The sequence below is a fragment of the Mesorhizobium sp. M0808 genome (assembly GCF_040320025.1).
GTDB lineage: Bacteria > Pseudomonadota > Alphaproteobacteria > Rhizobiales > Rhizobiaceae > Mesorhizobium.
The window spans coordinates 1-48,900 of the sequence record NZ_JAMYOX010000043.1 but is presented as its reverse complement, the minus strand read 5'-3'; the positions used below and the strand labels follow the sequence as shown (position 1 = coordinate 48,900).

The window sequence follows — 48,900 nt, the reverse complement described above, 5'->3', positions numbered from 1 at the left end:
CGGATAAGGTGTTCCACGGACGGCTCCCTTGTTTGAGATCTCAACGAACTCATTCTGGCACATCCGATGCCGTCGGGCGCCGTCCACCCCATCATGCCGTTGCAGTCGCCGAAGATTGCAACGGCGGTTGCGAGGCGAACCGGCACAGGCGTGCGAACCCTCCCGATTCTTTCGATCTTCGCAGTAGACTCAACCGCTCCAAGCGCGTTTCCTAGGCACACCCCCACGCTCGGAGAACGGCCATGCACAACACCCGCCGAACCCTAATCGCCGTAAGCCTTTCCCTCACCCTGACCTTCGTACCCTTCCTCGCCTATGCCGCCTCGCCGCAGCCGGCGAAGGGCGAGCACGGCATGGTGGTGACCGCCCAGCATCTTGCGTCTGAGGTCGGAGTCGAGGTGCTGAAGCAGGGCGGCAACGCGGTCGATGCCGCGGTCGCCGTCGGCTATGCGCTGGCCGTGGTCTATCCGACCGCCGGCAATATCGGCGGTGGCGGCTTCATGACCATCCGCTTCAACGACGGCCGCTCGACCTTCCTCGATTTTCGCGAGCGCGCGCCGCTGGCCGCGACCAAAACCATGTATCTCGACAAGGACGGCAAGCCGGTAAAAGGCGCCAGTCTCGACGGCTATCTGGCGGTCGGCGTGCCGGGCTCGGTCGCTGGTTTCGAAATGGCACGGGAGAAATACGGCACGCTGTCGCGGCAGGACTTGCTGGCGCCGGCCATCCGCTTTGCCAAAGAAGGCTTCGTGCTGGAGCAGGGCGATGCGGCCTCGCTCCAGGGCGGCGCGGAGCGGTTGGCCAGGGACCCAGCGGCGGCGGCCATTTTCCTCAAGCCGGACGGCAAGCCTTATGCTGTCGGCGAGCGCCTTGTTCAGCCCGATCTCGCGGCTTCGCTTGCCGCCATTTCCGAACGCGGGGCGGATGCCTTCTACAAAGGCGCGACCGCCGACGCCATCGTCAAGGCGAGTGGCGAGAAGGGCGGCATTCTGGCCAGGGCTGATTTCGAAAACTATGCGGTGCGCGAGCTCAAGCCGGCGACCTGCAATTACCGCGGCTACGAGATCATTTCCTCGCCGCCGCCGAGCTCCGGCGGCGTCATCATCTGCGAGATCCTCAACGTGCTTGAGTTCTATCCGTTGTCCTATCTCGGCGCCGGTTCGGCCGAGACGGTTCACGTCATGGTCGAGGCGATGCGCCACGCCTATGTCGACCGCAATTCGGCGCTCGGCGATCCCGGCTTCATCGACAATCCGGTCGCAAAACTGCTCGACAAGAATTACGCCAGGGAAATTCGCGAAAAGATCGATCCGTTCCGGGCCGGCGTGTCGCAGGAATTGATGCCGAAGGGCTTTGGCGAGAGCAACGAGACGACGCATTTTTCGATCATCGACAATGACGGCAATGCCGTCGCGGTAACCTACACGCTGAACGGCTCTTTCGGCGCCGGCGTTGTCGCCGCCGGCACCGGCATCCTGCTCAACAACGAGATGGACGATTTCACCCAGAAACCCGGCGTGCCCAATCTCTATGGCCTGGTCCAGGGCGAGGCGAATGCGATTGCGCCGAAAAAGACGCCGCTGTCGTCGATGAGCCCCACCATCCTCGCCAAAGACGGCAAGCCGTTCATGGTCATCGGCAGCCCCGGCGGTTCACGCATCATCACCATCACGCTGGAGGCGATCGTCAACGTCGTCGATCACGGCATGAACATCCAGGAGGCCATCGACGCACCGCGCATCCATCACCAATGGCTGCCTGACACGGTCTATATCGAACCCTTCGGCCTGTCGCCCGATACCGAAAAGCTGCTTACCGGCATGGGCTACCGCCTCGATCTTGCCGACACGACCTGGGGCCAGGCGGCCGGCATCCTGGTCGGCGGCAAGAGCCTGGCGGAAATCGAGAAGGGTGGCGGCGCCCGCTACAATGGCGCCATCGACAGCCGCGCCGCAGCCGGCAAGGCTATCGGGTATTAAACCCCAAAAAGTGGGAACCGGTTTTCGGATAAGATCATGGTCAACAAGAAGATTGCGCCTTGCTTCAGGTGACCAGCGCGATTGTCGACGCAATCAGCATCAGCGCCGCGATGCCGACGAACAGCGCGTAGATGCGCGGCCGGTCGAGCAGAAGCGCATTGCCGGATATCCATGCTGCAGTGGCGCCACCAAGCGCGAAAAAGAAGGTGCTGCGGCGCCCGAAGCTCAAGCCGGCAGCCATCAGGCCACCGATGATCAGGGCGCCGAACACGATGATCACGGCGACTGCGTATTTTTCGAAATCGTTGCTGCCGGCGCTCGGGCCGATTGCGTTCAACCTCGACAGATCGTCCGGATCGAACGGGCTGGTCGACCCATATTCGTCTTGACCGACAGGCTCATGCATTATTCGTTCTCCGCAAACCGACAGCAAATCATCAAGCCTCGCCGAGCGCAACCGCTCGCCGAATGTGATCGGCACGGTGTTCAACACTTTCTGGCGGCGGCTTGCCAGAGATTTTTGAATTCGCGCTTGGATCGCCGCCCCGCTGCGCGGCCTGGTCAAGCGCTTTGCCCGAGCTGAATCTTCATGCCGCCCTGGCCAAAGACCGCGTTGCCTGAACGGAAGCCCCAAGCACCGCCTGTGCGGAGTCGGCCTGCCTTTCATCGACATGCGCCAGCACCAGGATCACACCTTGTGCGGCATTCGTCTGGCCTGGCTGCTTGCCGGTACCGGACGATGTCCCGAAAAGCCTGCCGGCAACGCCGCCCAGGACTGCACCGACGAGGGCCGAGGCCAGCCATCCCGCGCCGAGGGGATCGATGCCGGGGATATCAAAGGCGCCGAGGCCGGCCAACAAACCCGCCGCCGCGCCAAGGGCGGCACCGGTGCCTGGACCGCGCAAGACGGCGCCGATTTCGTCATCGTAGGGTCCGATGACACTGATTTCGTGACGGGCGATCCCTGCCGCCTGAAGCGCTTCGACGGCACGCGCCGCCTGGTCATGGGAATCAAAAAGTCTGCTGATTGTTCGCATTGAAACTGCCTGTGAGGCCCCCCGGCCCTCGACGGTACGGCGGGTTCCTGCTGAGCGACGACGCCGAGGAACCGCCTAACGCATACGTCGCCCGCCGCTCATTTCCGAGCGGCGGGCGACGACTGCCCGAGCTTTCACGTCACTCGATGATCTTGACGATCTTGCGCGTGCCTGGGTCGACGACGACGGTGCGGTTGTCGACGATGACATAGCGGTATTTGACGCTGGGGACTTCATGAAGCTCGACGGTATCGGGAAGCGTCGAGCCGATATTGAGCTCCACCCCAGGGATTTTCACCGAGGCCAGCGGCTGCTTCTTCACATACTCCTTGATGACCGTTTCCTGCTGCGGTTCGATGACAACGTCTTGCGCTGCAGCGGCGCCGAGGCCTGCCAGCAGCAGAAATCCCGCCACCGCGGTGGAAAGATGCATTCTCATGGTCGTCTCCTTTGCGAACTCGGTCCGCTCTTCGCGCCAAGGCTCACTCGAACGGAAGGCAGCTGAAAACGTTCCGTCGACCGGGCTTCGGTCCCGCCCGGCAGGGACCAACCGACGTGTTGCCGCAGGACCTAAGTCTGATCCTTGTGCGCAAAGGGTGGGTTTGCCGCGTGACCCGGAACCGCCGCGGCACCTAGCCGTTGCTGGCTGCACGTTCCGGGAGGATTCCATGGAAAAGGTCGACGGTTGCTCGCACCGATCCTGGCTGTTTCCATTCCGATCGAACCCGGCATCTGCGCAGCCCTGTCCCTTCCTGCGCCGATAAGGGTTCGCGCGTCACTTTGTGGCGGGCGAACCCTCAAATTGCTGCGTGCACCAAAGTTGACCCCCTGAAGCGAAGAGAAGGGGCGAGGAGAGCGGAAATGCCCGACGACAAGAGCAAGCGAGACTTCAGCGACCGCAATCGCGTTTCGGCGGATGAATATTATGAGGTCGAACATTTCGCGCGGGAAAATGGTGTTTCGCCCAGCCAGGTGAGCAAGCTGATCAAAAGGACCGGCGGCGACCGGATGATCCTCTCGCAGGCGGTGAAGGCATTGCGCGAGCGCAAGTGAGCTGGCGGCCAAGCCAACGGTGGAGAGGCACTGATCGCGATCGGCCGAGATCCGGCCAGCTATCGACAACATGCCCGGATGCCGCCGCTTCGGCCAAGCGCAATGCCCCGCTACTTCTTCGATTCCGATGAAGACGGAATCGTCTATTCCGACGATCAGGGAACGTTATATGACGATCTCCCGCTGGTCAGGAAAGAAGCCCTTCGCACACTGGCCGAGATGGCCAGGGATGGCCTTCCTCATCGCAGGATTGCAGTCAAGGTCCGGGACGACCGTGGCGGTCTGGTCCTTGAAGTGGCTTTGACCTTTGCCGTTGAAACGCGGCACTTCGACGAGCGGATTTTCCAGATCGACTTGCGCACGAACTGACGGCTCGATCATCATCGCGCCGACCATCATCAGATTTCTGGTGCAGCGGCATCTTCCCCTGGCGCGGAACATTAGAAGTCTCTAATTGTTATCTTAAGCAGCGGGAACCTCCCAGGATTCTGCTGCAGATCGGGTGCAACCCGATCGGCCCGCGCCCTCCGCCAGAGGCGCGGGCTTCGTTTGTTTAGCCGATGCGCAACGCCGTTCGGCAGCAGCATATTGGAGACCTGCGGGAGCAGTAGTAGCATCTGTCGCTACCGCGGCGCCCTGGCGCCCAGGCAACGGAGCCCGTCGTCCGACAGGGCGGCGGGCTTTTTTGACGCGGGTCGGTCATCACGCAATCGATGGAATTCTGGCCGGCGCCGATTCGTGTGGCATGGGGTAAGGTGCCCTGACGCAGCGCCGGCCAAGCGGAAATCAGGTCCGCCGCAGCCAGATAGTAGCCGCGCTGGCGCAGCAGGTAATTGCGTGATCGCGGAAGCCGCACCATTGCAGAGCCCTCCCCAGCAGTTCGGCCTGCCCAGCGGCTGACCCGAGGCATTCATTCATTCTGACGATGCACCGGACGCCCCGACGGCGGAAATTGGACGCAGCGCTCGCTCTCGATTCAGCGGCCGGTGTTCCCTGCAGATTTCGGACGAAAGGCCATTCTATCCTTGTTGCGCCTGGATTCTTATCAGATCGTGGCAAGGATTGCCTTTCCGGCCGCGTTTGCCGGCGTTCTGCTGTTCGCCCTTCTGCCGGAGCAACTCCTGCAGGGTCTTGGCCTGGCTTTCACGTTTGATCACGACAAGCTCAATCACGCCGCCGCCTTCGTCGTCCTGGCGGCTCTCGGAAGTCTCGGCTGGCCGGAACGCAAGGCGAAGCTGATCGTACTCCTCGTTCTCACGGGTGCGGCGATCGAGGGGCTTCAGGCCGTGCAACTGATAGGGCGCGACCCGGATTTATTCGACTGGGTGGCCGACTGCGCGGGAATCGCGTGCGGACTGACGGTTGCAGGCTGGACAAAGCGGCTCGCCGGCGGATTGCCATAGCTCGAAAGCGCATAACGGAATCGGCGCGCCCGTGCCCCAATAAGGGGAAAATGGCCGGCGCCACTTGGGGGGCGCGTTGGGGTAAGTTGCCTGATGGGGCGCCGGCCAGGCGGAAAAATTACGTCCGCCGCAAAGTAACATAGCAGGAACGGCAATGCGCGGCAGTAGCGTGATCGCGGAAGGTCCGCGCTCGCGCCTCCGGTGCGGTGACCCGTTTTGGGCCAACAATTCTGGCACCTGAATTGCACTGTAGGCAATGCCGGGGAATCCCGGCAATCGTCCCCGAATATGGGGCCTCGCCGCTTCGCAAATGGAGCGGCGGGCCTTTTTGCCGGATGTTGAAAAGTAGGCCGATCAGCGGCTTAGCTGATCACAGTGTGCTTAGCCCGATTTCCCCTACCAAGTGCTTATTCTCACAAGAGAAATTCTAAAGCGCCCAAGCATCGGTGCTTGACACAGGTTTCGAGAACTGGATAAGTGGATACACAGATACGCTCTGATCGGACCCAAGACATGGCAGCTGACGCAATCGAGCCGTTGGGCATCACGACCGCCGAGGAGGAAGCTTATCGCCACATTCAGCGGGCCCTGAGGATGGGGCGTTATCGGGCCGGGGACCGGCTGATCCCGGAAGAGATCGCGACGGAAATCGGCATGAGCCGCATGCCGGTTCGCGAAGCATTCCGCCAACTGGCCGCGGAAGGTCTTGTGGTCATTCGCCCGAACCGTGGCTGCATCGTCGCCGGGCTTACCCTCGATGAGATCTACGAAACATTTGCAATACGCTCGGTGCTCGAAGGGCTGGCGGTGAGGCTTGCCATGCCGCACATCGATGTCGAAGTGCTTGAAGAACTGGAACGCCAGCTCGACCGGATGGAGCGCGCCAGCCAGACCGGCAGCAGCGACTGGGTCGTGCGCCATCAGGCCTTCCATTTGCAGATTTGCCAATTGAGCAACAGACCCAAGCTGGTCCGGCAGATTGTCAGCCTGCACGTCGTGATCGAGCCCTACCTGCGCATCTGGTTCGACTATGTCGACAAACCCGCCAGCGCGCGTGCCGAGCACGAGATCCTGATCGACGTGCTGCGGTCAGGTGATGCCGGCAAGGCTGAGATCGTCATGCGGGATCATATCGTCGAGACGGCGCCGCTTCTGGCCAACTTCGCAAGTCCCGGCCGCCGCTAGGGAATACCATCTAACTCGTTGAAGCCGGAAGATAATCCGGCACGACGAAAGGGAACTGCCATACCGGCAAAAAGAGGAGAATGATATGAAAATTAGCCGCATCGCAGCCATTGCGTCGGTCCTGTTCGGCCTGGTCCAGGCCGCCGTTGCACAAGAAACACCAAAGGCAATTACCATTGCCACCGAAGGAGCCTACGCGCCCTGGAATTTCACAACAGCCGACGGCAAGCTGGACGGCTTCGAAGTCGATCTCGCCAATGATCTGTGCGGGCGAATGAAGATCGAGTGCAAGATCGTCGCACAGGACTGGGACGGCATGATCCCCGCGCTGACCGTCGGCAAGTTCGACGTGATCATGGCGAGCATGTTCATCACTGAAAAACGTCTGAAGATCATTGACTTTACCCAGCCGTATGCCGTGGATCCCTCAGGTTTCGCGGTCGCCAAGGATAGCGAACTGGGCAAGCTCGGCATCTCCAACGAGCGGTTGAAGCTGGAGAATGAACCCTCTGCGCAGGCGGCAATCGACAAGCTCAAGCCATTGCTGAAGGGAAAGATCATTGGAGTTCAGGCTGCAACGGCGAACCTGGAATTTGTGAAAAAATACTTCTCGGACGTCGCCGAGATTCGCGAATACAAGACCACCGAGCAACACGATCTCGATCTTGCCGCGGGTCGCATCGACGCGCTCTTCGCGCAACAGACAGCGCTGGCCGCCACGCTGGGCAAGCCGGAGTTCAGCGACTATACGCTTGCAGGACCAGGATTTGTCGGGGGTCTCTTCGGTCTTGGCTCCGGGGCCGGTATCCGCAAAGAGGACACCAAGCTGAAAGACATGCTCAACGGCGCCATCGACGCCGCGACCGCCGACGGCACGATCAAAACCCTGTCGCTTAAATGGCTCAAGAGCGACGTCACTCCAGTCAAGTAAGCGCTTGCCGGCGAACGGCCATTCCTGACCACGTTCCGGAGCTGAGCCGTTCGTCCTGCCGGGGGTATCAATGCCGGGGGTATCAATGGTTGACGCATTCCGGCTGCTTGGTTTCCAGCACGGAGGTTGGGGGGCTGCTCTTCTCATGGCGGCCTCGGTCACAGTGCTCCTGTCCGTGCTGGGCTTTGCGCTTGGCGCTGTATTTGGCGGGCTGGCAGCGGCCGGGCGTCTCCGCAACTCCAAAATATTGAGGTTCTTGGCCCTTGGCTATTGCACGGTTTTCAGGGGCGTGCCCGACCTTCTGACCATTTATCTGCTTTACTATGGAGGAAGCGTCGCCCTGACCTCGCTTGGTCATAGCCTGGGTGGGTCCGGATTCGTCGGCGTTCCGGCCTTTGCCACTGGAACCTTGGCTATCGCGATCATCTCGGGCGCCTATCAAGCCGAGGTCTATCGAGGGGCTTACCTCGCCATCGACCAGGGACAGCACGATGCCGCTTGCGCGCTTGGTCTCAACCGGCTGCAGCGGCTGCGACAGGTTATTTTTCCCCAGCTCCTGAGATACGCGCTGCCAGGTCTCGGCAATGTGTGGCAGTTGGTTCTGAAGGACTCGTCGCTGATATCGGTAATCGGCCTCGTTGAACTGATGCGCCAGGCGCAGATCGCTGCAGGTTCGACCCGTGAACCGTTCATCTTCTACATTGCTGCAGCCTTGCTCTATCTGGCTATCGCTTCCGTCACGGGCCACGCCTTCTACCGTCTGGAACGGAAGGCGCCGTGGCGCGTCCGGTCGGCATGATAGATTTCAGTTTTTTCCTCGAAATCCTGCCGAAGCTACTCGTCGGCCTGCCGCTCACGATGGAACTGGCCCTGACTTCCATCGTTGCCGGCTTCGTTCTTGCCGTCACATTGGCGCTTGCCCAGCAATCGGAATCGCCCTTCGTCGTCTTGCCGATCCGTGGCTTCTCAGGGGCACGCCTCTGCTGGTGCAGATTTTTCTGACCTATTATGGCCTTGGTCAGTTCCGGCACCAACTGTCGGCAATTGGATTATGGGCCGTTTTCCGCGAACCCTACTGGTGCGCAATCATCGCGCTGACACTCAACACCACCGCCTATGGCAGCGAAATCCTCCGCGGCGCGATTCAATCGGTGCCACGCGGCCTTGTCGAGGCGGCCCGGTCTGTCGGCCTGTCCACCTATTTGACCTATCGGCACGTTATCCTGCCGCTGGCCTTTCGCCAGGCGCTGCCGAGTTACGGCAATGAAATCATCCTGATGATCAAGGGCACGTCTCTGGCTTCCATCGTGACCTTGATGGAGGTGACTGGAATTGCCCAGGGATTGATCTCCCAGACCTACCGCGCCTTTGAAGTCTTCATCTGCGCGGGCGCCATTTATCTCACTTTGAACTTCGCGATCATCCGTGCCTTGGCGGCACTCGAATACTGGATGTCGCGGCATCTGCGGCACCGCCCCTCGACGATGAGCGACGCCGCCTCTTGAGCACGATCAGAAGGGCATAGCATGCGAAATTTTGAGAAACCAACGCGCTCGGTTGTCGTTTCACGCGAGGCCATGGCCGCCACCTCTCATCCGTCGGCGACCCTGACGGCGGTGGAGATCATGGCGGCCGGCGGCAACGCCATGGATGCCGCCATCGCAGCCTGCGCGGTGCAATGTGTCGTCGAGCCAGCCTCGACCGGCATTGGAGGCGACTGCTTCGCTCTTCTGTCGCGAAACGGATACGGCGAGGTCATCGCCTACAACGGATCGGGCAGGACACCCGCCGCCCTCACAATTGACTGGTTCCTCGAACGTGGCATGGCGGAGGTGGCCCGCAATTCTCCTGGCTCCGTCACCATCCCGGGAGCAATCGATGCCTGGACCAGATTGCACGCTGATCATGGGCATATGCCCTTCGATCAAATCCTGGCCCCCGCTATACGTTTCGCCGAGGAAGGCTACGCCATTTCACCGCGGGTCCATCGTGACTGGGCGTTGGAAGAAGAACTTCTGGCCTCCGATGTAGCCGCGAAACGGATTTTCCTGCCAAACGGCCGTGCGCCAGGCGTTGGCGAAGTGCATCGCCAGCCTGAGTTGGCTGCAACGCTGCGGCTGATCGCCAAGAAGGGACGAGAGGCCTTCTACACTGGCCCTGTGGCCGGTGACATGGTCGCCTATCTTCGTGGGCTCGGCGGATTGCACACACTCGAAGATTTCGCCTCGGCAACAGGCGAATACGTGACCCCGATCAGCACGGCGTTCCGAGGCTGCGATGTGTTCGAATGTCCGCCGAATGGCCAGGGTGTGATCGCGCTGCTCATTCTAAACATCCTCTCGCGCTTCGAAGCGCACGGCGACCCGCAATCCGCGGACCGGCTTCACCTGGAAATCGAAGCAACACGCCTCGCTTACGCCGCGCGTGACCTGCTCGTCGCCGATCCTGATGCGTCCGAGGTCCCGGTGGCCGACATGTTGTCGAATGCCTGGGCCGATCGTCTGGCCGGCATGATTGACCTAAAGCGCGCCCGCGCGGACCTGCCGGCGTTCGATATGCCGCTGCACAGCGACACGGCCTATATTTCCGTTGTCGATAAGGATCGCAATGCGGTCAGTTTCATCAACTCGGTCTTCGACAGCTTTGGCTCGGGCCTGGTCTCGCCACGCTCCGGTGTCGTCTTGCACAATCGCGGGCAAAGCTTTTCGCTTGACCCCAAGCACCCCAATGCAGTGGCGCCGAACAAGCGACCTTTGCATACCATCATACCCGGGATGCTTGCGAGAGACGGCCGGGCAGAAATGCCTTTCGGCGTTATGGGTGGCTACTACCAGGCAATGGGCCACGCGCACCTGCTGACGAAGGTGCTCGACTTCGGGATGGATCTGCAGGAGGCGATTGATCTGCCGCGGGTCGCCCCCGTCAGCGGCACCATGAACGTCCAGGCCGAACACGGGCTCGCTGGCGAAACCGTAGCTGAACTTAGCCGACGCGGTTTCGAAATCATTCCCGCCACGGACCCGATCGGCGGTGCGCAGGCCATTCGCATCGATTGGGCAAACGGGACCCTGCTGGGCGGTTCTGAACCGCGCAAGGACGGCTGCGCCCTCGGTCTGTAGACCGGTTATGGCCAGAGTGGGATCCAAGATGCCGAAGATGCTCTTCATCGACATTTGGCCGGCGAGCAGGAGCCGCTGGCGCCATGGTCCAGATAATTCTTGCACGCCATCGACAATCCGATCGGCGCGAGGTTGTCACCCATGTCTTAGGTACAAACTGTTACCCATCTCCGGGCCGTACAGGGAAAAATGGTGCCCAGAGGCGGATTCGAACCACCGACATGCGAATTTTCAGTCCGCTGTCGGTGATTGATATTGTTCAGATTTTAGGTCGAATGTCGCGTTTGTGTCGCGTCAAGCCAAAAGCGCCCGCTCGGCCTGAACTCGTTGCCTTGTTCAGCGCCCAAACACGCGTGCCGTGGTGCCGACAGTCATTCAGATGGATGATGGTATGGTTCGGCACTCCTAGTAAGCTCCGATCACCAGGCAATTTAGAGACTTTCTGAGGTCCATGTTCCTATGGGCGCAAGCGGCGCGACGACGGAGGTGTTGGCGCAGGCGGCGGGGTCGGCGTCGTCGAGGCTCGCACGCCTGGAAGCCACAACGACCGACGTCGACCAACGGGCAACCGTGGGGCACGCGCTCGATCAGGAGATGGCACGGGCGACGAGCCAGTTCGACAGCGACAGGCGTGTCAACCAGCCGCAAGCGCAGGCGATCGAGAAGCAATTGCAAGTTCCCAAGTCAACCGGCAACGCTGTCGCGGCTCGACAGGCGGGACTGCACGCCATGGAAAGGCAGTTCCCGCCGCATCGCATCTCCTCCAAATCTTTTTGCGGCGTCAGCAGGATGCCAGCGAGCGGGGTCAACTCGGCCAGGCGGATGCCAGAGTGTTTACGCTCGCCACACCGCCGGAGCGGGCGAGCTCGCTTCATCCGATCTTTCTGTTTCCTGTTCGGGAGGTCCCTACATGATTATCGAGTTGTTCGGTCCGCCTGGTGCAGGCAAGACGACCCTTCTCCGCGCCCTTTGCCGTGAGCTGGCGAAACGCGACATCCGTGTGAAGACAGTCAATGGCTATCGCCGGATTGATTTTGTGTCTTTCGGCAGCGAAGTCGATTCGGTCGAGGATGAAGGCCCGGAGACACGCCATGGCATCCAGCGTCTGGTGCACAAGCTCGCCACCGCGAGTCCGGTCTTGTTCTCGACCCCGCCGAGCGAGGGGGCCGCTGCGCGGCTTTTGGCATCGATCCCTCCAAAAAGTCGAATATGGGCGTTGCGTCTGAAGATCGACGTCGTTTTGCTCTTCGAAGCCTGGAATACGGCGCAGGCCTCAGAAGGGTACTTCATTTTCGAAGAGGGCATCGTTCAGGCGTTGTGTGCGCTCGTCCTGTTGGCACGAAATCCAAGTATCGACATGGTTCGTAATTGCATGACGTTCCTGCCGCGACCGGATCTCCTCATTCAAGTCGACGCGCCCGGGGAAACGCTGCGCCACCGCCTCATTGAGCGGTATGCGCGGCAGCCGTACCTCGAGCGCCTTCTCGAAGTCGGAGTGGTCAGGGGCCTGAAGCAAGCGGATATCGCGAGGGAGATCGGCCAATGCCTGCAAGACAAATGGCCGCTGATGCGTGTCGACGGCCTCGACCCACGCAATTTCGAACAGGTCGTCGCGCGCATCGTGGGGCACGGATTGCCCGCGACGGCATGCGTCGGGCCAGACTAGAGGCGCGAGTTGCATGGTGCTCACGGTGAGATCGTTCGTTGGCATTCGCAGATTTCTACGGGCGCAGCGGCGACCGTTAGGCAGCGTCCATGAGAACCGTGCACCCGCTCGTCGGGATTACCGAGCAAGCCACCAGACGGATGGGTACGGTGCCCATTACTCCGACACGTTCCGGTCCGGCTACTATGCAGCTCTGTGGTCGGGTATCGAAAAGCCCTTGGTCGAACGTACTCTCCTGCCTGTCGGCGGGCCGAACCGGAAATGCCTGGACTTCGCATGCGGCACAGGCCGCATAGCAAATATCGCAGCTCAATTTTTTGGTGAAGTCGTCGGCGTTGACATCTCCCAATCTATGCTGGCTAGCGCACGGGTTCCGAAGAACGTGAAATTGGTCCGCGCTGATATTACGCTCTCTCCGCTCGCCGAAAGGTTCGACGTGGTCACGGCATTCAGATTCTTCCTCAATGCTGAAGATGAGCTCAGGAAGGATGCACTGTCGGCCATCAGCGCGCATTTGAACGAAGGTGGATTGCTAATCTCGAATATCCACATGAATGCGACCTCGCCAATAGGGCTGGTCTGCCGCATTCTGAACCGTTATGCAGGAGGGACAGTCCGCCACACTTTGAGCATTAAAGGATACGAGCAGACGCTCATTGCAAACGGCTTTATTGTCGAGCGGATAGTTGGGTACGGTTTTTTGCCGCGACCCGGGAAATTGCTGCCAAGACTCTGCGAAATATTGATCGTGCCGTTTGAAAGGATCTGCGCAAGTGCCAGGATTCCGGCGGAGCTTGCGCAGAATTTCCTGGTGGTTGCCAGAAAGCGGTAAAGCCGGCGGGCACATGAAATTTGAAACCGAGCATTTGCCATGAGGCTGGTCTTTGTTGAAGCTATTGGCAGGAAAGTATCGAGTGTCGTTTTTGGCTGCGCTTCGCTTGGCTCAATCAGACAAAGCGCTGCTCGCCTCTGCTCATCAGTGCGTTTGGCGACGGCGCTCGCCGGTGACCAACGATGCACTTGCCCTTTTGAGGCAGGACGATCGCAAGCATCCCGACGTCGCGAGGTACTTTCGTAGGTTGGGGGATTCCGGCAACGTAACGCGGGTTCGCGCCGTAATTTCCAGACGTCTTGAGGTTCAAGTATCTCCCTGCCGATTGCGGGACGCGAATTCCTCGTAATGCCTGCGTATGAACTCCGGTTTGGCCCGATGCCGCACCTGCCGGCCTGTAAGCCTCTCGCAGACAGTGCCCACGCATCTCGAACCATAAAGACGCATGAGAGAACGTCTGAAAGCGGCTACGGCGCGCTTTGCGCGTGCCCATGTCGCGTTCATGTCGCGTGGAGTTGCCGACAGTCGCAGGAAACCCTTGAAAATCAACGGTAACAGTTCGCAACACGGCGCGACATGAAATGCCGTAAGTCGCCAAGTTGGCGACACCGCAAGCCATTGAGTGATTTTATATGAGGAAGTAGTGGTGCCCAGAGGCGGATTCGAACCACCGACACGCGGATTTTCAGTCCGCTGCTCTACCAACTGAGCTATCTGGGCCTGCTCCGGCGGGCGGCAATCTGCACACCGGGTTCATGAAAGCGCCGTCGGCACCCCTTGAAAGCGCGTGGGTTATAGCACGGGAATTCGGCCTGTCCAGCGCTTAGAGCATGATCCCGAAAAGTGGAATCCGGTTTTCGGAAAAAGATCATGCTCAGACAAAAAGCATGATCCCGAAAAGTGGAATCCGGTTTTCGGAAAAGATCATGCTCAAACAAAAAGCATGATCCCGAAAAGTGGAATCCGGTTTTCGGAAAAGATCATGCTCAAACAAAACGCCAGAACCTGTTCCGTCCGACAGTGCCCGGATGGAACAAGTTCTGGACATTGATTTCAGGCGGGAAACGACAGGCAGTCCGCAAGGCCGATCATCGGTCACGATCGCGGCTGCGAAACCGTCCCAAGCCTGTGGAAAACCGCAGGTGGACGGCGCTATTTCTGGTCGTCGTTCTCGTCTTCGTCGTCGCGGCCCGGGATGACGTAGACCCCCTTCAGCCAGCGGTTGAGGTCGATGTCCTTGCAGCGCGTCGAGCAGAACGGGTAGGTTTCGCGCGCCGATGGCTTGCCGCATTCGGGGCAGGGCCGCTTGGGCCGCAACGGCGTGACCTTGTCGTCCGGGCTCATATCCGCGCACCCGACAGCCAGTTGGCGTGCACCTTAAACCCTTCGCCGCTCAAAAGCGCTACCGTCTCGTAGAGTGGCAGGCCGACGACGTTGGTGTAGGAGCCGACAAGCTTGACGACGAAGGCGCCGGCAAGCCCCTGGACGCCATAGCCGCCGGCCTTGCCGCGCCATTCTCCGGATGCGATGTAGGCCTCGATCTCCTCGCGCGGCAGCCGCTTGAAACGCACCCTGGTCTCCACCAGCCGCAAGCGCTGCTTGCCGCCCGGCGTGATCAGGCAGATGCCGGAATAGACCCGGTGCGAACGGCCGGACAAAAGCCCGAGGCAGTTGGCGGCGTCGTCGAGCGTCTCGGCCTTGGGCAGGATGCGCCGCCCGACGGCAACCACCGTGTCGGCGGCCAGCACGAAGCTCGGCAGGTAGTCCGTCTCGGTCTTCAGCGAAGCCAGCGCCTTCTCGGCCTTCTGTGTTGCCAGGCGCTTGGCCAGCGAGCGCGGGTGCTCGGCGCGCAGCGGCGTCTCGTCGACATCGGCCGGCAGCACACGGTCCGGCTCGATGCCGGCCTGCTGCAGCAGCTCGATCCGGCGCGGCGAACCCGAGGCAAGCACGAGCTTCTGCAAAATGCCCATCGCGATCCCGGCCGGGTCCTTGAACTTACTTGAAGCGGTAGGTGATGCGGCCCTTGGTCAGGTCGTAGGGCGTCATCTCGACCAGGACCTTGTCGCCGGTCAAAACGCGGATGCGGTTCTTGCGCATGCGGCCGGCCGTATGGGCGATGATTTCATGTTCGTTTTCGAGCTTGACCCTGAACATCGCGTTGGGCAGCAGTTCCGTCACGACACCCGGAAACTCGAGGACTTCTTCCTTCGGCATTCGATACCTTTGCTTGGATGGGTACTTCCAGCGCCCCGGCCGGAAAGTTGCGCGGAACCTATATGATAAACGTCCGCTTGTGAACATGCTTAATCCGCGGCGTTTTTAGCCCCGTTGCCGAGAAAACGGCGGCCGATCCGCGCCTTCAGCCGCTCGCGCACGTCGCGGTAGGCGGCCATGATCTGCTCGCGCGTGCCGCTGACGCCGGTCGGGTCGGGCATCGGCCAATACTCGACCTCGACGGCCAGCGAGCGGGTGAGCTCGAGCGCGGTGTGGTGAGCTTCCGGCGCCAGCGTCACGATCAGGTCGAAATAATCGTCCTCGAGGTCGTCCATCGTTCTCGGGTGCCGTTCGCCCAGCGACAGCCCTTCTTCGGCCAGCACGGCATCGACGAACGGATCGCGTTCGCCGCCGCGCACCCCGGCCGAGGCGACGAAGGTGGTGGGCGGAAGCACCTTGCGCGCCAGCAATTCGGCCATCGGCGAGCGCACGGCGTTCATGCCGCAGACAAACAGGATCGAGCGGGGCAGGATCGGGCGGGGCAGCGGGGCGGCCAGTTCAGCCTCGCCAGTGCAGCACGCAAACCAGCGTGAACAGCCGGCGCGCCGTGTCGAAGTCAATCTCGATCTTGCCGGCAAGCCGGTCCATCAGCGTCTGCGAGCCTTCATTGTGCAGGCCGCGCCGGCCCATGTCGATCGCCTCGATGTGGCTGGGCGTCGCGGTGCGGATGGCATCGTAATAGCTTTCGCAGATCATGTAGTAATCCTTGACGATGCGCCGAAGCGGCGTCAGCGACAGGATGTGGGTGACCACGGCTGCGCCGTCCTCGCGCGCCACCGCAAACACCAGCCGGGATTCGGCCAGCGACAGTTTCAGCCGGTACGGGCCGGCGCCGTCGTCATTGACCGGCTGGAAGCGGTTCTCCTCGATCAGGTCGAAGATCGCCACCGCCCGCTCATGCTCGACATCGGGCGTCGAGCGGCCGATCGTCTCGTCGAGCTCGACATCGATCAGTCTGGCGCGGGTTTGGTCGTAGTCGGACATTTCTACATGTTCAGCCGAATGCCGACGGAGCGTCCATGTGCATCGAGCCCTTCCGCCTTGGCGAGCGTGATCGCCGCCGGCGCCAGCGCCCGCAACTGCTCCGGCCCGAGCTTCAGGATCGAAGTGCGCTTGACGAAATCGAGCACCGAAAGCCCGGACGAAAAGCGCGCCGAGCGCGCCGTCGGCAGCACGTGGTTGGAGCCGGCGACATAGTCGCCGATGGCTTCCGGCGTGTGGCGGCCGAGAAACACCGCACCGGCATTGCGCATTCGCGCCAGGAAGGCCTCTGGGTCGTCGATGGCAAGCTCGACATGTTCGGCCGCGATGCGGTCGACCAGCGGCAGTGCTGCCTCGATCGTCGGCACTAGGACTATGGCGCCAAAATCGCGCCAGCTCGCCGCCGCCGTTTCTCCGCGCGGCAGGTTCTGCAACTGCCGCTCCACCGCCTGTTCGACCGCCGCGCCAAAGGCAGTGTCGTCGGTGATCAGGATCGACTGCGCCGACACATCGTGTTCGGCCTGGGCGAGCAGGTCGGCGGCGATCCAGTCCGGATCGTTGCTGCCGTCGGCGACGACCAGCACTTCCGACGGCCCGGCGATCATGTCGATGCCCACCGTGCCGAACACCTGGCGCTTGGCCGCAGCGACATAGGCATTGCCGGGGCCGACGATCTTGGCGACGGGCTTTATCGTCTCGGTGCCATAGGCAAGGGCCGCGATCGCCTGGGCGCCACCAACGCGGTAGATTTCGGAGACACCGGCAAGGTCGGCTGCCACCAGCACCAGCGGCGGCACCTCGCCGCCGGAGGCCGGCACCACTATGGCGATGCGCTCGACGCCGGCGACCTTGGCCGGTACCGCGTTCATCAGCACCGAGCTCGGATAGCTCGCCGTGCCGCCCGGCACGTAGAGCCCGACGGCCTCGATTGCCGTCCAGCGCGAGCCGAGCTCGACGCCGGCGGCATCGGTGTAGCGGTCGTCCTGCGGCAGCTGCCGCTGGTGGTGGGAGCGGATGCGCTCGCGCGCGAATTTCAGCGCCTCGACCGTCTGCGGATCGGCGGCCTCATAAGCCTTGGCAATGTCGTCCCTGGAGACGGCGATGCCGAGCCTGGCCAGGTCACCGCCGCCGAATTTCTGCGTGTACCCGACCAGCGCCGCGTCGCCCTCGGCACGCACCTTGGCGATGATCTCGCGCACCACGGCGTCGACATCGGCCGAGACTTCCCGCTTGGTCAGCAGGAACGCGGCAAAGCGCTGCTCGAAATCGGCGTCGGACTGGCGAAGCGTGATGGCCATCGGCTCAAACCCTGTGGACCGGGCGCGACGTCGCTTCCCAGGCGCCGCCGACATCGGCAAGCCGTGCCTCGATGCATTCGACATCGAGCATGATCGCGCCGCCGCCCGAAAAGATCAGCTCGACGATGCCGGCCGGCTTGTCGAGCGCGAGAAAGCTGATCGCCAGCAGCGACAGCACTTCGTCCGGCTTGTCGCGGGCAATGCCGCTGGTCTTGGCGCCGAGCACCCGGTCGAAATGCAGCACGGCCTGCCGCCGCTCATTGTGCTGGCGCAAGAAGCCGGATTTCGCCTCCCACACGAAGCGGTTCATGGTCAGCACGAAGCGCTTTACCGAAGGCAGGTATTCGAGATCGCTGACCTTCATGACGGCATCCTGGAGATGCGCCGAGATGATGCTCAGATCCTGATCGTCGAGCGCGACAAGCTTGAGGCCATTCATGCGGAATTCGCACCTGCGAGTTGATTATTCGACCTTCTGTTAGGCGGTCTTTCCGGCTCGTGCAACCGCGCCGGAGGTCTTGGCCAGGCAATCGCTCCGGTCGGCGCCGCCCCTCATCCCCCTGCCGGGACCTTCTCCCGTATAGGGGACGGGTGTAGGGGCTGGCCGCAACCTCGGCACCCTCTCCGCAACGCCGGAGATTGGCGAAATTCTTCGCGAGGCGGTCCTACTTCCCGTCCCTATACGGCGAGAAGATGCCGGCAGGCAGGCGAGGGGCAGCGCCGACCGGAGCCTGCTATCGTTACCCCGAAATGCGCTCGATTTCCGCGCCGCAACCAGACAGCTTTTCCTCCAGCCGCTCGAAGCCGCGGTCGAGATGGTAGACGCGGTTGACCGTGGTTTCGCCTTCGGCAGCAAGGCCGGCAATGACCAGCGACACCGAGGCCCGAAGATCGGTCGCCATGACTGGCGCGCCCTTCAGTTTCGCTACGCCGTCGACGATCGCCGTCTGGCCGGACAGCGTGATGTGGGCGCCTAGCCGGGCGAGTTCCTGGACGTGCATGAAGCGGTTTTCAAAGATCGTCTCGGTGATGCGCGACTTGCCCTTGGCCATCGTCATCAGGCCCATGAACTGCGCCTGCAGATCGGTCGGGAAAGCCGGGAAGGGCGCCGTCGTCACGTCGACCGGCGAAATGCCGGCGCCGTTGCGCCTGACGCGGATGCCGGAATTAGTCTGCGTGATCTCGGCGCCGGTCTGCGAAATGATGTCGAGCGCCGTCTGCAACAGGTCGGGCCGCGCGCCTTCCAGCACGACGTCGCCGCCGGTCATCGCCACCGCCATCGCATAGGTGCCGGTCTCGATGCGGTCGGGGATCACCCTGACGCGGGCACCCGACAGCGCCTCGACGCCGTCGATGGTGATGGTCGCCGTGCCGGCGCCCGAGATCTTCGCGCCCATGGCGTTGAGGCATTCGGCGAGGTTGACGATCTCCGGCTCGCGGGCGGCGTTTTCGAGCACCGTCTCGCCCTTGGCCAGCGAGGCCGCCATCATCAGCACATGGGTGGCGCCGACCGAAACTTTCGGGAACACATAACGGTTGCCGACAAGCCGGCCGTTCCTGGTTTTGGCAATGACATAGCCGGTGTCGACGTCGATATCGGCGCCCAGCGCCTGCAGGCCCTCGAGGAAGAGGTCAACCGGCCGTGTGCCGATGGCGCAGCCGCCGGGCAGCGACACCTTGGCCTCGCCCATGCGGGCCAGCAGCGGGCCGATCACCCAGAACGAGGCCCGCATCTTCGACACCAGCTCGTAAGGCGCCGTCGTGTCGACGATGTTGCGGGCGGAGAAAGTGATGGTGCGCGAATAGCCTTCCTGCTGCTTTTCGCGGCGGCCATTGACCGAATAGTCGACGCCGTGATTGCCGAGGATGCGGATCAGCTGCTCGACATCGGCCAGATGCGGCACGTTTTCCAGCGTCAGCGTGTCATCGGTCAAAAGCGCGGCGATCATCAGCGGCAGCGCAGCGTTTTTCGCGCCCGAGATCGGAATGCTTCCGGCAAGCTTGTTGCCGCCGACAATTCTGATGCGATCCATGAAGAGCGTCCCCTCGGCGCCAAGGCCGGTTTAAATCGGTTGAGTCTGTTGCGGCCATCTAGACCATTGGCCGGCTTGGTTCAAGAAACAGGCTACTCCCCACTTTGGCCCACGCCGACTTGGCCAAAGTACCGGCGACCAACATAGCCGATTCGCGTTAATCTTTTTTCATCGCCGCCTGCAGCCCCTCCGGCCGCTCGTCGGCCTCGCCAGCGCGCCGCTTGTCGGCGTCGCCGGTCCTTCGTGAGCGCGATTGCGCCTTGCGCTTCTGCAGGTTGGCGCGCAACTGCTCGGCCAGCCGGTCCTTGCGGCCCGTTCCGGCCTTTTTCGGTGGGTCATCCTTTTTTGGTGAAAGCGTCTTGTCGTTCATCGTCCCGTCTCCGGCCGGCGACCCGCCAGCGTGCTATCAAGGGATAGCCAACATTGTGGCACGGCCATGTCCGGAACAATCGCCGGTGCGGCCTTTCAACCCGTCTTTGTCTTGGCCTTGCGCTTGCCGGTTCGATATGGCAGAAGCCCCGCCATCGGCGGCTGCGGTAGCTCAGTGGTAGAGCACTCCCTTGGTAAGGGAGAGGTCGAGAGTTCAATCCTCTCTCGCAGCACCAGATTGTTTTCGCTGGCGCATCTTCCAAGGCCTCTTTGACCTGCTCGATGATGATTGTGCGCGGTTGGCGAGGTTGCCGAAAAATATGGCGCCCCGCGATCTGCCGAGTGCCACGCGCACAAGCTCGTCGAAACAGTGGTCTTGCACGCGCACCTCCCGGCGCTCGCACGCGCCATGATGCGCGCGGGGAAAGCGTTCTAGTCTGCCCTGCTGCAGGCTGCTTAACAAAGCTTGCAGCCGGGAACAATCGCTCAATGACTCGCGTTTCTTGCGAAGACCCGCTTCTTTTGCACGGGCAGCGGGCCTCGAAGGCTCGCAAATGTCGCGCCGGCGTTTCAATCGCACTCGCCTCAGCCCTCACGATTTGGCTATTTGTGAACGCGTGTTTGATCAGGTTTGCGCAGATGAGCACATTGACCCTCTAAGCCTGGATGCCGAAGCCTTGGCGGTGATGATTGTCGCAATCTTCCGAAACGTGACTACCAATGAGCGCGAACTGCTGGAGGAAGTTAGGTCTCTTCGTCGCTCAAAAGGCGCAGAGAAGGCGCACTAGCTAGGCGGCGTTCCGAGGCGAATTGTTCTAGTCCCGCATTGGCACAATCGGATTGGCATCTGAATTGCCCATTGATGATCGCCAGAGTGTAGCCACCGAGCTTGCGAAGGGGATAGAAATGGGTTTGGCCGAAGACTTATCTGATGTCGCGCTCACATTCGAATGTCCGGATTGCTCACACCCGGCGGTAAGAAAGGGCTCCGCACTAAGAACAATCGCGCACTTCAGATGCGACGGGTGCAACCGCAAGGTGCGGATGACCTATCCGCAGAAGCTCGCGATCTTCGAAAAGCACAAGCTATTGGCCGCAAGCAGCCGGCAAAGCCGCGGGAAGCGATTGTACGCCCCCTACCGGGGCTGATTGCCGCCGACAACACGACACAGAAGGAAAATGCCCAAGGTCAGGGGCACAGATGCGGCCGAAGTGGCTTCGCGACCTCTGCCGCGTGCAGCGACGCCTGCTAAGCCTTCCTCATCCGCGCGGCCTTCGCCCCTTTTGACGCATGTTGACCATGACAATGCGCCCAATCGGAATAATTCGGGCGAAGGGCTCGTTAGTTCTTTAGGCGATGCTAAAAATACGGCAAAGTGTCCGAATGTCATTTCATGAAGCCCGCCAGACAGGCTGCGGCTCGCTCTGGCCTAACCTCGAAGGGAACCAGGGATGAAAATTTCGACTTCTCTCACAAGACGAAGTGTTGTCGCCGCGCTGGCGCTGGCCGCCGCATCGACGTCGGTATTGCCTGTCGACAAGGCGCTCGCGCAGACGAAGAAAACCACATCCGAGAAAAGTCTGTATGAGCGGCTGGGCGGCGTGTTTGCCATCGCAGCGGTGATCGATCATTTCAGCGACGCCGTCGTGAGGAACCCGATCGTCGGCCAAAAGTCCAAGAATCCGCAGCTGCGCAAATGGCACACCAAGAACCTGGAAAGGTTGCCCGGCCTTAAGTTCATGCGCACGCTGTGGGTCTGCGACGTTTCTGGCGGGCCCTTCAAGTTCGTCGCCACCAAGCCCGGCACGACGCCGCTCGGTCTCGAGGAGGCGCATCGCGACCTGCGGATTTCCCCCGCGGAATTCGATGAGGTCGCAGCCGAACTCGGGCGGACGTTGGATCATTTCAAAATTCCGAAGCCTGAGAAAACCGAAGTCCTGGAAGCTTTCGCCGCCCACAAAGACGAGGTCACCGCCGGCTACGTCAAGCCGGGCTGAAGCGCTTATATCGCGCGGGCATTCGTTCTGAGCATGGCGCGCATCGCCGTGACGATGCGGCGCGGCCGTAGCTCAGCGCGCGCAGTCTTCCGATGGATCCTACTCGGAACCTGCGCGAACTGTTTCCGCGCTGAGCGACCCTTCCGGCAGTGGCAGCATGAGTTCAGCCTCGGACTTCGTCAGATGGATCCATGCCGCCCAGTCCGATGGCCGCAGCACAACCACTTGCCGATTGTGATATGGCGCGACATCCGGCCCCGGATCGGTCGTCAGCATCGTGAACGTCGGCGGCTTGTTGCCGACACCCTCGCGCCACAGCCCGGCAATCGCCATGAACGAATGGCCATTCAGCGTGAACCTGTGCTTGGTTTTTGGATATTTCGCTCCCGTGAATTCGAAGAATGCCGACGCCGGAACGAGACAGCGCTTGCTGTTGCTGAACTGCCGGCCCTCCGAGCGAAAGTTGAATACAGGTCCGCCTTTTGGCCCGGCCGGGGGAAAGCCGAACGTCATCGACGCCAGTTCGATTGCGTCGCCGGCGGCGCGCATTACCGGCGCGGGGTCGTTGATGTGGATGTCATCCGCCTGCGGCAGATCCAATTCGGTTTGATGGCTGGGGATTTTGAGCGCCAGCGATTCCATCATCCGGCAGTATTCGGCCCAGGCGATGTGCTGCTCGTAGTCATTGCACATGGAAAGGCTCCGTACGCTCGACCGAGATCAGTTCAACATAGCGTTTATCGGTTGGCGCCGATTGCTGGCGGATTTGATATAAGCCTATTTGGGCCGGCGTGCGGCAGCGATGGCCTGCAACAGATTGATGCTGTTCACGTCGGGTTCGCTGGATGCGGCAACGGCAAGTGCGGCGGCTTCGGCGATTTTCGCGACGTCGTCGCTGCTGATCGTTCCGCGCTTTTCCAGCAGATTTACAAGTTCGACAACGAGAAGAAAGGCGTTCACGCCATATCGTTCGGCTTTGAGCTCGAACTCGCCTCGAGCCAATTTCTCCGCGTCTCCTTCAGCCCGTTTGTCCACGTGATCGCCCTCTACTTTTGCCGATAACCTATTAACGCTTAGCACGAATGGTTTAATCCTTCGAACTGGCCACAACCTTCGCCAATTGCCGGGCATAGTGTCGCCGGTGGCAAGGGCATGGGTTCAGCCAAGGATGAGACCAACCAACAGAACGGTAAGAATAAAGGACAACACGACGGCAAGTAGCCCGCATGCTTCCAAAGTGTTGGTTTGCCAAGCTTTCGTCGGGCGCCTCCGGTTTGAATTCCCGTTTCGCGAAACAAACTTCATCGGGCACCAGATCGGACGCGGAGCCGGCTTGAATTTGGCAAAGCGCTCCTCTTCATCGGCCCGGAAGGCATCTCCGCGAAACTCCGGAGCACCGTATGCGCGGCGCCGGCCTGCCTTTCATCGACGCGAGCAATCACCAATACGACACCCTCAGCGATCTTCGGCTTGCGCGGCTTCTGGGCAAAATTGGCAAAAGTTCCGAGAAGCACGCCGGCAAAGCCGCCCCAAGCCGCACCGACCAGGGCCATGCCGGTCATCCCCGCAGGATCAACGTCTTGAGCTCCAAAAGCGCTGAAGCCGGCCAACAGACCAGCCGTCGCGCCAAGTGCGGCACCAGCGACGGCACCTCGCCAGAGAGCGCTCATCTCATCGTCGTAATATCCAGCAACGCTGATCGGTTCATCATTGTCATTGTAAGATCCGACCACGCTGATTTGCCGGCGACGAATCCCGGCAGCCTGAAGCCTCGCAACGGCACGTGCTGCCTGGGCATGGGAATTGAACAGCCTGCTGATCGTTTGCATTTACGCCCAGGCCCGCCGCCCGTTCGGAGCGTCGGGCCTCTCCTCCCCTGGCTTGAACTCTTCCGCCCGGACGCATCTTCGTCGCGCCAAAGCTCACCACAACGTGAGCCAGCCGGCTACGTTCCCAGCCGGGGCTTCGGTCCAATCCTGGAGTATCTTGCTTGGGACCTAAGTCTGACCTGCTTGAATGCAACGGGCAGTGAGGCCACGCCGAGAGGGAGCCGTTGCTGAATCGAAGAGGTCGAGGAGAGGGCTAAGGCCTATCGCAGACCCAAAAAGCTCAAAATGGCTATTACGATCACGATCGCGCCGACCAGCCAGATAATGTTGTTCATGATTGCACTCCTTCGCCTCCGGGTGGGGTGCACGCCGAGGCGAAGCCCGCCACGCAAGTAGAACATCAGATATGGCTAAAGGTTCCTCGCTCGCCTCGCTGTCGAAAGAGCCCACCGCACCAGTCGGCACGGCGGGCGACGCAGAGTTTCACCCCGGTGGTGGGCAGCAAACGGCATTGCATCCAAAGGCTCAGCTGATGCTTCTGGACCAGTTATCAACCTGGCGCTCCGCCTCTTCCTTGGCGATGCCATATCGCTCCTGGATGCGTCCCAAAAGCTGGTCTCGGTTGCCCTCGATGCGATCAAGATCATCGTCGGTGAGGTCACCCCACTGCTCTTTCGCCTTGCCTTTGAACTGCGTCCATTTTCCCTTGATTTGATCCCAGTTCATATGTTCCTCCTTGCTTCCTAGGCCCGCACTAAAGCGGAGCGCGGACCGATCAGCATTGCATGTCGGTGACGAATGAAGATTAGCGGCCGCTAAAAGTTCCGGTGCCGGCGCAAAAAGCCCGCCGTGCCCGTGCCTGACTGTGAGCTGATGTTGATGATGTCCGGAGCTTGATGCTCTTTCGCGGCACTATCTTATGCCGTTGAAGTCGCCGAGCTTCTTGCTGGTTGGCCTTGGCTGGCAAGCCTCGAAAGGCTACCCGGCAGCATTGTTCTGTCCTTGCCGATCATCAGCACGCCGCTGTCGGGCGCCAACAGTGCCGAGAACGGCAGCATCGCCGCGCCGATCGGCGAAGCCTCGGGGCCGAATTGTCCCGACACGATTTCCGGCGCCACGATGCCGATGGCGCTGATCCTGTTGAACTGGGTCTGCACCTTTGCCAACAGCTCGAGATGAATCGGCCGCGGCAGGATGCTGTCGAGAACGATCGCCTCGATGTCGATGACGGAGGTGATGGCGATGATCGCCTCGACCAGCGCATTGGCGCAATCGTCGATCCATTCGGACAGCGGCTCGCGCGCCCCCGGCGGCAAGGGATCGAGTTCGCGCACACGGTTGATCTCGATGCCGCGCGATTTGAGATGATTGACCAGCACATAGATCGAAGCGCGATGCAGCAGGCTCTGGTAGCGCGCCGGCTTGGCCGCCACCGAATCGAGGCTTGAAGGCGAGACCGGCAAAGGACCGAGCGCGGCGCTGTTGCCGTGCGGCCCGGTATGGACCTTGCCGCCTTGCACCAGTCCGCCGCCGACAAAGGTGTCGATCGAGATATGCATGAAGTCGCGGAACCGCGCGCCGGTCCCCTGGATGAGTTCGGCGAGTGCGGCCGATGATGCGTCGTTTTCCACGAAGACCGGGGTCTTCGGCTTTGTGGCGAAGAACGTCGTCAGATCGATTGCTTCCCAGCGGCTGCCGAGATCGTCGGGAAAGCCGAGCTCTTCGCTCCAGCCGCCGAGGAAATATGGCGAGGCGATGCCGACGCCGACGATGCTGGCATCGCCAAGCCCCTCGACCAGCTTGTCGAAATTGGCCAGCGACATGTTGCCGGCCTTGAGCACCATGTCGGGATCCGGAAAGCGATATTCGTGCGACTCGCGCGAGCGGACCTCGCCGGCAAAGTCGACGAGCACGGCTTCCAGCGCGCGCCGGCCGATCTTGATGCCGACGCTGTAGATACGCTCAGGTGCAAGTCGGTAGAGAGTGGATGGCGATCCGCGTTGCCCGAACCTTTTCCCCACTTGCTTTACGAATCCGGACGATTCCAGCCCGTCGACAATGGTGGCGACCGCGGCCGGCGTCAGATTTGCGGCGCGCGCCAGATCGGACTTGGATGCCTCCTTCAGGCGGCGAATGGCATCAAGCACGAAGCGCTCGTTATAATGCCGAACCTTGACCGAATTGCTGCCTTTTCCGGACAAAACCGGCGCCTCCCCATTCATTCCCGCAGAGCCACTCCAGCCGCTTGCAGCTTTGAGGCTGCCGCGGGGTCGAGCACTCCAATCGCACCCGTGCGCGACGCGACAGTGCCCTTCGCGGCCATGGAAGTCAATTTTCCAGTTGCGGCATTCGGCCATTTAATATAGCAAATTGAAAAAACAGGACCAGGGAGGAAAGGTGCTGCACTTGGGCGCATTAGGCGAAGCCGACGCCATGGTGAAGAGCGACGCGGCTGTCCCCGTTGCCCTGGTTCAGGCGACAAAAGCCTTCGGCGGCACGATTGCCCTCAAGGACGCGTCCTTCGAATTGCGCTCAGGCGAGGTGCTGGCTCTGCTTGGCGAAAACGGCGCCGGCAAGAGCACCTGCGTAAAGCTGCTGGCCGGCGTGTATCTCCCGACCGGCGGCCAAGAACGGGCTGACGCTGGTGCGCGTCGACCCGCTGTGGCTGCAGGGCGTCTACGGCCTGGTTATCCTGGTGGCCATCGGCATCGACACCTTCATCGTGCGGCGTGCCGAGCAGGCAAGACAGGCGAGGGCGCGGTGAAAAAGTTCCTCCGTTCGATCGACTTCTGGGATCTGCTGCTGGCGACCTCTTGCGTGGCCATCTTCCTCTATGCCGCGATCTTCGTGCCGAATTTCGTTTCCGGCTTCAATCTCTCGCAACTGGCCGCCAGCGCCTCGGAAAAGGCATTGCTGATCCTGCCGATGACGCTGCTCATCATCACCCGCGAGATCGACCTGTCGATCGCCTCGGTGCTGGCGCTGACCTCCGTCGTCTTTGGCTTGCTGGTCCAGGCCGGTGTGCCGACGCTTGCCGCAATCCCGCTGACGCTCGTCATCGGCGGCCTGCTCGGCGCCTTCAACGGCTATCTGGTCTCGGGCCTTGGACTGCAGTCGTTGGTTGTGACGCTCGGCACCATGGCGCTCTACCGAGGCATTGGCTACATCCTGCTCGGCACCGGCTCGGTCAACATCCTGCCGCCCGCGCTCGTCGATTTCGGCATCAACAACCTGCCTGGCACCGAGATACCGTGGACCATCGTGCCCTTCTCTGGTGCTGGCGCCGGTGTTTGCGGTCGTGCTGCAGAAGACGCCGACCGGCAAGCGCATCTACGCGCTCGGCGGCAGCCCCGAAGTGGCGCGCTATTCCGGCATAAACACGCGCCGGATGGTGCTGAACCTGTTCGTCGTCTCGGGCGTCGTCGCGGCGATAGCCGGCATCGTTTATACCGCGCGCCTTTCCAACGCCCGCGCCAACAATGCGCTCGGCATGGAGCTCGACGTCATCACCATCGTGCTGCTCGGCGGCGTCAGCGTCTTTGGCGGCAAGGGCCGCCTGACCGGCGTCATGCTGGCACTGGTCCTGATCGCCATCATCCGCAACGTGCTGGCGCTGAACCAGATCGGTGGCGACGCGCAGGGCATGATCATCGGCCTGCTTCTGATCGGCTCGCTGCTGGTCGGCAATTACTGGCGCTCCACACAGGAGATGCTCAGCAGATCCCGCGCAATGCGCGAGACAAAGGGGTGATCTCGGGCCCCTTCCTTCAAGCCCGAATTTTGACGGAGGAGTCACAATGAAAGCGTTTAGATTAGCCCTGCTCGCATCCGCGGTTCTGCTTGCGCCAAGCTCGCTGGCCTTCAGCCAGGAGTGCGCCAAGGAACCCGTAACGGTCGGTTTCCTGCCCAAGCTCGACACGGATCCCTACTTCAAAGTGGCCTTCGGAGGCGCACAAGAGGCAGCCAAGGAAATTGGCGGCACCGCTACGCAGGTCGCCCCATCGCAGGCGACCGCCGAGGCGCAGATCGAATTCATCAACAGCCTCGTGTCGCAGAAGGTCGGAGTCATCGCAATTGCCGGCAACGACGCCAATGCCGTCGCGCCTGCGCTGAAGCGCGCCGTTCAGCAGGGGGTCAGGGTGATTTCGTATGACTCCGATGTGGCCGCCGATGCGCGTGCGGTGTTCGTCAATCAGGTGAAGGGCGACAGCCTCGCCGAGATGATGCTCGAAAGTGCATTCGCCCTCAGCGGCGGTGAAGGCGAATTCGCGATCCTGTCGTCGACGCCGACGGCGACCAACCAGAATGCCTGGATCGACTTCATGAAGGCGAAGATGGCGGCCGAGCCGAAGTTCTCCAAAATGAAGCTGGTGCAGGTGGCCTATGGCGAAGAAAGCGAACAGATCAACCAGCAGCAGGCATTGGCGCTGGTGCAGGCGTTTCCCGATCTCAAGGTGATCATCGTCCCGGCAGGCATCGGCCTTCCGGCGGCCGCGCGTGCACTCGAGGAAGCGGGCATGATCGGCAAGGTCAAGCTGACCGGGCTCGCGCCGGCCACTCTGATCTCGAAATACATCAAGGACGAAGCGGCTCAGGATATCTGGTGGAACGTCACCGATCTTGGCTATCTTACTTATCAGACGGCCCAGGCGTTTGCGCAATGCAAGATCACCGGCAAGGAGGGTGAGAAGTTCACGGCAGGCAGGCTCGGCGAATACACGATTGGCGCCGGCGGCGAACTGATCCTTGGTCCGGCCAAGATCGTGACTCCCGAAAATCTGGCCGAGTTCAAATTCTGATCCTATAGAGCTTGAGTTCTAGGGGGCGCCGGTCCATCCGGCGCCCTTCCTAAAAACCTCTCGAATGAAAACAGTGCGGGGCGGCAATGAAGATATTGCTTGCAGGCGAAACCTTTGCAGCGACGACCTCGGTTGCCATCGGCAGCGACGTGCTTACAAGTGCGGCCTCGACAAATGGTGCGACGGCCTTCAATGCCGCGCTGGCCACTGAAGGCATCGCGGTCACGCAGATCGGCGGCGAGCGTTGCAGCGCGGCGTTTCCCTATGACCTCGATGGGCTCGCCCAATATCAGGCGGTGGTGATCTCCGACGTCGGCGCCCTGACATTGCTGGTGACGCCGGATGCCCGCGCCGGGCGTGTCGGCGTCAACCGCCTCGATGTGCTCAAGGCCTATGTCGAAGGTGGCGGCGGGCTGATGCTGGCCGGCGGTTACATGGGCTTTCAGGGCATGTTCGGGACGGCGCGTTTCCACGACACCCCGGTCGAGGACGTTCTGCCGGTCCGTTGCCTACCCTACTGCGACGGCATGGAGGTGCCGCAAGGCGTGCAGGCCTCCATCCTGCAGTCGTCACATCCGATTTTTTCCGGGGTGGAGGGGCCTTTGCCGCCGATTCTCGGCATGAACAAGCTGGAATTCAGGCGCGACGGTTCGTCCCGGCTTCTGGCGACCTGCCACCATCGCGGCACCGACTGGCCGCTCCTTGCCGTCGGTAGCCATGGCCGCGGCCGCACGATTGCCTGGGCAACCGATATCGGCCCGCATTGGCTCTCGCAGGATTTCCTCGGATGGCCGTTCTACGGAAGACTGATGGCGAACATGGTCGGTTGGCTCGCCGGCGATGGATGAGAAAGCTGGTTTGACCAGTGCGGCTGCCCAATCCTCCAACGAAAGACCAGGCTATCAAGCATGCGTTGAATCAGGACGGCAGTGGCTGATAAACCGAAACCCCGATGTATCGATCGTATGAGCCACGATCTTTCTCAGGAAGCTTGTCTCGGGTTACACGTAATGTGAATCCCCCCTGCAAGTGCCCCGCGTCGAGAACCATCCAATCGAAAATATCATCGCCTTCAAACGAAAGTCGCTGTCCGACTTGATGCCATTTCTGAAGCTCGGGTGGCACCTCGAAAAACGCACCTGAAAATAGCCGCTCCTCAGCATGATAATGCACAGCGGCAAGCCAAAGGAAAACAAAGTGGTCCTCCCGAAGACGTACGGACTCGTCGGGATCGCGAAACCGAAGCTTCGCGGAACAGAAGGCATCTGCATTTCCCTCGATATGTTCGACAAATGTCGGCACACTCGCAAGCGCGCGATCGTAAGCTGCTAGGAAGGCGGGGTCTGTCTGCGAGATAGCCGCGAAGAGTGGCTCATTCCGCGGTTCGTCGAATTCACCGTTCGATTGAGATTTTTCGCTCATAAAAGACCTCTTGGACTAACCTTGCGAAGTCCGCGCGCTTCTTCCTGGTGTGGGGAGACGGCGCTCGCGAAGCGGTGTCGCACTACCAGCCAAAGAGTCCTATCACGCTACCGACCAACCGCCATCCACCAATTATTTTCGCGCCAGTGATCAGTGACGCCGGCGGCGAGGCGAGGAACACCACGGTGCCCGCGACGTCGATCGGGTCGCCGATGCGGCCGAGCGGAATGTGGCCAGCACATGCAGGCGAGTGCGCAGGCGCGGCCGCTGCCGCGCGAGGCCCCGGTGACCAGCACCACCTTGCCGGCGAGGTCGAATTTCGGCGTGAACTCATTTGTCATGCGATTCCACCTTGTTCTTCAAATCGGACCGGCTGCCGTGTCGAACCGAATAGGCTCGCGTGAATTCGGCGCCCAGCAGAAATATCTCGGCCGAATAATAGACCCATAACAGCACGACGAGCAGGGCGCCGGCCGCGCCGTATGACGATGAGATGGCGCTGGTTCCGATATACCAGCCAATCAGCGACTTGCCGATGGTGAACAGAAACCCGGTGACCACGGCGCCGATGCCGACATCGCGCCATTGCAGGCTGCGGTCCGGCAGCACCTTGTAGATTGCGGCAAACAGCAGCGTGATCAGGGCAAACGAGACGATCCCGTTGATGGCGCTCAGGATGATGGTGCCGAACGGCAGGTAGGCGTTGATGACTTCTCCGAGCGCCGAAATTGCAGCGCTTACGACCAGCGACACCAGGAGCAGAAAACCGAGGGCGGCGACCAGGCCCAGGCTTGCAATGCGTGCCCGAACCATTCGTGAAATCGTTGCCCCGGTCGGTTTGACTTTCCAGATTTCGTTCAACCCCAGCTGCATCTCGCCGAACACGCCGGATGCGGCGACGAACAGCGTGACCAGCCCCAGAATGCTGGCGAGGGTTCCGGCTTCCTTCTGCGAGGCGTTTTCGATCGTAGCTCGCAGCAGCTCGGCACTTTGCGGCCCCATCAGGCCAGCGATCTGTGCCGAAAGGGCGAGTTGCGCCGCCTCGTGCCCGAAGGCCATGCCGGCAATAGCGACAACGATGAGCAGGATCGGCGCAAGCGAGGTCGTGGCATAAAACGCTATCGCCGCCCCATGGCTCAGCGCATTGTCGTCGATGAAGCCGATGACGCTCTGCTTGAGGAGCCTCCAGCCCTCTGCTGCCAAATTCCACATGTAGGCCTCGCATGCCTGTCAACAAACAAGTAGCGGCGGCGCAGCGCTGGGCGAGGGGTGGGGGCTCGGCCGGAACAAAGCCGGCAACGGCACGCCGTACAAGGCGATCGCCTATAAAGGCGGCGTGCAGCGAACATCCTGCGAAAGGTGCCGCTCGACTGGCCGGGGACGTGCTCACGATGCAATCAGGGGAACTGTGACAGTTGTCTGATAATGTATCGGATATCGGTTGAAATACGGGAACTCGATCACGAACGCATATTGGGCGGTCAGATGTGCCATGCGAAAGCCGCCGCTGGCGACGTCGATTGCTATTGTTACGTCGACGTCTTTCAATCCCAAATCCAGTAATTTTTCCGTGGCAATGGCTTGGATCTGGGCCTGAGTCAGCGAGTTCTTCATTTGCAGCGCACGTGACGACGTTTCCAGCATGTACCGAACACTCGACATAGCGTTCAGAGCCCAGCCGAATGCAAAGATGCCGATCAAAAGCATTATCAGAAAAGGCGCGATCAGCGCGAACTCTAATGCAGCTCCGCCTGATGCATCCCCCGTGAAAGCTCTCGACTTAGCGGACACGAATCACCTGTTGATGACTGAGTTCGCGCGAGAGGGAAAACGCGCCAAAACTGAAGGGCGGTGACCAGGTGGCTGTCGCCTGTATTACGAGGAAGACCGAGGGGGCTTTCAAAGTGTCGCACAGGACCGATGGATCGGCCACGATGTTCCCGCACATGTATTTCCGGCTCACTGCCACCTGCGCGCCATCAGGATGGTTTTCCCAGCTCGAAAGAGCGACAGCTTGGATGGTCGTATCCTCGACTGCTCCTTGCATCACGAGGTTCGCCGCGGTTTTGACGCCTGCACGCATCGACAATGCGCTCGAGACAAAAGACCAGCCGTCGATGATGCCAAGAAGTACCAGGCAAAGGATGGGCAGAACCAGCGCAAACTCTACCGCGGCAACACCCGAATCACTCCGGAACATCCGGACTTGTAGCCGATCCACGAAAACTACTCGACAAGCTGAACGGTTTGCGTGGCCGGAATGTCTCGCATTCCAAGGCTCGTGCAATCCTGAATGATGTTTGCGTTGCCGGACCATTGCACGGTACTTGCGACGACCTGCGTGCAACCACCTTTGCCCGAGAAATTGCCGAGATAATTGACGCCCTGTGTTGGAAAATACAGAGCGCCGGTCAATAGCGAATCCGCCGTGCCATTAAACGTGTTGGATCCCGCCAGGTTGGCTCTGTCGCCATAGAACAGCACACCTGAATAGGTGCCCGACGTCGGTGCGCTGAGCTTGACGGTCGCCGTGCCGTTCATGCTAACGCCGGAGGTATCGGCCAGATAAATGACGACACCCTCGCCGGAAATATTTGCATTCGAGCTCGCTTTGAAATCGCCTCCCTCAATGACGTATATCCCGGGCGAGAGGGTTACATTGCCGCTCAAGCTGAGCCCCTTGCAGTATGTTCCAGGTTGCAAGGTTGACTGATTGCCGTTTTGACAAGGGTTCGTGGCCGGCGGCGCCGGCAGGTCGGCAAAAGGATCAGCAGCGGGCAGCGCCTGAGTTATCAGGCTGGCGCAAACGGTCTTCACGACGTTGCTCAACGAAACACCGCCTGCCGATATCAGGCAATCGACATCAAGGCTTGCCGATCCCTGAAGTTTGATGGCGTCCGGAGCTATCGAATTCGACATGACGGAGCAGCCTGTCAGTTTTGTGGTCGAACTGCCGGAAAAGAGCGCCGCTTTCGAAGCGGAAGGATCGACCGTCAAAATGCAGGCTTTTGAAGCATCCGTAATAAGAGCCACCGCCCTTGCTTGTGCGCCAACTGCGTTTTGCGTGAATATCGACGTAAAGAACCGATCGAGGTTCTGATGAACGACTACCTCAACCGCCTTTTTTCCGACATTTGGACCGGCTGACGGAGGCGAGAAGACCTCTATTGTACCTGCTGACGGTCCCCAGCCGTTCGTGGTCGCTGACGCTGTCGCTGCGGAGACAATCTTTGGCGTGTCGGATCCCGAAACCTTTTCCAAAGCGCCAGCATAGGCCGCCGCATCCGCCACCGCTTGTAGCTTCAGGCTGCTGTAATACCAATAGGAAGTCTCGATACCAAGGCCCGCACCGCCGACGACAATCGGCAAAGACAGAGCAAAAATAGTAGCAACGTTGCCGCTCTCGCCGATCGGTCGCATAGCGCGGAAAAAACACCTAAAAATGCGGGCACGCCAGTCCATTTCCCTATTAAAGCAGGATTGCATAAAAGAATGACTAAGAATTTCCGTACATTTCTTGGCTGCGATCCATCCGGGCTTAACGGCCCGTTCCGCCGCTTCAACGCGGGCCTTTGGCGCCACAGGACCCTCGTTAGTCCTTCGGCCGGGAGCATGTCTTCATAGGAACAATTCTGGTTTCCGGGGTCATGCGCAAGAAAAGACCGCCGCGGCCGGTTTCGATTGGCAATGGGTTGCCGTTCCCTGCTATTCCCGCTTCAAATCAAAAAGCAGTGGACGTTCCAGTATGACCAATGTCGCCTTGACCGGGCTTGCCCGCGATCTTGCCAAGCGCGCCGCGGAAGGCCGCCCGGTGCGCATCGGCGTTATCGGTTCGGGCGAGATGGGCACCGACCTGGTGACGCAAGGCATGCTGATGCCGGGCATTTCGGTTTGCGCGATCTCGACGCGCCGTCCGCATACGGCGCGTGACGCCATCCGCATCGCCTATGGTGATGAGGCGATGGCGGCCGAAGCGGACAGCGCTTCGAAGGTCGGCCAGGCGATCGAAAGCGGCAAGATCGCCATCACCTCGAACGAGATGCTGGTCACCAATCCGCTCATCGATGTCGTCATCGACGCCACCGGCAAGCCCGGCGTCGCCGCCGATTTCGACCTGATGGCGATGCAGCACGGCAAGCATCTGGTGATGATGAATGTCGAGGCCGACGTCACCATCGGCTGCTATCTGAAGCAGCAGGCCGACCGGCTCGGCGTCGTCTATTCGGTCGGTGCCGGCGACGAGCCGTCGAGCTGCATGGAGCTGATCGAGTTCGCCTCGGCGCTCGGCTACACCATCGTCTCCGCCGGCAAGGGCAAGAACAACCCGCTCAACCACGACGCCGTTCCCGACGACTACCGCGAGGAGGCGCTGCGCCGCAACATGAATCCGCGCATGCTGGTCGAGTTCGTCGACGGCTCGAAAACCATGGTCGAGATGTGCGCCATTGCCAACGCCACCGGGCTGGTGCCCGACGTTCCCGGCATGCACGGCCCCAAGGCCGATCGCGACGAGCTGGTCAAGGTGCTGATCCCGCGCGAGCAGGGCGGCATCCTGTCGAAGAAGGGCGTCGTCGACTACACCGTCGGCAAGGGGGTGGCGCCCGGTGTCTTCGTCATCGTCGAGGCGACGCATCCGCGCATCATCGAGCGCATGGACGATCTGCATATCGGCCACGGCCCTTATTACAGCTTCTTCAGGCCCTACCATCTGACCTCGCTGGAAGTGCCGCTGACGGCCGCTCGCATCGCGCTTTACGGCAAGCCCGACATGGTGCCGCTGCCGCGGCCGGTGGCCGAGGTCTGCGCCGTGGCCAAGCGCGATCTGGCGGCAGGCGAGGTTTTCGATGCGATCGGCGAGACCTGCTACCGCTCCTGGACCATGACCGTCGAACAGGCCCGCGCCCATCGCGCCGTGCCGGTCGGTCTGCTCGAAGGCGGCAAGGTGCTGAAACCGGTGAGGAAAGGCGAATTGCTCACCGCCGACAATGCCGCGCCCGACCCGACGACCAGGCTGTTCGCCTTGCGCCGGCTGCAGGACGAGATGCTGTATGGGAATCTTGGTGATGGCTGAGGTCCGTGAATCCGAGTTGAAGCGGGAAAATGGACGCCCTTCTCTGGCAGAGCGGCTCGCGGCCATTGCCGATGATCTCAAAGCCAAAGCCGGCAAAGACGGGCGGCCCGTGAACAAGGACGAGATCGACGACTTGTGGGGACATCGCTGATATCTGTCGACATTCTAGGCTATCGCGATTTTGATGTCGGCAGGACAGTGGAGGGCGCGAAGGAACGCCGCGTAACGGCTTTTCTACCGGTTGCTATTGCCGAAAGGAACGGTCGGCCATCACCGCCGACCGGCTCCCCCAGAAGCCCTACTTCCCCAGCTCGATAGACCGCAGCCGCGCCGCTTCCACCGCCTCGGTGAGCAGGCGCGTCAGCCGGTCCTCGCCCATCAGTACTGCAAGGGCCGCAGCCGTGGTGCCGTTGGGGCTGGTCACCTGCTGTCTGAGCACGCCCGGCTCCTCGCCGCTTTCGGCGGCCAGCGAGGCGGCGCCGTAGACCGTCTGCATGGCCAAGAGCTTGGCAGTCCCGGTCGGCAGGCCGGCCTTCTCGGCGGCCACGGTCAGCGCTTCGATGAAATGGAAGATATACGCCGGCCCCGACCCGGAAACCGCCGTCACCGCATCCATCAGGGCTTCGTCGTCGATATCGGCCACTTGCCCGCCCGCCGAAAGCAGGTCGGCGACGAAGCGTTTAGTCTCGTCGGAAACCAGCCTGTTGGAAAACACCACCATCATGCCCTTGCCGATCGCCGCCGGCGTGTTGGGCATGCAGCGCACGATCGGCGCGCGGTCGCCGAGAATACCTTCAAACGTGGCCACCGGCGCTCCGGCGGCGATGCTGAGGAAGGTGGTCCGGCCATCGTTGAAGCGGATGTAACCAGCCGTCACGTCGCGGATCACCTGCGGCTTCACCGCAATGACGACGACGGTCGGCACGGCGTCCGCCGGGATGGCGCCGGCATCCGCGGCAGCAGCGCAGCCCAGTGCTTCGGCACGCTTGCGCAACTCGGCATTGGGCTCGACCACGAACACCGCAGCCGGAGCGAGCTTGCCGGCTTTCAGCCAGCCCGAGAGCATGGCATAGCCCATATTGCCGCAACCGGCGAGAACAAGCCTGATCGTCATCGAAAGCCTCCCATAGAGATGGCTTCCCCATAGACGTTCGCGGCAGGGCGGGGAAGCCCTGTTGGGACCGTGATCAGGCGGAAACCCCGACCTTGCGGTTGGATGCGCATGTAGTCGCGCAGCCGCGCGGCGACCAAATTAACCTTTTATTTCCTATGCCTGTTTAGCATCGCCTAACCAGTGGCGGTCGCTAGGTCCCAGCCCGAGGGGAAGGCTCCAGAAACCATGGCTTATAGGAAAAATCGTGAACACTGGAGGAACGAGCAGTCCTTGCTGTCGCTCGTCGAGGCGGTGCGCGGCGAGGACGAAGCATCGCTGGTTTTGCTAGAGGACCGCGCAGGCCCGTCATGGCGCGAGGATGCCGCCACACGCCATCGTCTTGCCCGCTCGCGCCGCGAAGCGTGTGCCAGTCCGATCCTGTTGGCAGCCGCCGGCATAAGCCAGCCCGATCCTGATGAGCCAAAGGGCGGCACCATACTGATGGAAGAGGCTGCAGCTGCCGATGGGTTTTTCGACCCCGCTGGCTCCCATGGCGGCCCCGATGCCGGTTCCGCCGATCGCGCCGCGTACCGGGCAGCACCGCCTGCCGCTCCGTCGGTCGAGGTCGCGCGCACCAAACGTCCAGGCGCGATCGGTGCCGTGTTGTCGGCGCTGCGCCGGCTCGTGCCTGGCAGAGCGCCGGAGGAGATGGCGTCCGGTGAGACTTCCGCCGCGACAAATTCCACCGCAGCGATGCCGCCTGCGTTCCACCCGCAGCCGTTCTATGCCGGTCGGGCACCTTATCCGCAGCAACCCCCGCCGCCGCATTCGGCCCGTACTCAGGCCTGGTCGAGGAAGGCAAATCAGGCCTCGGAAGCCGCCGATCAGCAAAGCCAGATCGAGGAAATCCGCGCCAGCCTGCGCGAATTCCGCGAGGTCGTTCGCGAGCTCACCGAAAACCGCGCGCGCCGCCGCTATTTCTGAGCGTCGAATAAAACATGCCGGTTTCGAGTTAACGGCATGGGACGGCGCATTGACGGGATTGCCCGGCTCGATTTTCGTGAAAATGCCGCGCTGCATGTCCGCCCGCAGCGCATGGTTCTGGGCAACGGCCTGCATAAAAGATATCTGGAGCGCGCCGCATGGATGTTTTAACGCGGCAGGCTTGCGCGATAGGCGTCGAGGGTGGTTCATGGCTGAGTTGATTGACGGAAAAAGCGTCGCCGAAGACGTGGTGCGGCGGGTCAAGGCCCTGACCGCCGAACTGGCGGAAAAGGGCGGACGGCAGCCCGGTCTCGCCGTGGTCATCGTCGGCGAGGATCCGGCGAGCCAGGTCTATGTCGCCTCCAAATCCCGCACCGCCAAGGAATGCGGCTTCCATTCGGTTCAGCACACGCTGCCGGCCGAAACCTCCGAGCCGGACCTGTTGAAGATCATCGGCCAGCTCAACGCCGATCCGGCCATCAACGGCATCCTCGTGCAGCTTCCGCTTCCCGGCCATATCGATTCCGGCAAGATCATCCAGACCATCGCGCCGGAGAAGGATGTCGACGGCTTCCACTTCATCAATGTCGGCAAGCTCGGCACCGGCGAACTCGAGACCGCCTTCGTGCCTTGCACGCCGGCCGGCTCGATGCTGCTGATCGAACGCGTGCGCGGCAAGGACCTGTCCGGTCTCAATGCGGTCGTCGTCGGGCGTTCGAACATCGTCGGCAAACCGATGGCCAATCTTCTGCTTGCCGCCAACTGCACCGTCACCATCGCACACAGCCGGACCAGGGACCTGCCGGCGCTTGCCCGCACCGCCGATATTCTGGTCGCCGCCGTCGGCCGGTCTGAAATGGTCCGCGGCGACTGGGTCAAGCCTGGCGCCACCGTCATCGATGTCGGCATCAACCGCGTCGCCGCACCTGAAAAGGGCGAAGGCAAGACGCGCCTCGTCGGCGACGTCGCCTTTGCCGAAGCAGCGAAGGCGGCCGGCGCCATCACGCCGGTGCCTGGCGGCGTCGGACCGATGACCATTGCCATGCTGATGGCCAACACGCTAGCTTCCGCCTATCTCGCAGCCGGATTGAAACGGCCTTCCTTCTGACCAGAAAGCAGCGTCCTTGCCGAACCTCACTGTTCCCTTAGAACGGCCGGTCACCAATGATCCCGTTCAGGGCGGGCGGCAGTTCGGGTTTCTGTTGGTCGACAAGTTCTCCATGTTCTCGCTGGCCGCGGCAATCGACACGTTCCGGTCGGCGAACCGGCTGCTCGGCCGCGATTTCTATGGCTGGACTACGGTGTCGGCCGACGGCGACGCCGTCATGGCGTCCAACGGCCTGCCGCTCAAGATCGACTACGCGGTTGCCGATCTGCCGCCGGTCGATATCCTGTTCGTCTCGGTCGGGCTGACGACGGAATTTCCCGGCAAGAGCAAGGTGCTGGCAGCGCTGCGCAGTTGGGGCCGGCGCGGCAATGCGCTCGGCGCGCTTTCGGTCGGTTCCTATTTGCTTGCCGAAGCAGGCCAGCTCGATGGCTATCGCTGCACCATCCATTGGGAAAACCGCGCCGGCTTCCTCGAACGCTTTCCGGACATCAACTGCACCGGCAACGTCTTCGAGATCGACCGCAAGCGCTACACCTGCGCCGGCGGCACCACATCGATCGACCTGATGCTGGAGATCGTGCGCGGTGATTTCGGCTCGAGCCTCGCCAATGGCGTCGCCAACCAGTTCCAGCATGAGCGCATCCGCTCGGCCGGGGACCGCCAGCGCGTCGGCCCGGAACGCGACCTGACCGGCAAGTCGGAGAAGCTGCGCCGCATCGTCGAGCTGATGGCCGACCATCTCGACGAGCCGCTGTCGGCGGTGCAGCTCGCCAAGTCGGCGGGCCTGTCGGTGCGCCAGGTCGAGCGCCTGTTCCTGCGCCATCTCAGTGTGACGCCCGGGCGCTATTATATGCGGCTCAGGCTCGAGCGGGCGCGCGAATTGCTGCGCCAGACCAACATGCCGATCCTCGACGTGGCAATCGCCACCGGCTTCACCTCGCATTCCTATTTTGCCCAGAGCTACCGGCTGCAATTCGGCCGGCCGCCTTCCGAGGAACGCCGCACGGCCTATTGAGGGTTTGGCAGAGAGGCGACGCAGCTTCGTACTCCGTCCGGGCTTGTGTCGCGACCCGGCGTCAAATAGCTTTCCGGCGCCGAGCGGCGGCGACTGACGGGGGAGATTTTTGATGGCGGGATTTGTGCAGAGCGTCGCTGCGGCGGCCCTGTTGCTGCGGACGACGGGGTTCGGCTTCGCCGCCGATCGCGTCATCGTCATTCTCGATGCCTCCGGCTCGATGTGGGCGCAGATCGACGGCAAGCCCAAGCTCGAAATCGCCCGTCAATCACTGCGGAACGTGCTGCAATCGGTCCCGGCCGAGGAGGAAATAGGCTTCATGGCCTATGGCCATCGCGAGAAGGCCAGTTGCGACGACATCGAACTCATCGTGCCACCGCAGGCAGGCTCGGCAAGTGCGATCTCAGCCGCGGCCGACAGCTTGAAATTTCAGGGCAAGACGCCGCTGACCGCTGCGGTCAAGCAAGCGGCGGAAGCATTGAAATACACCGAGGACAAGGCGACGGTCGTTCTCATCACCGATGGCATCGAGACATGTAGCGGCGATCCCTGTGCGCTCGGCAAGGAACTGGAGGCTGCTGGCGTCGACTTCACCGTCAATGTCGTCGGCTTCGGCCTGACGGCGGCCGAGGGCAAGCAGGTCGGTTGCCTCGCCGACAATACCGGCGGCAAATATATCGAAGCGTCGGATGAAAACGCATTGCAGGACGCCCTCGTCGAGACCGTTGCGCCTCCGCCACCCGCCCCTGAACCGATTCCCGCCCCGCAGCCTGCTCCCCAGCCGGCGCCCGCCCAGCCGGCGGAGTCCAATTTCGTGCCCACCGTCGTGCTTGCCGAGGGTGGCGATCCCGTCACCGACGGCAACGCCTGGGAGATCTACAAGGCGAATTCCGACGGCACGCGCGGCGATCCCGTCACCACCGAATATGGCACCTACAAGGGCAATCTGGAGCCGGGCGACTATATCGTCGTCGCGCGTGCCGGCGAGGCCAGGGCCGAACAGAAGATCAAGATAGAGCCTGGCCAGGTCGCCAAACCGCACTTCAACCTGAATGCCGGCACGCTGGTCATCCACCCGCGGCCAAGCGAAGGAGCGGACGTTGATGACGGCGCGGCTGTCGTAATCGGCTATCCCGGCGTCGACACCCCGCCGACCTATTACGGTGACACGAAAGTCGTGCTGCCGGCCGGTGACCAGAAGGTGACGGTCACGATCGGCCAGGGCATGGTTATCGAGACGATCCCGCTTGCCGCCGGCAGGGTCATCGACAAGGACATCATCGTCGGCGTCGGGAGTATCGTCGCCAACGCCTATTATGCTGCCGGCGGCGACAAGGCCGAGGGTTCGGGCGTCGGCTTCAAAGTGCTCCAGGCGAAAAAGAACGTCGACGGAACCAGGCAGGAGGTGACTTATGCCTACGGTCCGGACAGCAAGTTCGATCTGCCGCCCGACGATTATGTAATGGTCGCGACGGTCGACCTTGCGGTGGCCGAGCAGCCGTTCAGCGTCAAGGTTGGCGACCATCAGGATCTGAAGATCGCGATGAACGCCGGCATGCTGACGATAACCGCGCCAGGGGCCTCGAAGATCGAGATATTCGAGGCCAGGAAGGCCATCGACGGAACCCGCAAGTCGGTCGGCTACGCCTACGACCAGAAGTATCAAGCCACCCTGTCGGCCGGCGGCTACGCGGTGGTTTCGGAGAAATCGGACAACAGCTCGAGGGAAGGCACGGTAACGGTCAGGGCCGGCGCGCGAGCCGAGCTGACCGTTCAGTAGATCTAAGGGAGAGCGGCCACCAGCCGCTCTTCCATGGTCGAAAAGTCATGCCGTACCGAAGGCGCTGGCGCCATGGTCGGCGCGTCCCACCAACTGCCGGAACCCGGCGAAAAGCTCGCGGCCGAAGCCGAATTCATTGCCTATGAGGTCGCTGTCCGCGGGGCGGCGCAGTGCGAAATCGCCGGCTGGCACCAGTACCTCCAGCGTCCCGGCCTCGGCGTCGAGCCTGATGATATCGCCGTCATGGATCCTGGCGATAGGCCCGTCCTCCGCCGCTTCCGGCGTCACGTGGATCGCCGCTGGCACCTTGCCTGAAGCGCCCGACATGCGGCCGTCGGTGACCAACGCCACATGCTGGCCGCGGTCCTGCAGGATGCCGAGCACGGTGGTCAGCCTGTGCAATTCCGGCATGCCGTTGGCCTTCGGTCCCTGGAACCGAATGACGGCGATGAAGTCGCCGGTCAGCGACCCCGCCTTGAACGCCTCGTTCAGGCCTTGCTGGCTGTCGAACACCTTGGCCGGCGCCTCGATGACGCGCCGCTCCGGCTTGACCGCCGATGTCTTGATGACGGCGTGGCCGAGATTGCCCGAAAGCACTTTCAGACCGCCGCTCGGCTGGAACGCCTTCTTGAACGGCGCCAGCACCTTCTCGTCCCCGCTCTCGCGCGGCGAAGCCTCGCGCACGACGCCGCCGTCCGCACCGAGCTTGGCCTCGACCGCGTAGGGGCGCAGCCCTTCGCCCCACACCGTCTGCACATCCTCGTGCAGGATGCCTGCGTCGAGCAGTTCGCGGATCAGGAAGCCGAGCCCGCCGGCGGCGTGGAAGTGGTTCACATCGGCAAGGCCGTTCGGATAGACTCGCGCCAGCAGCGGCACGGCTTCCGAGATGTCGGAAATATCCTGCCAGGTAGTGGCGATGCCGGCCGCCGCTGCCATGGCGATCAGGTGGATGGTGTGGTTGGTCGAACCGCCGGTGGCGTGCAGGCCGACGATGCCGTTGACGATCGAGCGCTCGTCGATCATCCGTCCGACCGGCGTGTAGGCGTTGCCGAGCGCGGTGATCGCCAGCGCCCGCTTCGTCGCTTCCCTGGTCAGCGCGTCGCGCAGCGGCGTGCCGGGATTGACGAAGGAAGCGCCAGGCGTGTGCAGGCCCATGATCTCCATCAGCATCTGGTTGGAATTGGCGGTACCGTAGAAAGTGCAGGTTCCCGGCCCGTGATAGGATTTTGATTCGGCTTCGAGCAGTTCGGCCCGCCCGGCCTTGCCCTCGGCATAGAGCTGGCGGATCTTGGCCTTTTCGTCGTTCGGAATGCCGGTCGTCATGGGCCCGGCCGGGATGAAGACCGCCGGCAGATGGCCGAAGGTCAGCGCCGCGATCACCAGCCCGGGCACGATTTTGTCGCAGACGCCGAGATAGACGGCGGCATCGAACATGTTGTGCGACAGGCCGATTGCCGCGGCCATGGCGATCACGTCGCGCGAGAACAGCGACAGCTCCATTCCGGGCTGGCCCTGGGTGACGCCGTCACACATCGCCGGCACGCCGCCGGCCACCTGGGCGATGCCGCCGGCCTCGCGCGCCGCATCCTTGATCAGCGCCGGAAACGTCTCGAAAGGCTGATGTGCCGACAGCATATCGTTATAGGAGGTGATAATGCCGAGATTCGGCACCCGGTCCCCGCCAAGCGCTACCTTTTCGGAAGGGCTGCAGACGGCAAAGCCATGGGCCAGGTTGCCGCAGGACAGCACGGCCCGGTTGGCGGTGCGGTTCGAGGCTTCGGCGATGCGGCCGAGATAGGCCTCGCGACCGGGCTTGGAGCGCTCACGGATGCGCTGGGTGATGGCTTCGATATCGCGTCTTGCGGTCATGGCGGTCGGTCCTTTCAGGCGAGGTCCCGCAAACACCTTCCGGCTATTGCCGGGACCTGCAGCCAAGTTGAGATCAGGGTGCCCAGAAAACCTCTACGGGCTTTTGAGTGGCATCGAGCACGGCGCGAATGGGCTTTCGTGCTCCAGTTCCAAGCGCGGCCTCGAATGCGGTGCGTTTTTCCGCGCCCTCGATATGCAGCGCGATGAAGGCGGCATTGATGATCCGCGCCAGTGATAGCGTCAGCCGTGGCTCGCCGGCGCTTGCCGCGTGAACCGGAAGCACGATCTTTTGCGACGACGGATCGAGCAATCTTGCCAGGTTGTCGGCATCCGGAAAGAACGAGGCGGTGTGGCCATCAGTTCCCATGCCGAGCACAACAACGTCGAGTGGCCAGGGCAGCACTTGCAGCGCCTCACTGTCGGAGACCGCTGCACCCTCGATCGTTGCCGCGGCGTGGTAGAGCGGCACGAAATTCGCGGCGGCGGCCGCGTTCTGCAGCAGGTTGGCGGCAACCAGGCCGGCATTGGAGCGCGGCGATGAGGGCGGCACGAAGCGCTCGTCGACCAATGTTATCGTCACCTTTTCCCAGGCGATCGGAACGGTCGAAAGCGCCGCGAAGAATTTCGCCGGCGTCGTGCCGCCCGAGACCGCAAGCAGCGCCATGCCGCGCTCGGCGATCGCCTTTGAGAGACGGCCGGCGACGTGGCCGGCAAGCGCTGTCGCCAACTCCTGGCGTCCGGCAAATTCGTGCCAGTTGTAGGCGCCGCCTAATTGCTCTCGTGCCATGTCCGCCCGTCGCGTTCGATCAGCGCAATCGAGGCCGAGGGGCCCCATGTGCCGGCGGTGTAGCCTTGCGCCTCTTGCCTGCCGCTTTCCCAGGCGTCCTGGATCGGGTCGATCCATTTCCACGCCGCCTCGACCTCGTCGCGGCGCATGAACAGCGTCTGGTTGCCACGGATGACGTCCATGATCAGCCGCTCATAGGCATCGGGGGCGCGGCCGTCGAAGGATTGCGCAAAACTCATGTCGAGCGGAATCTGGCGCAGCCGCATGCCGCCCGGCCCCGGATCCTTGATCATGATGAACTGCTTGACGCCCTCGTCGGGCTGCAGCCTGATGACCAGCTGGTTGGCGGAGATCGGCCCGGCGCTCTCGCCGAAGATCGAATGCGGGATCGGCTTGAATTCGATGACGATCTCCGAAACGCGCGTCGCCAGCCGCTTGCCGGTCCGGAGATAGAACGGCACGCCCGCCCAGCGCCAGTTGCCGATCTCGGCTTTGAGCGCAACGAAAGTCTCGGTGTTGCTGTACTTGCCGAGCTCCTCGACATAGCCTTTCACCGGCCCGCCGGCCGAGGCGCCGGCACGGTATTGTCCGCGCACCGTGTGCTTCGGCGCTTCGTTGCCGTTGATGCGCTTCAGCGCCCGCAGCACCTTCAGCTTTTCGTCACGGACGGCATCGGCGTCCATCGACGACGGCGCCTCCATGGCGACGAGGCAGAGCAGTTGCAGCATGTGGTTCTGCACCATGTCGCGCAATGCGCCGGCCTTGTCGTAATAAGTGACGCGGTCTTCCAGGCCGACTGTCTCGGCCACGGTGATCTGCACATGATCGACATTGGCGGAATTCCAAAGCGGCTCGTAGAGCGCGTTGGCAAAGCGCAGCGCCATCAAATTCTGGACCGTCTCCTTGCCGAGATAGTGATCGATGCGGAAAATCTGGCTTTCATGGAAGTCGTCGCCGACCAGGTCGTTGAGCGCGCGCGCCGAAGCTAGATCGCGGCCGATCGGCTTTTCCAGCACGATGCGCGAATTCGGCGTGATCAGCCCGTGCTCCTTCAGCTTGTGCGAGATGTCGCCGAACAGTGCCGGCGCCACCGCCAGATAGAAAGCGCGGATGTGTTCGCTGTCGCCGATCGCCTTCTTCAGCCTGTCGAAGCCGGCACCTGTGGTTGCATCTGCCGGGACATAGGAAAGCCGTGCGAGGAACGTCTTCAGTTCCGTGGCGTCGATATCTTCCGGCTTCACGTGGTCGGCAATCGCCTGCCTGGCGAAAGACTGGAACTCCTCGTCTGTCATCTTCGAACGCGATGTGCCGATGATGCGCGTCGGCTCGGAAAACTGGTGGTCGCGCTGGCGGTAGTATAGCGACGGCAGAAGCTTGCGTTCCGACAGGTCGCCGGTGCCGCCGAAAATGATGAAGTCGAAAGGGTCGACGGGAATGATCTGGCTGGTCATGGTCTGTCCGCTGTGACGCCGGTCGCGATAACGCGGCTGATATAATCTAATCGATTTAAACTTGCCAGTGCCATTGCGTCACATCCGCGTGTGCTCTTGACACCGGCGCTGGCCGGAGGCTTGTCGGCAAGCGATGCTTCCGGGGGCGTTCGCAGTTGCAGCATAGAGCCGGATGGCAGCGAAAGCCAAAGGAGAAATCGTCGATGGACGCACATCTTTCGATGGCCATCGCCAAACGCGTTTTCGATCGTCTTCAACGATGAGTGAGAAAAGCATGCGCCTGCAAAACAAAGTCGCCATCATCACTGGCGCTGCCTCGGGTTTTGGCGAGGGCATGGCCAGGCGCTTTGCCGAGGAGGGCGCGCGGGTAGTCGTCGCCGATCTGAACGCCAAGGGCGCAGAGCGCGTTGCCGGCGAGATCGGCGAAAAGGCGATCTGGACCCAGACCGACGTTTCGCTGCGGTCCGAATTCGACGACATGGTCCATGCCGCAATGAGCGCCTTCGGCCGCATCGACATCATGGTCAACAATGCCGGTTACACCCATCGCAACGGTGACATGCTGGAAGTCGACGAAGCGACCTTCGACCTGATCACATCAGTCAACATGAAGGCGATCTACCACGCAGCGCTTGCAGTGGTGCCGGTCATGGAACGGCAAGCCGGTGGCGTCATCCTGACGACGGCCTCCACGGCCGGTATCAGACCGCGGCCCGGCCTCACCTGGTACAATGCATCGAAGGGCTGGGCGATCACCGCGACCAAATCGATGGCGGTGGAACTCGCGCCGAAGAACATCCGCGTCAACTGCCTCTGCCCAGTTGCTGGTGAGACCGGCATGCTCGCGAAATTCATGGGCGCCGACACACCCGAGATCCGCGAGAAGTTCCGCGCGTCGATCCCGCTCGGCCGGCTTTCGACGCCGCTCGACATAGCCAATGCCGCGCTTTGGCTCGCTTCGGACGAGGCGGCTTTCATCACCGGCGTGGCGCTGGAAGTCGACGGCGGGCGTTGTATTTGAACGGTCCGGTTATCCGGCGGAGGACCGGCTGATGGCGAGCGACCCGCAATCGCTCTGCCGGCCCTACGCCCCGGTTTTGACGTAGCTCTTGTAGATCCAGCCGCGCTTGCCGTTGTAGACGATCTGGCACCATTGCTTGCAGCTCATCACTTGCACCGATGTCTTGGCCGGCACGGTGAGAATGGCGGCCGCATTCTTTTTTGGGCCGGTGCGCATGGTGACGGATCTCAGGATGCGTCCGGTACCGGCAGTATTGGCTCTTCCGGATTTTGCCTTGGTGCTGTTGTCGTCTTCGCTCGCGGTCTGCGTCGGCAGTTGCGGCTTGGGCGTGGGGATGGCGGCGGTCTGCGCGCCATCGGGTCCGCTGTTTTTCGTCGAGCTGCCGGGAGCCGCGACCTTGGCAAACAATGCCGCAGCGTCGGGTTTTGCTGCCGGGTCGGCGAATGCCACCGAAGCAGACGATTTATCGGCCGCCTGCTCGGTCTGGCTTGCCAGCTGGTCGGATGCTGCCGTGGCGGCGGCCGATGCCGTCTTTGGCCCCGTCCAGCGCGGATCGTTGGGAGCCAGCGCTGGTATCTCGGCTTCCGCTGCGGCCACCGCTGGGGAAACCGCATCTGCCTTGCCCGTCGTCCGCGGCGCCGCAGCAACCTTGGCAGGCATGATCTTCGTCGTCTTGACCGGGATGGTCGGAACGATCTGCTCAGGACTTGCGGCCGCTTGTCGCTCATTTGCCGGCAATGCCAGCCACAGTGCCACCGCGGCAACGCCGAGCAGTGCGGCCGTGCCAAGCGCGGCTATCACCAGATGCGCGTTCGACCGGACCCCGTGCCAGAACGTCGGCCGCATATCGTAACCGAATTGCATCGCAAGGCGCCGTCGTTCCGGCGCGCCGAAACTGAAGGGCTCTCTCACACTTGCCACCTCCATTTGCGGGCCGATGTTCTTACGACCCATGCCGGAGAGCCGGCATTTCGATCGGCATCGGTCCCAAACCAAAAGCGGGCAGGCCCGCAAAAATTCCCCGTTCAGCTGCCCACGAGCATCATCTTTCGCCCGCGATTGTGGCATCACTGCGCCCTTGGCGGGGATTCTGCGCCCTGGTTAAGGATTCTGCAACGTCTGGTTAAATCCTGTCCCGCAACGCGTACCAGTTGAGCGCAAGAAAGAGCAGTGGCGCGCGCAAACGCCGGCCGCCGGGGAAGGGTGGAATTTTCAGGTCCTCGATCAGCTTCAGCCGGTCGCGGTTGCCGGCGACCGTCTCGGCATAAAGCTTGCCGAAAAAGTTCGACAGCATGACGCCGTGGCCGGAATAACCGCCGATCGAGGTCACATTGGGCATCACTTCGCGCACGAACGGCTTTCTCGGCACGGTGATGCCGACATAGCCGCCCCAGCCATGCGTGATCTCGACGTCCTTCAGTGCCGGATAGATTTCGGCGATCTGCCGGCGGATGTGGATGTGGATGTCCTTGGGATCATTGACCGCATAGATCTCGCGCCCGCCAAACAGCAGCCGCCCGTCCTTCGATTTGCGGAAATAGCGCACGACGAAGCGCGAATCATCGACCGCCTCGCCACCCGGCAACACTTTGGAATCGGCTCCCAGCGGCACCGTCGCGCCGATGAAGGAGCCGATCGGCATAATATGCGCGGCACTCACCGGTTCGAGCGTGCCGCCATAGGCATTGACCCCGATCAGGCATTTAGCGGCGGCGATCGTGCCCTTCGGCGTCACAACCCTCACCTTGCCGCCGCCGGAGGTGATGCCGGTCGACGGCGTCTGCTCGAATAGCTTTGCGCCGGCCTCTGCCGCCACCTTTGCGGTGCCGATGACCAGTTTCAGCGGATGGATGTGGCCGGTGCCGGTGTCGCGGGTGCCGCCGAAATAATGCGTCGAGCCCAGCCGCTCGGCTGTCTCCGCGGCATCCATGAATGAGATGTGCGGATAGCCGAATCGGCTCGCCATGATGTCGGCATGCGCCTTGTAGTCGTCGACATAGCGCTTCTTGTGCGCCACCGACATCTGGCCGGGCATATAGTCGATCTCGATCTGGTGCATCGCGGCAAAGTCGAGCAGATGCGCCTTGGCCTCTTCGGCCAGGTCGAACAGCGCCTTGGCGCGGGAAAAGCCGTATTCCGCTTCCAGTTCCTCTGCCCAGGCCCGTTGTCCGGTGCCGAGCTGGCCACCATTGCGGCCCGATGCGCCGTCACCGAAACGATGCGTTTCGATAAGCACGACATCCGCGCCTGTCTTGGCGAGATGAGCCGCCGCCGACAGACCGGTAAAGCCGCCGCCGACAGTCACGACATCGCATGTCCGGTCGCCGTCGAGCGCCGGATATTCGGGCCTTGGCCCGGCCGTGTCTTCGTACCAGGAGCGGCCGGGGGAGATTGGGGATTGGTAAGTCATGATGCTCGGCTAGGGCAGTAGGGCAGTAGGGCAGTAGGGCTCTATGACAGTGGGGGAGTGGGGAAGATACACCGTTCGAACGATCTGACTATCGGGCTTACAT

General features: G+C 61.9%; 52 protein-coding genes, 2 tRNA genes and 3 pseudogenes. 29 read left to right on the top strand and 28 right to left on the bottom strand.

Translation table 11 applies throughout. The features are described from left to right. Nucleotides 1-242 precede the first annotated feature (242 nt). Nucleotides 243-1,979 (top strand): gamma-glutamyltransferase, encoded by a 1,737-nt coding sequence (ggt, locus tag NKI25_RS30725; protein WP_352784764.1) that lies wholly within the window; start codon nucleotides 243-245, stop codon nucleotides 1,977-1,979. A gap of 64 nt (nucleotides 1,980-2,043) precedes the next feature. Here ggt (NKI25_RS30725) and NKI25_RS30720 read toward each other — a convergent pair whose 3' ends face one another. The 3 genes from NKI25_RS30720 to NKI25_RS30710 all read right to left on the bottom strand — a co-directional run bounded on the left by NKI25_RS30720 (nucleotide 2,044) and on the right by NKI25_RS30710 (nucleotide 3,455). Beyond that, complete coding sequence (locus tag NKI25_RS30720; protein ID WP_292663955.1) at nucleotides 2,044-2,385, bottom strand: hypothetical protein; 342 nt, start codon at nucleotides 2,383-2,385, stop codon at nucleotides 2,044-2,046. A gap of 181 nt (nucleotides 2,386-2,566) precedes the next feature. Further along, nucleotides 2,567-3,016 (bottom strand): hypothetical protein, encoded by a 450-nt coding sequence (locus NKI25_RS30715; protein ID WP_352784767.1) that lies wholly within the window; start codon nucleotides 3,014-3,016, stop codon nucleotides 2,567-2,569. A 139-nt stretch (nucleotides 3,017-3,155) separates the two neighbouring features. After that, nucleotides 3,156-3,455 carry a DUF1236 domain-containing protein gene (locus NKI25_RS30710; protein ID WP_352784770.1) on the bottom strand — a complete coding sequence of 100 codons (300 nt, stop codon included), beginning with the start codon at nucleotides 3,453-3,455 and terminating at the stop codon, nucleotides 3,156-3,158. A gap of 422 nt (nucleotides 3,456-3,877) precedes the next feature. Here NKI25_RS30710 and NKI25_RS30705 point away from each other — a divergent pair, with 422 nt between their 5' ends. The 11 genes from NKI25_RS30705 (at nucleotide 3,878) to NKI25_RS30660 (ending at nucleotide 13,205) form a co-directional block, all read left to right on the top strand. After that, on the top strand, nucleotides 3,878-4,069 hold the full coding sequence (locus NKI25_RS30705; RefSeq protein ID WP_352624329.1) for a DUF3606 domain-containing protein: 192 nt from the start codon (nucleotides 3,878-3,880) through the stop codon (nucleotides 4,067-4,069). A gap of 102 nt (nucleotides 4,070-4,171) precedes the next feature. Further along, a complete protein-coding gene (locus tag NKI25_RS30700) occupies nucleotides 4,172-4,438 on the top strand; it encodes a DUF6894 family protein (RefSeq protein ID WP_352448669.1) in 267 nt (88 codons plus the stop codon). Nucleotides 4,439-5,094: 656 nt separating this feature from the next. Further along, nucleotides 5,095-5,472 carry a VanZ family protein gene (locus NKI25_RS30695; RefSeq protein WP_352826928.1) on the top strand — a complete coding sequence of 126 codons (378 nt, stop codon included), beginning with the start codon at nucleotides 5,095-5,097 and terminating at the stop codon, nucleotides 5,470-5,472. 537 nt (nucleotides 5,473-6,009) lie between these two features. Then, nucleotides 6,010-6,657: a GntR family transcriptional regulator gene (locus tag NKI25_RS30690; RefSeq protein ID WP_353000219.1), complete on the top strand. Its 648-nt coding sequence runs from the start codon at nucleotides 6,010-6,012 to the stop codon at nucleotides 6,655-6,657. An 85-nt stretch (nucleotides 6,658-6,742) separates the two neighbouring features. Next, nucleotides 6,743-7,588, top strand: coding sequence for a transporter substrate-binding domain-containing protein (locus NKI25_RS30685; RefSeq protein ID WP_352784777.1), 846 nt, complete (start codon nucleotides 6,743-6,745; stop codon nucleotides 7,586-7,588). An 85-nt stretch (nucleotides 7,589-7,673) separates the two neighbouring features. Next, nucleotides 7,674-8,387 (top strand): ABC transporter permease, encoded by a 714-nt coding sequence (locus NKI25_RS30680; RefSeq protein ID WP_352698118.1) that lies wholly within the window; start codon nucleotides 7,674-7,676, stop codon nucleotides 8,385-8,387. Next, a complete protein-coding gene (locus tag NKI25_RS36580) occupies nucleotides 8,366-8,590 on the top strand; it encodes a hypothetical protein (protein ID WP_502897465.1) in 225 nt (74 codons plus the stop codon). The genes NKI25_RS30680 and NKI25_RS36580 overlap by 22 nt, the downstream gene beginning before the upstream one ends. After that, on the top strand, nucleotides 8,575-9,093 hold the full coding sequence (locus tag NKI25_RS30675) for an ABC transporter permease (RefSeq protein WP_502897464.1): 519 nt from the start codon (nucleotides 8,575-8,577) through the stop codon (nucleotides 9,091-9,093). The genes NKI25_RS36580 and NKI25_RS30675 overlap by 16 nt, the downstream gene beginning before the upstream one ends. Nucleotides 9,094-9,114: 21 nt before the next feature. Continuing rightward, entirely contained in the window at nucleotides 9,115-10,707 is a 1,593-nt protein-coding gene (gene ggt, locus NKI25_RS30670; RefSeq protein ID WP_352698116.1) for a gamma-glutamyltransferase, read from the top strand. A gap of 910 nt (nucleotides 10,708-11,617) precedes the next feature. Further along, nucleotides 11,618-12,373 (top strand): AAA family ATPase, encoded by a 756-nt coding sequence (locus NKI25_RS30665; protein ID WP_051406149.1) that lies wholly within the window; start codon nucleotides 11,618-11,620, stop codon nucleotides 12,371-12,373. 217 nt (nucleotides 12,374-12,590) lie between these two features. Beyond that, nucleotides 12,591-13,205: a class I SAM-dependent DNA methyltransferase gene (locus NKI25_RS30660; protein WP_245274725.1), complete on the top strand. Its 615-nt coding sequence runs from the start codon at nucleotides 12,591-12,593 to the stop codon at nucleotides 13,203-13,205. Nucleotides 13,206-13,849: 644 nt separating this feature from the next. Here the strand turns inward: NKI25_RS30660 and NKI25_RS30655 are convergent. From NKI25_RS30655 to NKI25_RS30610, 10 genes are all read right to left on the bottom strand, one after another. Then, nucleotides 13,850-13,925: transfer RNA gene (locus NKI25_RS30655), tRNA-Phe, on the bottom strand. A 432-nt stretch (nucleotides 13,926-14,357) separates the two neighbouring features. Then, nucleotides 14,358-14,549 carry a DNA gyrase inhibitor YacG gene (yacG, locus tag NKI25_RS30650; protein ID WP_023677402.1) on the bottom strand — a complete coding sequence of 64 codons (192 nt, stop codon included), beginning with the start codon at nucleotides 14,547-14,549 and terminating at the stop codon, nucleotides 14,358-14,360. After that, nucleotides 14,546-15,175, bottom strand: a complete 630-nt coding sequence (locus NKI25_RS30645) for a Maf-like protein (protein ID WP_023677403.1) — start codon at nucleotides 15,173-15,175, stop codon at nucleotides 14,546-14,548. The genes yacG and NKI25_RS30645 overlap by 4 nt, the downstream gene beginning before the upstream one ends. A 25-nt stretch (nucleotides 15,176-15,200) precedes the next feature. After that, nucleotides 15,201-15,419: a translation initiation factor IF-1 gene (gene infA, locus NKI25_RS30640; RefSeq protein WP_006200926.1), complete on the bottom strand. Its 219-nt coding sequence runs from the start codon at nucleotides 15,417-15,419 to the stop codon at nucleotides 15,201-15,203. A gap of 89 nt (nucleotides 15,420-15,508) precedes the next feature. After that, entirely contained in the window at nucleotides 15,509-15,976 is a 468-nt protein-coding gene (locus tag NKI25_RS30635; RefSeq protein ID WP_280952102.1) for an arsenate-mycothiol transferase ArsC, read from the bottom strand. A gap of 1 nt (nucleotide 15,977) precedes the next feature. Continuing rightward, a complete protein-coding gene (locus tag NKI25_RS30630; RefSeq protein WP_292663977.1) occupies nucleotides 15,978-16,463 on the bottom strand; it encodes a UPF0262 family protein in 486 nt (161 codons plus the stop codon). A gap of 2 nt (nucleotides 16,464-16,465) precedes the next feature. Continuing rightward, a complete protein-coding gene (hisD, locus tag NKI25_RS30625) occupies nucleotides 16,466-17,758 on the bottom strand; it encodes a histidinol dehydrogenase (protein WP_352577518.1) in 1,293 nt (430 codons plus the stop codon). Nucleotides 17,759-17,762: 4 nt separating this feature from the next. Beyond that, the gene (locus tag NKI25_RS30620) at nucleotides 17,763-18,197 is read right to left on the bottom strand and encodes a DUF2948 family protein (protein ID WP_023677407.1); all 435 of its coding nucleotides are present in this window, start codon (nucleotides 18,195-18,197) and stop codon (nucleotides 17,763-17,765) included. A gap of 301 nt (nucleotides 18,198-18,498) precedes the next feature. Next, entirely contained in the window at nucleotides 18,499-19,791 is a 1,293-nt protein-coding gene (gene murA / locus NKI25_RS30615) for a UDP-N-acetylglucosamine 1-carboxyvinyltransferase (RefSeq protein WP_023677408.1), read from the bottom strand. 157 nt (nucleotides 19,792-19,948) lie between these two features. Continuing rightward, nucleotides 19,949-20,161, bottom strand: coding sequence for a hypothetical protein (locus NKI25_RS30610; RefSeq protein ID WP_352571653.1), 213 nt, complete (start codon nucleotides 20,159-20,161; stop codon nucleotides 19,949-19,951). Nucleotides 20,162-20,321: 160 nt separating this feature from the next. On the opposite strand from NKI25_RS30610, the gene NKI25_RS30605 reads away from it, so the two are divergent. Then, nucleotides 20,322-20,396: transfer RNA gene (locus NKI25_RS30605), tRNA-Thr, on the top strand. Nucleotides 20,397-21,612: 1,216 nt separating this feature from the next. Continuing rightward, complete coding sequence (locus NKI25_RS30600; RefSeq protein WP_352457047.1) at nucleotides 21,613-22,158, top strand: group I truncated hemoglobin; 546 nt, start codon at nucleotides 21,613-21,615, stop codon at nucleotides 22,156-22,158. Between the two features lie 99 nt (nucleotides 22,159-22,257). Here NKI25_RS30600 and NKI25_RS30595 read toward each other — a convergent pair whose 3' ends face one another. Then, nucleotides 22,258-22,851, bottom strand: coding sequence for an SOS response-associated peptidase (locus NKI25_RS30595; protein ID WP_352457048.1), 594 nt, complete (start codon nucleotides 22,849-22,851; stop codon nucleotides 22,258-22,260). Nucleotides 22,852-22,902: 51 nt separating this feature from the next. Between NKI25_RS30595 and NKI25_RS30590 the strand changes: the two genes are divergently transcribed. Further along, nucleotides 22,903-23,220 (top strand): hypothetical protein, encoded by a 318-nt coding sequence (locus tag NKI25_RS30590; RefSeq protein ID WP_352503586.1) that lies wholly within the window; start codon nucleotides 22,903-22,905, stop codon nucleotides 23,218-23,220. A 338-nt stretch (nucleotides 23,221-23,558) separates the two neighbouring features. Then, nucleotides 23,559-24,218, top strand: a complete 660-nt coding sequence (locus NKI25_RS30585) for a hypothetical protein (protein WP_353000217.1) — start codon at nucleotides 23,559-23,561, stop codon at nucleotides 24,216-24,218. A gap of 294 nt (nucleotides 24,219-24,512) precedes the next feature. Here the strand turns inward: NKI25_RS30585 and NKI25_RS30580 are convergent, their stop codons facing one another. Both NKI25_RS30580 and NKI25_RS30575 read right to left on the bottom strand, forming a co-directional pair. Beyond that, nucleotides 24,513-24,713, bottom strand: coding sequence for a CsbD family protein (locus NKI25_RS30580; protein WP_023719429.1), 201 nt, complete (start codon nucleotides 24,711-24,713; stop codon nucleotides 24,513-24,515). Nucleotides 24,714-24,904: 191 nt separating this feature from the next. After that, entirely contained in the window at nucleotides 24,905-26,188 is a 1,284-nt protein-coding gene (locus NKI25_RS30575; protein ID WP_352577521.1) for an ROK family transcriptional regulator, read from the bottom strand. 232 nt (nucleotides 26,189-26,420) lie between these two features. Between NKI25_RS30575 and NKI25_RS30570 the strand changes: the two are divergent. From NKI25_RS30570 to NKI25_RS30550, 5 genes and pseudogenes are all read left to right on the top strand, one after another. After that, a pseudogene (locus NKI25_RS30570) lies at nucleotides 26,421-26,606 on the top strand (ATP-binding cassette domain-containing protein); the annotation flags it as partial. Nucleotides 26,607-26,912: 306 nt separating this feature from the next. Continuing rightward, nucleotides 26,913-27,110 (top strand): annotated as a pseudogene (locus NKI25_RS30565) (ABC transporter permease subunit); the annotation flags it as partial. Between the two features lie 163 nt (nucleotides 27,111-27,273). Further along, nucleotides 27,274-27,738 (top strand): ABC transporter permease, encoded by a 465-nt coding sequence (locus NKI25_RS30560; protein ID WP_353000215.1) that lies wholly within the window; start codon nucleotides 27,274-27,276, stop codon nucleotides 27,736-27,738. Between the two features lie 46 nt (nucleotides 27,739-27,784). Further along, nucleotides 27,785-28,786 carry a rhamnose ABC transporter substrate-binding protein gene (locus tag NKI25_RS30555; protein ID WP_023677420.1) on the top strand — a complete coding sequence of 334 codons (1,002 nt, stop codon included), beginning with the start codon at nucleotides 27,785-27,787 and terminating at the stop codon, nucleotides 28,784-28,786. An 86-nt stretch (nucleotides 28,787-28,872) separates the two neighbouring features. Next, a complete protein-coding gene (locus NKI25_RS30550) occupies nucleotides 28,873-29,634 on the top strand; it encodes a glutamine amidotransferase (protein WP_023677421.1) in 762 nt (253 codons plus the stop codon). A gap of 70 nt (nucleotides 29,635-29,704) precedes the next feature. On the opposite strand, the gene NKI25_RS30545 is transcribed toward NKI25_RS30550, so the two are convergent. From NKI25_RS30545 to NKI25_RS30520, 6 genes and pseudogenes are all read right to left on the bottom strand, one after another. After that, nucleotides 29,705-30,208, bottom strand: coding sequence for a DUF2314 domain-containing protein (locus NKI25_RS30545; RefSeq protein ID WP_352577524.1), 504 nt, complete (start codon nucleotides 30,206-30,208; stop codon nucleotides 29,705-29,707). A 102-nt stretch (nucleotides 30,209-30,310) separates the two neighbouring features. Continuing rightward, nucleotides 30,311-30,452: pseudogene (locus tag NKI25_RS30540) on the bottom strand (SDR family oxidoreductase); the annotation flags it as partial. A gap of 86 nt (nucleotides 30,453-30,538) precedes the next feature. Next, nucleotides 30,539-31,420, bottom strand: a complete 882-nt coding sequence (locus tag NKI25_RS30535) for a YihY/virulence factor BrkB family protein (protein ID WP_352571644.1) — start codon at nucleotides 31,418-31,420, stop codon at nucleotides 30,539-30,541. A 174-nt stretch (nucleotides 31,421-31,594) separates the two neighbouring features. Continuing rightward, on the bottom strand, nucleotides 31,595-31,999 hold the full coding sequence (locus tag NKI25_RS30530; RefSeq protein WP_353000213.1) for a TadE/TadG family type IV pilus assembly protein: 405 nt from the start codon (nucleotides 31,997-31,999) through the stop codon (nucleotides 31,595-31,597). Beyond that, a complete protein-coding gene (locus NKI25_RS30525; protein ID WP_352571642.1) occupies nucleotides 31,989-32,408 on the bottom strand; it encodes a TadE/TadG family type IV pilus assembly protein in 420 nt (139 codons plus the stop codon). The genes NKI25_RS30530 and NKI25_RS30525 overlap by 11 nt, the downstream gene beginning before the upstream one ends. 26 nt (nucleotides 32,409-32,434) lie before the next feature. Next, the gene (locus NKI25_RS30520; protein WP_348625932.1) at nucleotides 32,435-33,790 is read right to left on the bottom strand and encodes a pilus assembly protein TadG-related protein; all 1,356 of its coding nucleotides are present in this window, start codon (nucleotides 33,788-33,790) and stop codon (nucleotides 32,435-32,437) included. Nucleotides 33,791-33,953: 163 nt separating this feature from the next. On the opposite strand from NKI25_RS30520, the gene NKI25_RS30515 reads away from it, so the two are divergent. Together NKI25_RS30515 and NKI25_RS30510 are read left to right on the top strand one after the other, a co-directional pair. Continuing rightward, nucleotides 33,954-35,279 (top strand): NAD(P)H-dependent oxidoreductase, encoded by a 1,326-nt coding sequence (locus NKI25_RS30515; RefSeq protein ID WP_353000211.1) that lies wholly within the window; start codon nucleotides 33,954-33,956, stop codon nucleotides 35,277-35,279. Continuing rightward, nucleotides 35,272-35,430 carry a hypothetical protein gene (locus NKI25_RS30510; protein WP_352589246.1) on the top strand — a complete coding sequence of 53 codons (159 nt, stop codon included), beginning with the start codon at nucleotides 35,272-35,274 and terminating at the stop codon, nucleotides 35,428-35,430. Before NKI25_RS30515 ends, NKI25_RS30510 begins: the two co-directional genes overlap by 8 nt. A 147-nt stretch (nucleotides 35,431-35,577) precedes the next feature. Here the strand turns inward: NKI25_RS30510 and proC are convergent, their stop codons facing one another. Next, nucleotides 35,578-36,393: a pyrroline-5-carboxylate reductase gene (proC, locus tag NKI25_RS30505; RefSeq protein ID WP_352589249.1), complete on the bottom strand. Its 816-nt coding sequence runs from the start codon at nucleotides 36,391-36,393 to the stop codon at nucleotides 35,578-35,580. A 225-nt stretch (nucleotides 36,394-36,618) separates the two neighbouring features. Here proC and NKI25_RS30500 point away from each other — a divergent pair, with 225 nt between their 5' ends. The 5 genes from NKI25_RS30500 to NKI25_RS30480 all read left to right on the top strand — a co-directional run bounded on the left by NKI25_RS30500 (nucleotide 36,619) and on the right by NKI25_RS30480 (nucleotide 41,259). Then, nucleotides 36,619-37,356 carry a hypothetical protein gene (locus NKI25_RS30500; RefSeq protein ID WP_352589252.1) on the top strand — a complete coding sequence of 246 codons (738 nt, stop codon included), beginning with the start codon at nucleotides 36,619-36,621 and terminating at the stop codon, nucleotides 37,354-37,356. A gap of 36 nt (nucleotides 37,357-37,392) precedes the next feature. Beyond that, a complete protein-coding gene (locus NKI25_RS30495) occupies nucleotides 37,393-37,527 on the top strand; it encodes a hypothetical protein (RefSeq protein WP_023677431.1) in 135 nt (44 codons plus the stop codon). Between the two features lie 37 nt (nucleotides 37,528-37,564). Continuing rightward, a complete protein-coding gene (folD, locus tag NKI25_RS30490) occupies nucleotides 37,565-38,464 on the top strand; it encodes a bifunctional methylenetetrahydrofolate dehydrogenase/methenyltetrahydrofolate cyclohydrolase FolD (protein WP_023677432.1) in 900 nt (299 codons plus the stop codon). A 16-nt stretch (nucleotides 38,465-38,480) separates the two neighbouring features. Next, complete coding sequence (locus tag NKI25_RS30485; RefSeq protein WP_023677433.1) at nucleotides 38,481-39,479, top strand: GlxA family transcriptional regulator; 999 nt, start codon at nucleotides 38,481-38,483, stop codon at nucleotides 39,477-39,479. A gap of 112 nt (nucleotides 39,480-39,591) precedes the next feature. Further along, nucleotides 39,592-41,259 (top strand): vWA domain-containing protein, encoded by a 1,668-nt coding sequence (locus NKI25_RS30480; protein ID WP_353000210.1) that lies wholly within the window; start codon nucleotides 39,592-39,594, stop codon nucleotides 41,257-41,259. A gap of 45 nt (nucleotides 41,260-41,304) precedes the next feature. Here NKI25_RS30480 and edd read toward each other — a convergent pair whose 3' ends face one another. The 3 genes from edd to zwf all read right to left on the bottom strand — a co-directional run bounded on the left by edd (nucleotide 41,305) and on the right by zwf (nucleotide 45,366). After that, complete coding sequence (edd, locus tag NKI25_RS30475) at nucleotides 41,305-43,128, bottom strand: phosphogluconate dehydratase (RefSeq protein ID WP_023677435.1); 1,824 nt, start codon at nucleotides 43,126-43,128, stop codon at nucleotides 41,305-41,307. 73 nt (nucleotides 43,129-43,201) lie between these two features. Then, complete coding sequence (gene pgl / locus NKI25_RS30470; protein ID WP_023677436.1) at nucleotides 43,202-43,915, bottom strand: 6-phosphogluconolactonase; 714 nt, start codon at nucleotides 43,913-43,915, stop codon at nucleotides 43,202-43,204. Further along, nucleotides 43,897-45,366, bottom strand: coding sequence for a glucose-6-phosphate dehydrogenase (gene zwf, locus NKI25_RS30465; protein ID WP_023677437.1), 1,470 nt, complete (start codon nucleotides 45,364-45,366; stop codon nucleotides 43,897-43,899). The genes pgl and zwf overlap by 19 nt, the downstream gene beginning before the upstream one ends. A gap of 274 nt (nucleotides 45,367-45,640) precedes the next feature. Here zwf and NKI25_RS30460 point away from each other — a divergent pair, with 274 nt between their 5' ends. After that, nucleotides 45,641-46,387: an SDR family oxidoreductase gene (locus NKI25_RS30460; protein WP_352756661.1), complete on the top strand. Its 747-nt coding sequence runs from the start codon at nucleotides 45,641-45,643 to the stop codon at nucleotides 46,385-46,387. Nucleotides 46,388-46,450: 63 nt separating this feature from the next. Here the strand turns inward: NKI25_RS30460 and NKI25_RS30455 are convergent, their stop codons facing one another. Then, entirely contained in the window at nucleotides 46,451-47,251 is an 801-nt protein-coding gene (locus NKI25_RS30455; RefSeq protein WP_352756663.1) for an SH3 domain-containing protein, read from the bottom strand. A gap of 259 nt (nucleotides 47,252-47,510) precedes the next feature. Continuing rightward, entirely contained in the window at nucleotides 47,511-48,797 is a 1,287-nt protein-coding gene (locus NKI25_RS30450; protein ID WP_353000208.1) for an NAD(P)/FAD-dependent oxidoreductase, read from the bottom strand. Between the last annotated feature and the right edge of the window lie 103 nt (nucleotides 48,798-48,900).

What these genes read in the sequence shown, in the direction of transcription:
- NKI25_RS30580 (WP_023719429.1), bottom strand. Translation starts at nt 24,713, where the DNA reads ATGAACTGGGATCAAATCAAGGGAAAATGGACGCAGTTCAAAGGCAAG.
- NKI25_RS30535 (WP_352571644.1), bottom strand. Translation starts at nt 31,420, where the DNA reads ATGTGGAATTTGGCAGCAGAGGGCTGGAGGCTCCTCAAGCAGAGCGTC.
- folD (WP_023677432.1), top strand. Translation starts at nt 37,565, where the DNA reads ATGGCTGAGTTGATTGACGGAAAAAGCGTCGCCGAAGACGTGGTGCGG.
- NKI25_RS30720 (WP_292663955.1), bottom strand. Translation starts at nt 2,385, where the DNA reads ATGCATGAGCCTGTCGGTCAAGACGAATATGGGTCGACCAGCCCGTTC.
- NKI25_RS30680 (WP_352698118.1), top strand. Translation starts at nt 7,674, where the DNA reads ATGGTTGACGCATTCCGGCTGCTTGGTTTCCAGCACGGAGGTTGGGGG.
- murA (WP_023677408.1), bottom strand. Translation starts at nt 19,791, where the DNA reads ATGGATCGCATCAGAATTGTCGGCGGCAACAAGCTTGCCGGAAGCATT.
- NKI25_RS30645 (WP_023677403.1), bottom strand. Translation starts at nt 15,175, where the DNA reads ATGGGCATTTTGCAGAAGCTCGTGCTTGCCTCGGGTTCGCCGCGCCGG.
- NKI25_RS30715 (WP_352784767.1), bottom strand. Translation starts at nt 3,016, where the DNA reads ATGCGAACAATCAGCAGACTTTTTGATTCCCATGACCAGGCGGCGCGT.
- NKI25_RS30685 (WP_352784777.1), top strand. Translation starts at nt 6,743, where the DNA reads ATGAAAATTAGCCGCATCGCAGCCATTGCGTCGGTCCTGTTCGGCCTG.
- NKI25_RS30555 (WP_023677420.1), top strand. Translation starts at nt 27,785, where the DNA reads ATGAAAGCGTTTAGATTAGCCCTGCTCGCATCCGCGGTTCTGCTTGCG.
- NKI25_RS30525 (WP_352571642.1), bottom strand. Translation starts at nt 32,408, where the DNA reads ATGTTCCGGAGTGATTCGGGTGTTGCCGCGGTAGAGTTTGCGCTGGTT.
- NKI25_RS30620 (WP_023677407.1), bottom strand. Translation starts at nt 18,197, where the DNA reads ATGAATGGCCTCAAGCTTGTCGCGCTCGACGATCAGGATCTGAGCATC.
- NKI25_RS30705 (WP_352624329.1), top strand. Translation starts at nt 3,878, where the DNA reads ATGCCCGACGACAAGAGCAAGCGAGACTTCAGCGACCGCAATCGCGTT.
- NKI25_RS30495 (WP_023677431.1), top strand. Translation starts at nt 37,393, where the DNA reads ATGGGACGGCGCATTGACGGGATTGCCCGGCTCGATTTTCGTGAAAAT.
- NKI25_RS30515 (WP_353000211.1), top strand. Translation starts at nt 33,954, where the DNA reads ATGACCAATGTCGCCTTGACCGGGCTTGCCCGCGATCTTGCCAAGCGC.
- NKI25_RS30460 (WP_352756661.1), top strand. Translation starts at nt 45,641, where the DNA reads ATGCGCCTGCAAAACAAAGTCGCCATCATCACTGGCGCTGCCTCGGGT.
- proC (WP_352589249.1), bottom strand. Translation starts at nt 36,393, where the DNA reads ATGACGATCAGGCTTGTTCTCGCCGGTTGCGGCAATATGGGCTATGCC.
- NKI25_RS30500 (WP_352589252.1), top strand. Translation starts at nt 36,619, where the DNA reads ATGGCTTATAGGAAAAATCGTGAACACTGGAGGAACGAGCAGTCCTTG.
- NKI25_RS30455 (WP_352756663.1), bottom strand. Translation starts at nt 47,251, where the DNA reads ATGCAATTCGGTTACGATATGCGGCCGACGTTCTGGCACGGGGTCCGG.
- hisD (WP_352577518.1), bottom strand. Translation starts at nt 17,758, where the DNA reads ATGGCCATCACGCTTCGCCAGTCCGACGCCGATTTCGAGCAGCGCTTT.
- NKI25_RS30600 (WP_352457047.1), top strand. Translation starts at nt 21,613, where the DNA reads ATGAAAATTTCGACTTCTCTCACAAGACGAAGTGTTGTCGCCGCGCTG.
- NKI25_RS30665 (WP_051406149.1), top strand. Translation starts at nt 11,618, where the DNA reads ATGATTATCGAGTTGTTCGGTCCGCCTGGTGCAGGCAAGACGACCCTT.
- NKI25_RS30710 (WP_352784770.1), bottom strand. Translation starts at nt 3,455, where the DNA reads ATGAGAATGCATCTTTCCACCGCGGTGGCGGGATTTCTGCTGCTGGCA.
- NKI25_RS30595 (WP_352457048.1), bottom strand. Translation starts at nt 22,851, where the DNA reads ATGTGCAATGACTACGAGCAGCACATCGCCTGGGCCGAATACTGCCGG.
- NKI25_RS30450 (WP_353000208.1), bottom strand. Translation starts at nt 48,797, where the DNA reads ATGACTTACCAATCCCCAATCTCCCCCGGCCGCTCCTGGTACGAAGAC.
- NKI25_RS30480 (WP_353000210.1), top strand. Translation starts at nt 39,592, where the DNA reads ATGGCGGGATTTGTGCAGAGCGTCGCTGCGGCGGCCCTGTTGCTGCGG.
- ggt (WP_352784764.1), top strand. Translation starts at nt 243, where the DNA reads ATGCACAACACCCGCCGAACCCTAATCGCCGTAAGCCTTTCCCTCACC.
- NKI25_RS30510 (WP_352589246.1), top strand. Translation starts at nt 35,272, where the DNA reads ATGGCTGAGGTCCGTGAATCCGAGTTGAAGCGGGAAAATGGACGCCCT.
- NKI25_RS30585 (WP_353000217.1), top strand. Translation starts at nt 23,559, where the DNA reads ATGCGCGGCGCCGGCCTGCCTTTCATCGACGCGAGCAATCACCAATAC.
- infA (WP_006200926.1), bottom strand. Translation starts at nt 15,419, where the DNA reads ATGCCGAAGGAAGAAGTCCTCGAGTTTCCGGGTGTCGTGACGGAACTG.
- ggt (WP_352698116.1), top strand. Translation starts at nt 9,115, where the DNA reads ATGCGAAATTTTGAGAAACCAACGCGCTCGGTTGTCGTTTCACGCGAG.
- NKI25_RS30545 (WP_352577524.1), bottom strand. Translation starts at nt 30,208, where the DNA reads ATGAGCGAAAAATCTCAATCGAACGGTGAATTCGACGAACCGCGGAAT.
- NKI25_RS30550 (WP_023677421.1), top strand. Translation starts at nt 28,873, where the DNA reads ATGAAGATATTGCTTGCAGGCGAAACCTTTGCAGCGACGACCTCGGTT.
- edd (WP_023677435.1), bottom strand. Translation starts at nt 43,128, where the DNA reads ATGACCGCAAGACGCGATATCGAAGCCATCACCCAGCGCATCCGTGAG.
- NKI25_RS30700 (WP_352448669.1), top strand. Translation starts at nt 4,172, where the DNA reads ATGCCCCGCTACTTCTTCGATTCCGATGAAGACGGAATCGTCTATTCC.
- NKI25_RS30630 (WP_292663977.1), bottom strand. Translation starts at nt 16,463, where the DNA reads ATGTCCGACTACGACCAAACCCGCGCCAGACTGATCGATGTCGAGCTC.
- NKI25_RS30610 (WP_352571653.1), bottom strand. Translation starts at nt 20,161, where the DNA reads ATGAACGACAAGACGCTTTCACCAAAAAAGGATGACCCACCGAAAAAG.
- zwf (WP_023677437.1), bottom strand. Translation starts at nt 45,366, where the DNA reads ATGACCAGCCAGATCATTCCCGTCGACCCTTTCGACTTCATCATTTTC.
- yacG (WP_023677402.1), bottom strand. Translation starts at nt 14,549, where the DNA reads ATGAGCCCGGACGACAAGGTCACGCCGTTGCGGCCCAAGCGGCCCTGC.
- pgl (WP_023677436.1), bottom strand. Translation starts at nt 43,915, where the DNA reads ATGGCACGAGAGCAATTAGGCGGCGCCTACAACTGGCACGAATTTGCC.